Genomic DNA, 57,671 nt, shown 5'->3' on the forward strand with positions numbered 1-57,671 from the left:
TGCTGTTCCTCCTCGAGAGTCCAATCAGAAAACATCTTGTTCTCTCAAATATGGAGCAGCATCGATCATTTTGCAAGCGCATCTGTTGTTACAAGCCCTCTCTATTTTGGACCAAACTTAGGCGTCGGCGCCTGCCAGCAGGTGAGCAGCAAGATCTCGATGGGAGTAGGAATCAAACACTGTCTTACCTCGACTTTGTACATTTTCAACTAAAAACAGGCAGCATAGAGAAGCCGATTGAGCACGGAACGTGGGAGCAATCCAACAGCAGGATCATGGGAGGAGGTTGTATTGCTCTGCAGTTCCCAGATATGGCGTCGCACAGCAGCGAGAACATCATGGAAGGTTGCTGATAAGTAACGCCATCAATTTTCCCCATGCTGGAGCGGTAAACAATGGCCGAAAGAGGGCCAAAACAGTTATAATGGTTTCAGGTAATGGCATGAAACGTCTCCTTGAAGAAAGATATGCTTTGGTTAGCTTTTATCTTACCTCAGCAGAGGGTTCATGCCTTCTTTTTTGGAATGTATAGCAAAAATGTACAAAGTCGAGCTTAGCTCGTGTTTGATTCCCATGATCTTCGCCATCCTGGCGCATGAGTTTTCGCACCGACGCGCCTGCCAGCAGGTGAGCAGCAAGATCCCGCTGGGAGTGGGAATCAAACACTTTGTTAATTGTATGTACATGAAGGAGTGCCAGATAATGCAACCACTATTTACCACCGGCGATGTGGTGTTATTTCAAGGGGATAGTATTACGGATTGGGGACGAGATCGTGAAGATCCTACGCATCTTGGTTCGGGCTATGCTCTGATGGCGGCGGCATGGTTTCAGGCGTTATATCCAGAGCTTGAGGTCCAGTTTATCAATCGTGGCATTGGCGGCAACCGTGTGGTCGATCTTGAAGCACGCTGGCAGCAGGATTGTCTGGATTTGCATCCTGGTTGGGTCTCTTTGTTGATCGGTATCAATGATACCTGGAGACGCTATGATAACGCTGACCCTACCAGTACTCAGCGTTATGAAGATGGATATCGTCGACTACTGGATCGCACTGTTCAGGCTACGCAGGCACGTTTGATTCTCTGTGAGCCTTTTGTGTTACCTTATCCTGCGGGCCGTGAGGTGTGGCGTGAGGATCTTGATCCTAAGATCGCTGTTGTACGTAAAATCGCTCGCGAATATAATGCTATTTATGTTCCCTTTGATGGCATCTTTGCCCAGGTGGCCACGCAACGGGCCCCTGAATTCTGGGCTGCTGACGGGGTCCATCCCACTCCGGCAGGCCATGCACTGATGGCGCAGGCCTGGCTGCGTGCCGTCAAAGCGCTCGCCTGATTCTATTTTGTATGATGTGTCAGGAAGAAGAAGTGAGATAAGAGCTTATAGAGAGCTCTTATGCTTTCTTCTTCCTGGTCCATCGTATTCGTAATTGTTGTAAAAATTCGTTTTCATTTTCCTCTCCTCCTCGTCTTACCCGTTACCTTTCTGTCTATCAATCACTACCTTTTTGTTTTGTTGTTGCGCAACACTAAAGAATAGTCAAGCCGTACCGATATAAAATAACAGGCCAACGATCATATAATTCATGATTGGACCGGCTATGGTTTTTCTTATAGCGATAAACGGCTACCCCGTAACTATGGTTGTGCTTGTTTTTTTGTCACGTTTTATAACAGAGTGTTTGATGGAGGAATCTCTACAATGGCAATTCGGAATATCACTAAAAAAGTAGCTGCTGTTGCTGCTGTTCTGGCTCTGACTGGTTTTCTCGCCTGTGTTCCGTCGCATACAGCACTTCATGCGAGTGCGTACGTACCGAGCGCCAGGACTGCGCCTGCGCCTGCACCTCATGGTGCGCATCATGGAGCGGCACATCATGGAGCGGCACATCACGGAGCGGCGCATCATTAATCCTCTGGATGAGAGATTGTTTGTGAATCAGTAGGTAGCCGTACCTCTCCTGATAAAGAAAACGCTCTGAAGCTATTACTTATGCTTCAGAGCGTTTTCTTATTCGGTATGGGTTTTCTTGATGGCTTTATTCTTCGCCGCGGGTAAGAATTTCGTCAATCAATCCATACTCTACCGCTTGTTGTGCTGACAGATAGTAGTTGCGATCTGCATCTTTTTGAATGCGCTCAATGGGTTGTCCGGTATGCTTGGCAAGAATACCCAATAAGCTCTGACGTAGGCGGATAATTTCGCGGGCTGTAATCTCAATATCTGATGCCTGACCTTCCGCACCACCCAGGGGCTGATGGATCAAGATGGTTGAGTTAGGTAGCGCAAACCGTTTGCCATGGGCGCCAACGGCCAGCAGTACCGCACCCATACTCATCGCCATGCCCATACAGACAGTTGACACGTCTGCTTTTAACGATTGCATAGCATCATAGATGGCAAGTCCCGCATAGATGACGCCGCCCGGGCTATTGACATACATATTAATATCTTTGGTCGGATCTTCATTTTGCAGATAGAGCAATTGACCGACCACGCTATTGGCTACCATATCATCAATTTGCGTCCCTACAAAAATGATACGATCTTGTAATAAGCGTGAGAAAAGATCGTGGCTTACGATGCCGCGTGGTGTTGTCTCGACCACATAAGGGATAATTCCCCTTGGTTCGAGATACTCACGTGACTCTTTGATCCATTTTGGATCGCGAGGATTAAATTTTGTCATATCTTCTCCTGTTGTGGCGTGTGGCGTATTTTCCCTGTTCAAACAATACACGCCTCGCACTCCCTATCACTATGAAGCGCGTACGGATAGCAATTTCAATCGGTGAGATCTGCCTTTATGATACAAGATGGAAACCACATTGTCCAAGAATGAGCGTGTTGTGACGGATTTTCGATGCATGCTCTTTTAAAAAGAGTAGGTACCTCTATTGTATCACCTCAAGGCCCCATTCTAAAAGCTTTATTGCGTTACCAATAAGGTCAGGAGAGCAATGGAGAGAGAAGAATGAAAACAAGACGCGTTGAGTCTATCCAGGGTCTCTGTCCGAAGGCAGAGGAGTGATGCATCAATAGAAGACACAACGCATATCCATAGTATACAAAAGATTATTTGGAAGGCAAAATAGTGTTTGCGATTTATAAAATGTAACCAAAACAGACCAGTGGCTGTCGAGTGATCCAGTATTATCCACGCTTGTGTTATTAGATGTACATGTCATTTTGTATGGACAATCTATACACTGCTTGACGGCAAAACTTACGGATCTCCTTCAAAAAGTGCGGATAAATGGGGGATGGTATTTTGTTAAATCGCAAAACATGATAAGCTAAGGGTATATAAATATACTGGCGGGGATGTTCTATGCTAGTATTAACCATATCTTAATGCTAATCGACTGGCCATGGTTCATTGGTGAACTGTTATTCTCTTAGATGAGTCTAGGGAGAAGTGAATTCTATTGGATACTGTACATGTACAAAGTAGCCCGACAAAACGCCCCCAGGTCGTCATCGTTGGCGCTGGTTTCGCTGGCTTGAATGCCGCAAAAGCCTTAAAAGATGCGCCAGTTGATGTGACTGTCATTGATCGCAATAATCATCATCTTTTTCAGCCTTTGCTCTATCAGGTTGCTACTGCGGTGCTTTCTCCGGCAGACATTTCAGCGCCGATTCGCTCACTCTTGCGCAAGCAGAAAAATACGCGGGTCGTGCTGGCTGAGGTCACAGGTATTGACCGAGATCAGCAATGTGTATTGACTGCCGATGGTCGTGAATTCGCTTACGATTATATTGTCGTGGCGACCGGTGCCAGCCATAGCTATTTCGGCAACGATCAATGGGCCCCTTACGCTCCTGGCATGAAGACAATCGCCGACGCGACTGCGCTTCGCCGCAAGATCTTGCTGGCCTTTGAAGAGGCAGAGCATGAGACTGATCCCGAGCGCCAGCGTGCATTATTGACCTTTATCTTAATTGGCGCTGGCCCTACCGGTGTCGAGATGGCTGGTGCTGTGGCTGAATTGGCCCATGTTGCCCTGGCTCAGGATTTCCGCAACATAGATCCTCGTTCGGCACGCATCATTCTGGTTGAGGCCCTGCCTCGTATTCTGCCAGTCTTTGATGAGGGTCTGGCAAAGAAGGCGCAAGAAGGTTTGCACAACCTGGGCGTTGAAGTGCGCACTGGCTCTGCGGTAGAAGAAGTTAATGAGCATGGTGTCGTGATTGCCGGAAAGCAGATCAACGCGACAACCGTAATCTGGACTGCTGGCGTTTCCGCCTCTCCTGCTGGTAAGTGGCTCGGCGCGGAGACTGATCGCGCGGGTCGTGCTAAAGTTGACCAGTATCTCAATCTGCCGGGTTATCCCAATATTTTCATTGTTGGTGATACCTGTGCTGCTTCACAGGATGGGAAGCCGATCCCCGGAATCGCCCCCGCTGCTATGCAGGGTGGATTGTATGCCGCCTCGGTGATTATTGAACGTGTGGCCGGTAAACCTGCCAGCCATCCTTTCCATTATCATAATCGTGGTAACCTGGCAACAGTTGGACGCTCATTCGGTATTGCCGATCTGGGGAAAATTAAATTTTCTGGTTTCCCGGCCTGGTTATTCTGGATTCTGGTCCATATCATGTTCTTAGTCGGATTCCGTAATCGCTTCCTGGTTCTTTTCCAGTCTCTCTGGGGATATATTACCTTTCAGCGTGGTGCGCGTCTGATTACGCATGATGGTAGTACTTCTGTACGTCAGAAACAAGAAACACCAGAACTTTTGATACGCTAGAGCTTGCCTCTGAACTCTATTTTCGCATATAATCACACAAAGCAAGTAATGTTGTCTTGAGGTGAAGGGATGCGAGAGTTACCAGCAAAGCCCCCCAGGGGCAAGGTTGTCCGTGATCGTTATATTGTAGAGGAACTGTTAGGCCAGGGCGGCTTTGGTGCCGTTTATCGCGTGCGTGATCGCCGTGTAAAAGGCAATATTTTCGCGCTCAAAGAGGTTGACAGTCCTGAACGCCGTCAGCGGGAGAGCGTCCTTTTTGAAGGGGATGTTCTCCGCCGACTGGATCATCCAGCCTTGCCTCGCGTGTATCAGGTGTTTGAGGAGGTGAAGCCCAATCGTGTCTGTATCCTGATGGATTATGTGGCTGGGCCTAATCTTGAGCGGTTGCGCCTCCAGCAGCCAGAGAAGCGTTTTCCTTTACCTCAAATTGTGCGTATGATGACCCCTATTGTCAGTGCGCTCACCTACCTTCATGCTCAACAACCGCCTATTATTCACCGCGATGTTAAGCCTTCAAATATCATTATTCCCACCTCTGGTGAAAGTGCGGTTCTGGTCGATTTTGGGATCGCGAAAGAATATGATCAGGACTCAACTACGACGGCAATTCGACATTGTTCGCCAGGCTATGGTGCACCAGAGCAGTATGTCAGTGGCACGAATCCTCAAACCGATGTCTACGGCCTGGGCGCAACTATTTATACTTTATTGACCGGCACGGTACCGATTGATGCTCTCTACCGTATTACGCGCATGAGTGTGCAGCGTACTGATCCCTTACAACCCCTGGAAGAATTAGAGCCTACTATTCCCACCCCTATCTCAGCTGCTGTCCTGCGGGCCCTGTCAGTCAATAGCAATGATCGTTTTGATACCGTTGAGGACTTCTGGCAGGTATTGTGTGCTGATCTGTCTGTTGATACAGATACTATGGCAGAAGCTAAACCGTTGTCATCCTCTTCCAATCAAGCAGCTTTGCCATTTCCTGAGACTCCTCCTGCAACGCTGAGCGCTGCATCCGCGCTTACTATTGAAGATGTCGCTGATGTGAGAGAGCCCGCGTATACAACCACCAGGGCTACAATAGCACCTGAAGTATCTACCACCTACGAGGAGCCGCAATTATTCTCGCCATCCCAGCCAGGGAAAGCGCAAACTTCGCGACGTTTCTTGCCTTTATTATTGTTTGTTTTACTGCTGCTCATTGGTGGAAGCGCCTTTGCCGTAGCTTCAGGCGTGTTTGCTCCTGCGCAGCCCAGAACTGTTGTGAATCCACCCATAAAGCATACCCCTGCTTCGGTTCAAACTCCCCTGGTTCGTATTACCAGCACTTCTGTTGCGCAGAAGACGCACACTGCAACTCCGGTTGTTACAACAACTTCCGCGCCTCCTCCATCAACTCCTACAACGCCTCCCGTGAGTATGCCGCAACTTGTCGGCGCATATAGTGGAACAATTCATAACCAGCCAGCCAATGTGCAATCGGGTATTGCACTCTCCAGCATCAGGCAATCCCGGGGAACGATTAGTGGCTATCTCTCATTGGGAGCGGGGTTGTTGGGAAGTGGTAATTTTACTGGGAGTGTCGCTACTAATAAGCATATCCAGTTTCTCGTGGATGCCTATCCCACCCTGTTGCCCCTCTTCTTTGAAGGCACTATCCAATCTGATGGGAGCATCAGTGGTACCTATTGTAGTTATCGGAATGGGCAGTGCGATGAAAGCAATGGACATGGCTATGGCACCTGGAGCGTTACGCCTGCCTCTTCTGCATATAACGGTAATCCCATTGCTGCCTCGTTTGCCAGCATTGGTAGTGCCCAACCAGCATCCTTGTACCAGAATCATAGTGCATAACCATATCACCGGTTATGTTCAGCAGCAGCAGCAGCCTGACATATTGCATCTGATTTGTTATTGAACAGATCAGTTTTTTCGTCTTTTAAATGTGATGTTGTGCTATCAGTCCGGGCCAATTTGTGATATACTCCACACGCCACAAAATTAGAAAATGTACGCATGCGCAACGTATTGGGGAGATTATGTTTTACGATCATACTAGGATCTTTGTGAAAGCTGGAAATGGTGGCGATGGGTCTATTCACTTTCGTCGCGAGAAATTTGCTCCATTCGGCGGTCCCGATGGAGGCGATGGCGGGCGAGGTGGTAGTATCTACTTCGAAGCAACTAATGGCTTAAACACTTTAATTGACTATCGCTATAAACAGCAATTTAAAGCTGAATCAGGTGTGGAGGGCGTCCGCCAGAAGATGCATGGGGCAAAGGGTGAGGATATTATCTTGCGTGTGCCTTGTGGGACGGTTATTCGGGATGGCGAGGCAAACACGTTGATTGCGGACTTAACCGAGCCAGGGCAGCGTGTCATGGTGGCCCGTGGTGGTCGCGGTGGTTTGGGTAATGTGCATTTTGCAACCTCAACCCATCAGACTCCTAAAGAATCTCAGCGTGGTGAACCGGGTGAGGAGCGTTGGCTAAACCTTGAACTGCGTGTGATTGCAGATGTTGGTCTGGTTGGCTATCCTAATGCGGGCAAGTCCACCTTGCTTTCAGTGGTATCGGCAGCCCATCCGAAAATTGCGAATTATCCTTTTACGACTCTCGAGCCCAATCTGGGTTTTGTTGAGGTCGGTCAGCCACGTGGTGGCGATGGCTATGGGTTTGTGATGGCAGATATTCCGGGACTCATCGAAGGGGCAGCCCAGGGAGTTGGCCTGGGTCATGAGTTCTTGCGCCATTTGCGCCGTACGCGTATGCTAATCCACATGGTGGATGGTTCCGCTGTTGAGCGAGATCCCTGGCAGGATTTTGAGACGATCAATCACGAATTGCACGAATATGATGCTCAGCTTGGAGCTCGTCCACAACTGGTGGTCCTGAATAAGATGGATGTACCTGAGGCGCAGGAGCGCTGGCCGGAGTTTAAGGCCAAAGTGGAAGCGGCTGGCTATGCAGTCTATGCTATCTCTGCCGCGGCCCATCAGGGTACAAATGAATTGATGGCCGAAGTTTCGCGCCGCTTGCTGGAAATGCAGCGCGATGAAGCCGAACGTGTGGCCGCCGCTGGTATGGTGACTGATCTGCGAGAGGGCGAGAGCCCTATCTTACGACCTCAGGCCGATGATGCCTTTACCGTCACCAAAGAGGCGGGTGTCTATGTTGTAAGTGGCAAGCGTATTGAACGTCTGGTAAATATGACCAACCAGGATAGTGAAGAGAGCATGGATCGCTTGCAGGTACAACTGTCGAAGCAGGGTGTGACAAAAGCTTTGGAAGAAGCTGGCGTTCAGGTGGGCGATACTGTCCGTTTCGGCAAAGTCGAACTCTTCTGGGGCGAGTAGCAAAAAAAAACATGTGACCATGAAGCGCCATTGTTAAGATGGCGCTTTTTATGCATGCTCTTTTTGCTGCACAGGTATGTTATACTAGCAGATGAAGACGGATATATTTGGCATCTTTTCAGCGTGCAAAAAAATGCGCAAAAGCAACGGAATGTGAGAATACTCAGCTCATGGGAGAAACACTCAGCTTATTGTTTCGTACGCATGAGGATAACTCATACGAGGTGCAGATAAGGGAGAGCTGGTCAGGGCATACCGTACGAGGTACATTTGTTCCTCCTTATACACCTAAACAGACAAATGTGTTACAAAAAAAGCTTAATAGCTTGCAGACGAGCGATGACGACTTACGCCAGATTGGGCGACGACTCTTTGATGCTGTGGCAGTTGCAGAACCAGTAAGAGAGCAGTGGCCCCTTTCTGTTCCAGCAGAGTCCTCGGTCCAAAGCGTTTTTCAAAATGTCATCTTGCGCACCCTTAAACGTCGTGGCACTGTGGCGTTAACCCTGATCTTTACCCCAGGATGCGATGAATTTATTCGCTATCCCTGGGAACTTCTCCACAATGGGAATTATTTTTTGATTGCTGCTGGCGTTTTTACCCTCAGCCGTTCCCTCTTGCGTCCCGATGCTCCTGGCGGCTGTGAATTGCCGGTGCATCCACCATTTCGCATACTTTATATCAGTGCCTCGCCAGCTGATTTCGCGCCCTTAGAAACCGAGCGCAGCTTTCAGGCTATGCAAGAGGCGCTGGCTCCCTTGATTGATACTGGCCAGGTTTTTCTTGATCGCCTGGAGCCACCGACATTTGGACAGTTCGTGCGCTACTTTAACTCTTATGGTGGTACCGCTACCTTTGATGATAGCGATACGACGTTGCCTTGCTATGTCGTGCATTTTGATGGGCATGGATCATATGGCAAGCTTTGCCCTCAGGATGATTGTGAGACGATCAATAATCCTGAAGCTCGTAAGTGTTCTGTATGCGGAACTACGTTGAGCCGGATACAGCCTCAGACCTATCTGAGCTTTTGTAATGAAGAAGGCAATAATAGTTTTATTAGTACCCAGGCTCTGCGTGGGATATTGGTAAGTAGCGACGTACGGATGGCAGTTTTCTCTGCTTGCGAAACGGCTACCGTTTCCGATGAGCGTCATGATCCCGATGCATTAGAAGCGACGCAACAATTGACCGCTGTGGATGCAACGCTGGCAACCTCATTGGTGACAGCCCAGGTGCCCGCAGTTGTGGCGATGCCTTTCTCTTTGCAGGATGATCTTAGCCCGACCTTTATGTATCATTTTTATGAGGCTCTAGCAGATGGCCGAACTATCGAGGAAGCTTTGTCGCGAGCTCGCCAGGCGTTATCTTCAATGCAACAACGAAGCTGGTTTATTCCTGTACTATATCGCCACGTGGTTGAAGGTGAGGAGGCTCCTGTAGCCCTTCTGATCAAAGCTGACGCCCATGATAGTCATGCCCATCCCTTGTTGCATCTTGGTCCAGCGCCCTCATTTGTTGGACGGGAACAGGAACTACACGATCTAGAACAATTATTGATTGCTGCGACGACTTCACTGCCAGCGTCAAATGGACGGAACAAGAAAGGGGGGCGTCCCGGTTATCGTCATATTGCTTTGACGGGGGCCCCGGGTATTGGCAAGAGTGCCCTGGCACTGGAAGCGATTCGCCTCAATCGCGATAAATTCATGGGCGGTATCATTGGCATCTCTTTAGAGGATGGTAAATCTCTCCATGATGCCTTGCTTGAAATCGTCCATGCCCTGCCGGTTCCCACACGCAATACTGCCACGATGGATACCGAGCAGCTCATACGCTTAGTTCATGGGACGCTACGTTCGCTCTCCAATCGTGAACTGCAGTGTATGCTGTTGTTGGATAGCTTTGAAGAAGTCAAGGAGCGTAGTGAACTGGATGCCTGGCTACGTTTTCTGGATCTCCTGCCATCTGAGGTTGTGGTTCTGGTGACTTCGCATTCCAATCCTGAAAACATGCTGGTGCTTGAGGGAATATCGTCTCGCTGGTATGAGTATCGCGTCATAAAAATGACTAACCAGGACCTCCTGACTCTCTTCATCGATCTTGCGGAGAGTAGTGGTTTGTATCATCGTATCCGCTTACAAGATCATCAACAACAAGAGATTCTGCGTGAAATTTGTACCCTGTTGGATGGCTATCCATTGGGGGCTGAATTGATTTTTGGAACCGCCCGCTCGATTGGTGGACAAGTTTTTACGCCAGAGGCTGCGACGCGTTCACTGGAAGAGGTCCGTGATGAGCTGTATGATACTCCGTTAGCAGGTATTTATGCCGTGCTTGAGGTCTCTTATCAACGCCTGTCCCCGCCTGCGCGGCTGTTAGTATCCTATCTTGCCGCATTCCGCCTGCCTTTTAATCGTGAGCAGATTGCAATGCTAATCTCGCCAGATACTCTGGTGGCATCCCATGAACCTACGTTGTCGCTGGATGCCCATGCATTTACACCACATGAAACGCTGGCAAGTGATCTGTTGCGACGTTGGCATGCAGCCCGGGATGAATTAGTACAGGCTTCATTCTTAACATTCGATGGACATTTTTATTCGATTCATTCGCAGATTCGACATTTTGCCCTCTCACGTTTGCCGCTAGAGGAGCGTCGCCGCGTGCATCGCGTCGTCGCTGCTTATTACTATTGTCTCGCTCAGCCCGATGCGGACGAGTGGTTGGAAGCCTTTACACATCTGGAAGCTGCAGGAGAAGTCCAGGATTTTCGAGAGGCTGTACGTATCATCTTGCGTGCTGCTGATACCATGGAAGGCGCTGGTCACTACCAGAGCTTGCAAGGATTGTTGCGACGTGCAATCGGTTACGCAACGCGCCTGGGTGATCATACCGAACTGAGACAGCTCCAATATCGGCTTGGTCGTTTGTTGCGTCAATTGGGACACTATGCTGAGGCGGGAGCTTGTTTAAGGAGTAGTTTGCTGTTACATCAACAGTATCCTGAAGAGGGAATGTATATCGGATTGGTCCTTTGTGAACTGGCTCTCCTCTTTTACGATGAAGGGGATTTTTCCCAGGCTCGGCTACATATCCAGCGTGTTGAGGAATACTCGAAAGAGACGAGAAATGCTCAGGTTTGTTATATCCTTGGCATGATTCATTATGGACAAGCCCACTATTCAGAGGCCCTGATGCAATTTGAAGAGGCGATGACAGCTTTCTCTCAGGAGGGTGATATCCCTGGTCGTGCGCGTGCGACTCATCAGCGTGCGAATGTCGAATTGTGCCTGGGACATTATTCACGGGCTCTGCGGGATTGTGAGGAGGCTTTCCGTCTCTTTCATGAATTGAAACGTCCAACTGATCAAGCATGGGTGCAACTCACGAAATGCTCGCTTCAGGTGCAGCAGGGCAAACTGGGGCAGGCTGAAAAAGCTGGTCTGGAACTCCTGACACGTTTTCGTGACTATCAGCTTCCGCGCGGGGTAGCAGTTGTCTTACGCCTGCTTGGAGATATTGCTGCCCGCAAGCAAGACACTATCCATGCACACACATATTATAACGAAGCGCAAACACTATTGACACCGCTGGGCTGTCGGATTGATCAAGCCCTTACCTGTAATGCCAACGGGAAGCTTTCTCTTGCTGAGGGAACCTATCTGGATGCCAGAGAATACTACGAGCAAGCTCAATCCATCGCTGAGATATGCGATACGCAGCATATCAATGCCATGGCCTGTTATGGACTGGCAGAAGTTGCGCGTAACATGCGCCAATGTGAGGATGCACGCTGCTATTATCTGGAAGCCGACCACATCCTGCAAGAATTGCATATAGACAGAGGGCGACGTCAAATCCTCTATGGATTGGGATTGCTCTATGAGGCTGAACAAAAATATGCTACAGCGCTTTCCGCCTGGTTACAAGCTCAAGCGTTTGCAGAAGATGGTGAGGCTCCCACACAGGAGCAATTGCAGGAGCGTATCACCACATTGAATATGCAGCATGATCTTGGAGTTGAACAAAGTCAGTTGCATAGACATTCTCGCTCTTCATAATGCCATCTCATGCGTTGATAGAATATGATAAAATTCTATTTTTGGATTTAAATTCTGTGGATACTGGGACGAGCGAGTAGCAGAAAAAGCGTATAGCCCCCAACCAGACTGGCACTGGCAATGACGGTTAGAGGACCCCCAATGGCGGTAATAGCGGCGCTGGCGGGGAAGTCTCCTAGCGGTCGCACACCCATAATACAGAGTGTATTCAGGCTCATGACGCGTCCACGCATCTGTGGTGGAACACGCGTTTGCATCAGTGTGATGGTTGTGGCGCCAATGCCATTCTGTCCAATTCCCAGACAGGTAAGTGCCACGCAAGAGAGCCAGAAATTCTTGCTGATGGCGAATATCAGTAATGAGATTGACCAGACAAAAAATGAGATCAGCAACAGCCATCCTTTCTGTTGAAAGTTCCCTAATGATGCAACCAGTAAAGCCCCCAGAATCACGCCCAATCCCGAGGCTGAGAAGAGAATACCTAACTGTGCATCCTGGATATGGAGTATCCCGGTTGCGAAAACAGGTAAGATTAATGAGGTTGATGGGCCAAAGAAGAGCATTGCAGCATAGCCTGATAAGATCCATGGAAGGGCTGCATCTTTAGAGATCACACCCAGCGAGGCACGAATCGACTCAAGCATTGGTCCACGTTTTGTACTTGCCTGCTCAAGTAATGCTTCCGGCACATGGAGCGAATAGAGGACAAAGAGGACGCCAAAGAAGCTGATAGCGTTAAGAAAGAAATTGCCCGCATAGCCAATCAAAGGATAGTGGAGGTGGAGGGTATTTCCCCAGTTAGCAAAGATACCAATCATACTCCCGGCCAGAGCTGGACCGATAAAGGCCGATCCATTGAAGACAACTGATTGAAGCGAAATGGCATTCATCAAATCTTCCTTTGGTACCAGAAGCGGCACCAGTGATGAGCGCGTTGGCTGATCAAAGCTCAAAACCGTGCCTGAGCAGAAGGCCAGTAGCACAATCATCCAGACTTGAATCAAGCCTGTAATCGTCAAGATGCCAAGGATGAGCGCCAGCAACATGGATAGACTTTGGGTGACTAACAAAAACTTGCGTTTATCGATTTTGTCGGCTACGCTACCGCCGATCAGAGCGAACAAAAAGAATGAGCTTGCTTGCGCGAGCGAGACAGCTCCCAGGGATAGAGGTGATCTTGTTAAACGTAGAACAAGTAAGCTCTGCGCGATAATTTGCATCCAGGTACCTACCGAGGAAACAATCAGGCTAATCCAGAGCAAGCGGTAATCACGATTCTGGAGGGCTTTAAAGGTCTGGAAACGTGGTATGCGTCGTGTTGGTTCATGTCGTTGCTCAAGTTGTGTTGCAGTCATCCGCTTGGACATCCCATCTACTGAATAATTTATGAGACTATAATATACGCAAAAGCATGTGCATAGCATAGAGAAATGAACTTCTTTATCGTAACTATCCCATAGACGGCTGAAATTTGCAAGATGGGGCAAAGTATGTGGAGCTTTCTCTGGTTATCTCATTTCAACTGGCATGATAAAAAGAGGAAAAGCCCATCAATAAAATGGGCTTTTCCTCTTTTTATCATGCCAGTGAACCTGGTGGCGAGATTTATTTGTCCTGCGCGTGATGTAGCACAGGTCCGGCTTCCTCTGTAGGCTTATCATCAGTTGTTGTGTCAGCTACCTGTTCTATCGTTGTTTGACGTTTCTTCTGGCTGACTGAATCATTTCCCGTGTTTTCACGCTTTTTGGAAGAGACATTCACCTCTTCGTCATTGCTTTCAATAGGATAGTTTTGGGAGTGCGACGTCCAGACGATATTCGGACCGTTGCGTGTTTCTTCCTGGCTGACCGGCTCATAAGGATTAGGCAGATCGGCAGGCGGTAAATTCCCTTCCAGAATTGGTTCTTGTGTTTGCCGGAGAATATCCTGTCGACGTAAGGGCTGGGTGGCTTGATTTTCTAGTGTTAACTGGTTATCCACTTCGTTGAGCAAATGGACAATCTCAGGGCGTAACACGCGGTTTCGTTCTGGAATACGGGTCCATTGTGCTAGCGCTGCAGGATAGTAGCCAGCACGATAGCAGTAGAGTCCCAGCATTGCGCGGGCATCGAAGATTGTCATGCGTTGCCAGAGGGCCAACTCTTCCGCTGGCGTCTCAATGACATCCTCACTGGCTTCTGTAACCTCAACCATATGGTAGAGTTTAATTCTCATAATAGCGAATGGATAGCCATAATAGAGCGCCAGGCGCTGGCGTCGTGTTCGACCATCTGAATGCTTGCCAACAAAATAATTCTTTGACCATGAGCCACTTGACCAGATGAGAATTGCCAGTAAGAGAATTAAAAAACGACCAATATAACGCTGCCAGGAGAAGGGAACCAGGCTGACGACAATACCTAATGCCGCAAAACAGGCTCCCAGAGCCCAGGCTGCATAGACCAGCCTCCGCCGATCCCAGCCCAGTAGATCAAAGTGATGATGCAGTGGGGTTGCTAGAAAGGGAAGCGGGAACTCGGTATGCGGGACGAACTTGTTGGTATTTGCGAAACGTAAGATCGTGAGATAGCGGCGGAAGAAACGGGTTAGCAGACGAGCTGAGATTAATGCTGAAAGACCTTCCAGCACGAAGGCGCCACCGATCATCAGCAAGAGGGTCTCGTTACGTGAGAAGATTGCAATCATCGATAGCAGACCACCCATACCCAGGGCACCGCTATCTCCCATGATAATCTTTGCACGGCGTGTTGCGTGTCCACGGCGTGCCGACCAGGCGGAGGGCCAGTTGAGTGGGAGATACCCGAGTACACCACCGGCACCCAGCAAAGCCAGCACTTCGAGTACCACACCGTTTGGTTGTGTACCGACCAGACCGGTTACCACAATGCCAATACCCAGTGAGGCGCTAAAGACCAGTCCACCAGCCAGTCCATCCAGGCCATCGCTAAAGTCCACCGAAATTGAAGTCAGACTGCCCACTACACCCGTCATGAGCATCAAGAAAATTAACCAGCCATAGTAGGAGACTGGATTGCCAGCTACCGAGCAGATTTCACTGTGACCAGGAATCGGCCTTGGACAGAGAAAAGTATTCAGGATGGGAAGATCTTTCCAGAGGCTGTATGATATCTGTCCGCTCTGGGGGAGTAAGAAGAAATAAAGGGCTGCGGCCACCGCTCCTACGAGAAAGACGGCAGAGAATTTAAAGATTTCTGAAATACCCTCATTGCGATAGACTTTACGCCAATCATCGATAAAGCCAACCAGCATATAGCCGAGCATTGCACCCAATGCGATCAGTAGCAAGATCCATTGATCAGTGGAAAAATGGAGAAGATAGCCAGCGCCAATACCGATGCCAATAATGGCGATGGTAAAGGCTGGTCCACCTACCAGGGGGAGCTCAACTGTTCTTATCTCGCGTTTCCCGGTTGGCATATCAGCACGATGAGTACCTGGTTTATGCTCACCACTCCGGAACTTGGGAAAGAGTATCCGTGCAGCCTGGCAGAGCAAGAGGCTAACGAACGCACAGACGATAAATACGAGTAGTAATATCCACGGTGAATTTTGATTCATAAATACTCCCAAGACGAAATGATGGCTCTGGCATTGTCCAGAGAGGGAATGCACTCGCTATCGCAACATTGGTCATAGCTGAGACCGGGAAAGAGTTGTGGTGAGTGTACGATGAAAAGGTGGTGTTGATATCTCACGCGTGCTCACCTTGCTTCCGCAGTTGTTCACGGGCCACACGACGGTCGTCCCAGGGGATTTTCTCACGACCCATGATGATGCTCTGCTCATGCCCTTTGCCCGCGAGTAAAACAGTATCACCTGCTTGCGCACGTGCGAATGTTGCGGCAATAGCCTGTGTGCGATCTGCTATACACAGAAAATCCTGCCCCTCGTGTTTGCCGACTGACTCTGCTCCTGCCGCGATCTCATGCAAGATCTTTTCTCGATCTTCATCGCGTGGATCTTCATCCGTGATGACAAAGAAGTCGGCCTGTTCAGCAGCGATATGTCCCATAATCGGACGTTTTTGTAGGTCGCGCTCACCCGCGGAGCCAAAGACCACCATCAGCTTGCCCGTTGTCAGGGGGCGTAGGGTCTGAAGCACTTTCGTCAGACTATCCGGCGTGTGAGTATAATCTACAATCACCGCGTAGGGTTGTCCTTCGTTGATACTCTCCATGCGGCCTGTGACGCCTGGGACGCTTGCCATACCACGCTCGATATCCGCAATCGAGATGCCCTGACTGTAAGCTGTTGCAATCGCAGCCAGGCTATTGCTCACATTGAACTTGCCAACCAGACGCGTCTCGATATTGGCTTCACCCTCTGGTAGAATGACACGGAAACGGGTGCTATGAGCCTGTAATTGCAGATCTACCGCTCGCACTGCGGCTTCTGGTGAATCAATCCCATAATCGAGGATAGGTACCTGGCAGTATGGTTTGAGTACCTCATAGCTCACATCATCCCGGTTTAAGATCGCTACTGGATGGCTGCCAAGTCCTTTATCACGTTGAGGATCAAGCATCTCAAACAGGCGAGCCTTGGCACGTCGGTACGCATCGATGGTTTTATGAAAGTCCAGATGCTCATGGGTAATATTTGTTACGACCCCGACATCGAAATTGCAGCCATGGACCCGACCAAGTTCCAGACCATGTGAGGTTGCTTCTACAATTGCATAAGGAACCTCGGATATACGGAGTCGCTGTAAGAACTCCTGGATTTCCAGGGCCTCTAACGTGCTTTGCCGTGTCGTGTTCTCCCATTCCTCTCCATCTAACTTAAAGTTTGCTGTCGTCATCAAGCCGTTGCGACGTCCCGCTACCTGAAAGAGTGTACTGATCAGATTGCTGGTTGTCGTTTTTCCATCTGTTCCTGTAACGCCGATTGTGCACAGATGATCGGCGGGATAGTCATAGAAGGTACAGGCTAGATTTGCCAGGGCGATACGTACATCGGGTACTTCAAGATAAGGGAGGGGTAAGTCCTGAGTTCCCACTGGCAGTTTTTCCCCAATAGCCAGCAGTGCTCCTCGAGCAGCAGCATCGGCTAAGAAACGCCGACCATCCGTATGTGTACCAGGAACCGCCACGAAGAGACCATTAGTCGTCACCTTGCGCGAGTCGTAGGCGATAGATGTCACGTCGCTCGTATCAGCAAGCGTTGGTGTTGTGTGTGCGCTCCATGAAGTGTCTTCAAGCGCAGCCAGTAAAGTATGTAATTGCATAAGTATCTTTTACCATCAATATATTTTTAAGTATGGGAAACCCGCCTCTGGCGGGAACTTAGTAATAAATCGTTCGTGTACGGTGATAAGGATGCATTGCATCGGATTGTTGTCCGAGCAACCAGAGTCGCATATCAATCTCAGCCGCCGTCACCCGTCGGCCTTGTTGTTGAAGAGCCCGGCGAAGCAATTCGCAGGCCCAGATGGTGCAGGCGCGTATCTCAACCTCTTCCTCGCTTCCAGCCGGAATGAGTTCTTGATTGTCGACACGTTGGGCGAGCTCTGTCTGGTATTCAAGTACATTATAATCGCGCAGCACCTGTGGGAGTTTATAATCGGCAAAAATGGTTAATTGGTCCTGATTTGTAATGGCTCCCCATCCTTTTCCATGAAACGAGCCGCTGATATCTGCTATCGTAATCTGAGCTCGTTTAAGAAAACGTACTGCACTCCCGCGATAGATCGCCACATCCCGAAAGGATGGAAAATAGCGCTCGAGTAAAAGAACGAGTTGGATAGCGTTTCTACCGGATTGCGCGATAGCTTGCGTAAATTGTCCCGCGTAGCGTTCCAGTAAGACTCGTCCAACTTCTCGTGCGTGTTGTACGCGTTGTTCAAAGAGAGGAATCGTCCCTGTGCCGCGAAAGATGTGCGCGACAGTGGCTTCTGAAATTGTACTTAAATAGTTAGCATCCCAGAGAGGAAGTTCCTCTTCTACCGCCCGTTTGAGAGCCGCTGCCTCCGCCCAATAACCATTAAGCGTCTGACCCTGGTACTCGATCGTCCAGCGATCCTGCCCCTTTTCTGCCCAGAAACAGAAATTCAGTGCGTCCAATACTAACAACCAGTTTACCGTACGCGCCGTGCCATCTGAGAAGTGGTAACGTTCATCCCATAAAGAAGCCGCACTTTGGCGTGCAGGAGCATTATCCTGAAGCCATAGTTGACTGAGATGGTCGATAGGTGCTGGATTGATTTTTACGTGCGCACTTCGTTCAACCACCTTGTGGACGCTGCTTAAGATGCCTAATGGATCTGTCATGGATAACATGTAACGCTCATTTTCTGCAGCATCGTTATGCGAACTACTATACTCTGCCATCGCCACACCTCTCTACAATTTCCGCTTCGATTCTACAAACAAACTGCGGTTTCGTCAATCATGGGTCAATCAATCAATAGGTGATATAGGTAATATCGGTTGATTTGGGCGTTTCTTTTATAGCTGCGTGATGGCCTGCGAGCTTTTATTTCAGGTATTTGAAGTGTTATTTGTTCTGGCTGACTGGATTTTAAACCAGGACTTATGGTTTGAAACACCTTGAACTTGACAATAAGCGATGCACTCTCTATCATTTAAAATAAGCTGAAGAAAAAGAGAAGCATGCTCTGCCGTTCAAGCATATGGGTGACGCCTGCTGTGCGTATGTGACGTTTTTTGCAAGATACAACAATAAAGGCATCAATATACTTGATTAGAAATAGACAGAACTTATTTTATCCATAGATGAATGCTTCTTTGATACCATTCTTTTCTCTATGTCTATGACCAGTTCAGGACTCCTCGATGCCTGTAACGTCATGCTCTTTTGCGCCTGTAGCGTGATTTTGTGTTCGTATCTCTTGTGGTGTGCGTATAAACAGGGAAGGGTTGTGTCTTGCTGTGTTTCTGAAGGATCTCTTATCTTAATGCTGCTTTTTGGTCAAACGTAGGAATATTTTTTGCTGCTTTTCGAGAGGAATTGGCATGCAATCTAACTATACAATGCTAATGAAACCTCAGCGTATACTGCTTCTGCTGCTTGCTATCTTTATTTTTTGCTGTGTCTTTCTGCTCGATGGGCTATCTATTCGCCTTCCTTCTATTCATGATCAAACTGAAGCAATTGTGTTATGGACTTCATTTGGATTTTCCCTTCTGACCGCACTGATCTTCTTACTGGTTTGCCAGAATGTTTTATTCTATGCGCGCAATCGAAGTGTGGTACTCCGTTTTTTGGGTTTTAGTCTTTCTATGCTTGCCACCTTTGGAACCCTGAATTACATTTGTACAAGCCCCTGGCTGAGCTTGTTAAATATTTTTAGCCTGATCAGCGCGCTGATCTTTCTCTCCAATCTTTTCTTTTCTTTTCCTGACCCTCCATCTTTGTTGGCTCCTGCGCGTGGATCTTCTTCGCGTGTTGCTGGAAAACCTCTCTTTGTAAGAGTGCTTATCCGTAGTTATCTCTGGTTGCTCAGTATAAGTGGTACTGGTCTCAGTGTGTTTGCGATTGGAGTGACCTTTCGATTTGACTCGTTGATGTATTGGTTGCAAGTAGGTAAATGGAGCTATTGTTTATTTGGCCTGACTGGTTCTCTCTTGATTTTTATGGTTGCCTATCGCCAGTCAGCGCATGAGCGTGCACGCCAGCAGCTTTTATTGTTAGGTTGCGGCTTGCTTGTTACCCTGATGCCATTTCTCTTTTTTTCAGTTGCACCCCACCTGCTGGGCTTGCATGGCTTTTCTGATAAATTGGCTCTCATTTCACTTTGCCTTTTTCCGTTATTGAGCAGCTGTGCTATTTTGCGCTATCAGCTGTGCATGTTTGATACCCTTCTCCTCAAAATATTGGCGCTCTTCTTTCGATTGGCATTTCTTGATATCCTGATGTATCTGGTGGTTGGGATTGGTCGTTTTCTGTTCCCCGTCTATGCAGTTGAACATAATTATATCTATGTTTTCTGTATTATCTGTAGCATTACGGTATTTTCGCCGTTTGTTTGGTGGGCAGGGATGGTATTTACGCGAAGGTGTTTTTTCTCTGAAATAGTACAGGCTCGTCGCTTGCTAGATGAACCAGGCTTGCTCACTGATGATGTGAACAGCATTGATAAGGCTGTTGACGCGATTGCCTCTGCCGCAACGCGTATATTACAGTCCACACAGTTATGCATCTTTGTTTATGATGAGATATCTGGACAGTTTGAGCTGTATCCTGAGTTGGTCCAATGGATAGAGGGCCCTTCGCGTTACACCTTGTTAGCAACAGTGGCAGAGGCATTTCACATACCGATTGCTACTGCCCACCGCCTGGATAGTCATTTGTTCGCCTTGCAGCGTTTAGTGCAAGTGAAGCGTCCTCTGTTGTTGAGTGAAATCCCGCCTGATCAAGCGTCTGGGCACCATCCACTGGCCCGCTTTTTTATTCAATCTTCTCCGTTGAGCTCCAAAGATTGTTTGCTGACGGCTATTCGTGCCCAGGGTAAGATGATTGGTTTATTGGTACTTGGTCCGCGCGTAAATGGCTTGCCCTATGCTGGTGCTGATCTGGAAATTGCGCATCTTTTAGTCGAACGCTTTTCAATGGTGTTAGAAACAGCGCGTTTGTACGCTCGGGTTGTCCAGCATACCTCATTGTTGAATAGCCTGTACAACATGAGTATTATTCCGGATTCGGCTTTCAAAACGGTTAAGGAGGCCGCTATGACCTATGCAATGGCTGTGGCTGTCTCAACATCATCCGCTGCTGAAATCTGGCTTTATGACAAGCAGCAGAAGGAATTATGCTTGGAGGCGACTATTGGTTATGGTCCCCGTTTGTTACCGTTGACGCGGCTTACAAATCTTCAGGCTGCTGACTGGAGAAGCCATTTTTATGCCGGTACCACCGTTGCGCTCAATGGAAATGGCTCACATCCATCTTCATCTCTTCCCCTCTGTTTGCCAGTGGTGCCTGCTTGTCCCTTCGCGTGGTTACCACTCCATAAAAGTGAGCAATATACTGGTGTGCTGGTGATTACCTATGCACATTCGCATGTATTTTTTGATGAGGAGACGCGGGTACTGGAGATGTTTGCCAGCCAATGTCTCTCGACGCTGGATAATGTGCAGATGACTATGGAGTTGCGCGCTGCCTATAAGCGACAAAAAGAACTGGATCAGTTGAAAGATCAATTTATTACAACCGCCTCGCATGAGTTGCGTACTCCGCTCACAACCGTGGTTGGTTACATTGAACTGCTGGATCAATATCACGAGAAACTTGAAGCCTCATCCCGATCTGAATTTATTGAAAAAGCACGCCGTGGTTGTGATGAGCTAAACCTCCTCATGAGCAATATTCTCGATGCCAGCCTTGTGAATCTGGACGTTGAAGCAGTGTATTTGCGTCCTATCGCTCTGCACACCACTGTCTCGTATGTACTGGAGATCATGGATGCTATTTTGGCGAGAGAGCAGCGTCCCGTCTCAGTGCGTATCGCTGATGATTTGTTTGTTGATGCTGACGATGCGCGGTTACAACAAATTCTCCTGAATCTCCTCAGCAATGCGTTGAAATATTCAGCCGCCGGCTCACCTATTGAGATCTTTGCTACCTCTTTGCAAGATCAAGTGATTGTGAATATTAAGGATTATGGTTTGGGTGTGCCCCCTGAAGAGCAGCAGCGCCTATTTGAGCGTTTTGTGCGCCTGGAGCGAGATATTAACAGCCCTGTTCGTGGCGCTGGCCTGGGGCTCTTTATATGTCGTTGTTTATTAGAAGCTATGGGTGGGCGCATTTGGATCGAAAGCAGCGGTGTCGTTGGGGATGGTAGTCTCGTCTCATTTGCGTTGCAATTGGCTCCTCGAATCTAGCATGCAGGGACTGTGAGCATGCAATTTCCCGCATGAAAATCTCCCCGAATCGATTCTGGACTTGAAAAGAACGGTACCCACTTTACGTGTGCACAACGTCAATTTCATGAACGCATATAAGGGTATATGCAAATCAAATTTCACAAATTTCATAGGTAGGAGAAATTGCGTATGACTATGATGCGCCGGAGCTCTACCAGCATTACCTCGCGTCAACTTGAAGTTCTGGCTTTTCTTGCGCGGCGTGAACATTGGCTTGTGGGTGAAGTTGCATCCGCGTTGGGTGTTAGCTCAGCGGCTGCGACCAAAGCGATTGCACGTTTAGAGCGGAAAGGCCTGGTAAGCCGCTCAGTAGATGTGATGGATCGACGTTGCGTAAATGTGCGTATTACGCGCGCAGGCAGCGATGCCGTGCGTCAGGTGGCGAAATCTGTTTGATTCCCTCCATGCCGTAAATTTTCAGACAAGTGCCTGGGCTGGTGGTTATGACAGCGCGGAAGATCTCGCGCCAACCGTATAGATTGGAGTGCTAAGATGCTTCCGTTCTGACATATCCTCGATCTTTCGCATATTGCCATAGCGACTTTTGCAACTGACGCCGGGCACGGGAGATACGACTCATAACAGTCCCAATGGGAATTTGTAAGGCTTCCGCAATTTCTTTATAGGATAATCCTTCTATATCTGCCAGAATAATTGCCATTCTGAAGTTTGGAGGAAGATCATTTAACGCTTTATACACATCTTCATCCAGGTACTGGCTCAAGACCTCTTCTTCAGCCCCTTGATTGATTTCTTGCCCACTCAGATCGCGAATCTGATTGTAAAGATAGAACTCTTCACCATCAGGCAAGGCTACTGGCGTCGGATGGGTCGCTATTTTTCGATAGCGATTGATGGCAGATGTGTTAAGAATGCGAAAGAGCCATGCGCGTAAATTGGTACCTGGTTGATAGGTATGAGAGAAACGGATGGCTTTCAGCATTGTTTCCTGCACAAGATCCTCGGCCTCTTGCGGATTATTTGTCATACGTAACGCTGTACGGTACAGGCTATCCAATTGAGCAAGAATCCCCGCCTCAAAATCTTCACCGGGAGGCTCTTTTTGCGTTGTGGTACTGATCTCTCTACTCTCTCCTTCTTCTATTGTATCAGTTGGTTCCGTTGATTCTTCCGTAAACAGGTTCTCGAAATTTGACTTTTCGTGCATTAAATACTCCTCTGACCAGGGACTCTCCACGAGTTCTCCCACTTTCTTTTTCGAAAGTATTATCAGTATATCTTATAGGCCGTGGGAATGAAAGGCCTATCGTATTATGTTAAAATGAACAGATAGAGTGGCGAGCTAGACTAGGAGAATTTTTATTATGGAATGTTTAGATTGTGTTGAGGCGACGGCGCGTTTGCATCTTTATATTGATCGTGAATTGACGGCTGAGGAAGTTGAGATCGTGCAACAGCATCTTGAAGGTTGCCCGAATTGTGATTGCCGATTTCATTTTGATTTGCAACTCAAGCGCTTAATTCATGAGCGTTGTACTATTGAGCATGCTCCTGTCCATTTACGCGAGGCGGTGATGCGTCTGGCTCAAGGTGAACGCAGTAAGATTGATGCTGACCTGGCGCGCGAGATTAAAAAAGAGATGAAAGCGGATCTTGAAGGTTGGCGTTAAGAACCGAGCCAGCATTTCATGGAATCCGACTCTGAATTACCATCTTTATTTTGTAGCATTGCAGAGAAGATGGTATGTGCTCTGTTGAAGCAACCGTTTCTATGTTGCATGTGCTCGTCCACGCTCTCAGGGATGCTCCAGCTTGTATCATGGCGAGCAACCCTTACTGGCTGCTTTGCTCCACAACGTAGAATGGTTGCATATTTCTTTCTCCATTCTATCAATAGCTGTTTGTGTTATAAGCAGAATACTTGTTACTTATAAATATTACAGTGCCACATTGAGTGAGAAGAGGGAATTGAGATAGGTCAAGACGTTAAAAAAGATCATTGCTCCCACGACTATCATGAGAATACCTGTACCAATTTCAATTTTACCCAGATGTGGCCTGCACCATTTCAAGGCGCGACTAACTTGATTGACCCCCAGGCCCAGTAATAGAAAGGGAACGCCTAATCCCAATGAATAGATGAGCAGCAACCAGACGCCCTGTTGGAGGGTGGTAGCGTTGGCTGCCAGCACCAAAATGCCTGCGAGAATTGGAGTCAGGCATGGTGACCAGGCAATGCCAAAGATTAACCCCATCAGCAACGAGGCGGGATAGCTTGATTTTTCCGGTACAAAGGTGAAGCGTTTTTGCTGGTAGAGCAGAGGGATATGCAAGATGCCGGTGAGATGGAGGCCAAAGATCACAATGATTACTCCCCCAACCTGTCGTAAGATTGTGAGATGATCGTGTAAAAAACTGCCCAGTGTGCTAGCTGTCGCACCTAATGCGATAAAGGCGAACGTAAAGCCGAGCACGAACATCGTGGCATGGCGTAAGGTTATCAGGCGAGTTGCCAGACTCTTATGCTGCTCTGTCGCTTGCGCGACGCTCGGTCCAACCAGTTGTGCCAGATAGATCGGCACCAGTGGAAGGACACAGGGAGACAGAAATGAGGCCAATCCGGCGATAAAAGCAATACCAAAGCTGATCTGTGTGGGATACATGCCTGCTCCTCAGAAGCTATTATTTTTGTTGTTTCATAGTATAGATGCTTAATGGAAACTGTGCAACGTTTTATATACCTCATCCTTATCTGCTCGTTGCCAGTGTTTGAGTGCCGTGCGTGCCGCGCGAGCCAGATGTGATGCGGCCTGATTCTCCTCACCTTGTAGACGGGTAAGCTCATGGAGCGCATAGACAACAATGCAGTCGCCGGGCGTCGCTATGGTAGTTAATGCTTGTAGGGCGGTATGTGCGACATGTTCATCAGGATCTGAGAGGGCCTGGAGTAGAGCAGGGATGGCCCAGCGTGATTTCGTCTGTCCACACACATAGGCGGCACATGCCCGCACTCCACTATCACTCGCGTTCAATAATAATTGTTGGCAGAGCCAATGAATTTCATTGGCTGTGACAAGATAGTCGCCCAATGCGGCCAGTAATTCCAATACGCGCTGTTGTAATAAGGGATTTTGTGCCTGTTGTAACAGTTGCGGTGGTTTGCCGAGCCCGATAATTTCCTGCCTTATCTCTTGCCATGCTTGCTGTTTCCCACTGTGATGTGCTTGCCATAAAAGATGCGTTAAGGAATCGAGTGCCGTTACCTGTATTTCTTCTTGCTGGCTTGTCAGTACGCAAAGCAGCCAACGCGTGACATTACTGCGGAATGGTGTTCGTAAGACTCCATGGAAAAAGCGCAGACATTCTACAGCTTCTCCCTGTCCAGGATGGTCTTTATTCATCACGATAGTGCCCAGCACGGCCGCTCCATATTCTCCCCCGCACGAGGCCAGCGTATAGCAGGCTTGACGGCGTAGATCGGGATTTGTGGAGTGTAGCAGTGGCAGGATACGCATGATGAGTTTATGCTGGCGCATCCGGTGCCGTAGCTTTTTATTATAATGGGTGATTTCTTCTAGAACAGTCAAAACAATGAGTTGAACTGCTTCATTGGCATTCTCCAGACAACTATAGAGCGTAGCTAATAGTTCTGGTTGTGCAATCTTACTGAGTGCATGGGCTGCATGCTGCGCGATTTCTGGATCTTCATCGTACAATAGCGGCAAAAAGTCCAGGGAGAGTTGCTGCTGTTGTTCTGATGTGAGCTGAAGAGGTAGTTCAGATGCCAGAATAAAGATCGCTGCTTTGCGCACTTCGGTTGGTATATCGTTTTGAAGGCAGGCAAGGAGCGTTTGCAGGCTTTCATAATCATTACTCTGTAAGAGGCCATAGGCACAAGTAAGACGAACCGGGAATGTTTCATGCGCTTCTTGATGGTGCTTCATTACCTCGATTGTTGTGGGATGCAGTTGGGTTGTACGGGCGCGTGTTGCCAATGCCATCGCCGCTGCATAGCGTACACTGGTCCAGGCTGTATGCAATCCTCGACAGAGCAGTTGTTCGTGATCGATGTGTGGTGATTGTCCTGCCGCCTCCATTAAACTGGTCCATAGGACTGGTCCCGGGACATCTTCAAGACCAGGATGTTGCAACATTTCTTCCAGATTGATGTGTGCGTGTTGACTTAATTGCAGTAGCAAGCGACTGGTATGTTCATATTGGGGCGGCCACCAGGGCCACGCGGGCGTGGTGATCTCAGGATAATGGCTCAGGGTTGCCAATACCAGTGGCAGAATTGTCGGGCCCTGTTTCGCTAACCGGCGCGTTGCGCGGATACGGGCTTGATATTCAGTTTCCGGACCTAAAAGCATTGCTAATGCTGCCTGGATACTTTCTCGCTGCATAGGCCACACACATGCTTTCTTACTACAATCTTTTTTGCGTGTCTGGTTTGTGCTATCGGCTGTGTAGCATACACAGGTAGTGTGCAATGAGTATAAGGGCCTGTGTATACACATGTTGCTGCCGTCGTGCAACAGCATCTGGCTCAGTGTAACAGGCATGCCAAAACAGGTTGCTCTTATCTGCACAGTTGATCCAGTAGTTGGCTCTGTCGAAGTCAATTACTGGCTACGCTTTGCATGCTCAGGTATTTTTGAAGAGCTTGTGAAGCTGATCCCAGATATTTGGTTGTTGATTCAATGGTGATTTCTCATTATGTGACGAATGAGGGTGTTCTGGATTATTTTGGTGTTGCTGCTGTGCCTCTTGTTGTCCCTTTTGTATCAATGGAGAGAATGGCGGCAACCTGGGGGTGACTGGTACACCACCCGTTGTTTGTGAGTGAGGAGGCTGTTGTGGCGATTGTCGCGCATCACTTTGAGATCTATTAAGAGAGGACGCTTGTTTTTTCTCCTGTTCTTGTGTTGTAAGATAGCGCGGCAGCGGTGCTTGCGGCCTCTTAGGAAGATAAGGGGCGTTCTTGCCCGGTTGTACAGGGCGCAGTGGGGCAGTAGTGGATGAAGGCGGTGGTAGATGCAAGCCACGGAGAGCCTCGGCCATCTGGCTGGCGTCCTCATAGCGCTGATTACGATCTTGTGCGAGTGCCGTGAAGATCACCTGCTCGAGCGACTGTGGAATAGCCGGATTATGCATGCTGAGGGGACGTATATGTCCCTGGAGAATGGCCTGTGTGACTTCTGGTACTGTGCGGCCCATAAAAGGGCGTGTTCCGCTTACCATTTCATAGAGCACGACACCCAGGGCATAGATATCGCTGCGATTATCAAGGACATGACCCCAGATCTGTTCGGGTGAGGCGTAGTAGATGCTGCCGACCAGTGTGCGGGCTACCGTAATCACCTGGAGACCGGCAGCACGCGCCAGCCCAAAATCCATGACTTTAATTTTGCCCCATCGGCTCAACATTAAATTTTCTGGTTTAATGTCGCGATGAATGACGTTGCGCTCCCGGTAAGCAGCGTCAAGAGCATCTGCAATCTGTGCTGCATATTCAGCAGCGAAATAGGGAGCGATAGTACCATCGAGATACAACAAATTGGCGAGAGTTGGGCCCTGCACAAATTCCATTGCGAAATAGAGAAGTTTTTGTTGCTCGCCTGCATCGTAAATCTGCACAATATTTGGATGATTCAGGCCCGCAATAATATGCGCTTCGCGGGTAAAGCGAGCGACATACGATGCATCACGTGCCAATCCTTGAGGAAGCACTTTCACGGCGACCTCGCGTCCCAGTGTCAATTGCCTGGCTCGATAGACAACTCCCATTGCACCCCGACCCACTTCTTCTTCCAGATAATATCCACCGAGATTGTGCCCTGCCAGTTCATTCATGGTTGTTGCGGCAAACGGAATAACCAACCTACATGTTGTAAGGAATGCCGCTCTCCTTTCTGGTATGAAGCATCATCTATCTACAGGGATAGATAACAGCATGATTGCTGTAGTTGTATCCCTGTTTCCTACAGAGGATGTGAAGTCACTACTATAGTAGACGGATACTTGCTACGTTGCGAGTATGCATATCCAAAAGTACTTGTTCTGCTATGATTTTGGTTTTGCACATTTTTGTGTGCGAAGAAGGCTCAGTGCTTGTTCTGTATCCTGCGAAAAAGCTATCTCAATGTGCTAATGCAGGTCTGATAGGCGTTATTTTATAACGTATCACAAACTACGTCTAGAGTTGGTCTCGAAATAGCAAGTGCTCCAATTTGGAAAGAAGGCAAAAAAGGAGTGCAAGGACAGAGATTGGTACGCCTTGCACTCTTTTCAGGGAATTGAACTCTTACTATTTAATCGAGATAGTCTTTCAAGATTCTGCTGGCCTGTGGATGGCGCAACTTGCGAATTGCGCGTTCCTCAATCTGTCGTACACGTTCACGGGTGACTTTTAATTTTTTGCCAACTTCCTCAAGCGTGTGATCATGGTCATCGAGAAGGCCAAAGCGCAACTCAATAACTTGCCGTTCTCGGACCGTTAATTGTCCCAGAACTTTACGAATCTCTTCACGTAACAACTGTTGATCGGTAATCTCAGAAGGTCCTCGATCATGGATGTCTTCAATAATATCGCCGAGGGTATTCTCCTCTTCTTCTGAGAGTGGGGCATCAAGCGAGAAGACCTTTTCGGCCCAGATAAGCAATTCGCTGACGCGTTCTGGTGTCATACCGAGACGTTCACCAATATTATCGGGGGTTGGTTCTCGTCCTGTTTCCTGATACAACTGGCGTGTGGTGCGTTTGACACGCATCACCTCTTCCATGATGTAGACAGGGAGTCGTACAACACGTGTACCCTCGAGGATGGCCCGTGTGATTGCCTGTTTGATCCACCATGTGGCATAGGTGGAGAAACGGAAACCCTTGCGATAATCAAATTTGGTAACAGCCCTGATGAGGCCAATATTGCCCTCACCGATCAGATCTTCCAGGGAAAGCCCCTGTCCGACATATTTCTTGGCAATGCTGACAACCAGACGTAAATTCGCTTCGATGAGATGATTTCGTGCATCCTTGTCACCCCCCTCAGCCCTCTCTGCAATGCGAGATTCGCTTGCTGCGGAGAGCAGAGGAATACGTGAGATCTCACGAAGATAGAGACGTAAGCTGTCACTTTGTGCCAGGCTACTCAGATCGGTATCTGGTACATTTTCGCGTTCAGCCGCTTTATCACGGTTGCGTTCTGCGTTAAACATCACATTTCGTTCCAAGTGCTTGCTCTCTTCTCCTGCAACATGTACGTAGATCAGTTCAGTCCATGACTTATTGTATCATACGTATGGGGTATTGCAAGCAACATCTCCCCACTGTTCAGTCATCATACCTCACGTTGTTTCGTTTTGTGTTTGTGTCGACGAACGCATATGCGTACCAGATCCGGACACCATGTAGGACGTGAGGTTTTCTTTTTCTTTTTGCCAAGTATATTCTTGAGAACAGTAAACAATAGGGTTCTTATTCCTGTTTTGCTAGTAAATTTCCGAAACTATGTTGCTTTTGACGCTTGATTATGCTATTGCTGATAAAAAGATATTTTTCCCTATCATATAGAAGCACTCTTGAGATGAAATGCGTCTGTTTTGGAATGTGCTCTACCTATTATGTTGGATGACGGGAAGAATGGCTACTACTTTTTTTAATTGAGACAGAATATGCTATGATAACGGCTGAGTCGAGTGCATGGAAGAAAGCGTGACTGCATAAGGAAATATCGCACTATGATTACAGGAGTTTGGCTCAGCTTTACCCTACGAGAAATTCTCAGGCTGTAACCGCTCTGGTCATTGCTTCGTAAATATAACGCAACGCGCAAACGTTAAAGAAACTACCATGTGTTGAAAGTAGAGGGATTAGCTCTGCTATGAGCTTACCAGCAGCATTAGCACCAGGAACTGTTATTGGGGGTCATTATATTATTGGGACCTTGATCAATCAAGGTGGTTTTGGTGCGGTCTATCGTGGCACTGATACCAGTGAGAACAACCGTCCCTGCGCGATTAAGGAAACCTATGACGTTACACCAGCGGCGCGTCGTCAGGCCTTGATGGAAGCCAGTGTGTTGCTTACTGTGCGTAGCCCTCATTTGCCTGAAGTCTATGATACTCTGGAGGCAAATGGGCGTTTCTATCTCATCATGCAACTGATAGAGGGACAAAATCTGTTGCAACTGTTGCGTTCTCGTGTGCCTAATGGGCAGGTCGGCGTTCGGGTTCCGGGACAACTGAGCAAGAGTCCCTGTAGTGAACAAGAGGTGTTAAGCTGGCTGTTACCATTGATGGATGCATTGCAAGAGCTTCATAGTCGGCGCCCAGCAGTGATGCATCGTGACATCAAACCTGGCAATATTGTATTGACCCCGACTGGCACCGCCGTACTGCTGGATTTTGGTCTTACCAAGCTCTATGATCCCAATTCCAGTACGCAGACATTGGGACGAGCTGTCACCGAGGGTTTTAGCCCGCTTGAACAATACGTTGGCAAAACCTCGCCTCAATCAGATATCTACTCCATGGCGGCTACCATGTACATTTTGCTTACAAACCGGCTCCCTCCTGCTGCGACCAGCCGCGGTGTACGTGATGAACTTGTCGCACCGCGTCTGCTTGATCCCTCCTTATCACCAAAGCTGGAATGGGTATTGCTGAAAGCATTGGCTTTGCATGCCGATCAGCGTTTCACCAGCATAGGAGAAATGGCCAGAATATTACGTGAGCCTACCTTTAACGATTATGACGAGCCGACTGTATCTGTTCCATATAATCCACCGTCCCCGATAGTAGCTGGCAATAGTGGCGCTGCATCTACGCCCTATAACGATCCCACCATTGCAGTCCCCTACAATCCAGCAGCGACATTTCAGGGATCAGGAAATGCACCATCAACAGTGCAGGCTCCATTGCATATCAAACCCAATCCCAGTCCTATCAGTGCTTCCTATCCCTTTCTTCCCGGGACGGTTGGACAAGCAGGAGCATATTCACCCATTTCTCCGCAACAATCTTCTGGCTATACCCCTGGAGGAGCAGGTCAGCAGCAAATGGGTTATCCCGGAATGAGTGGTCCACAAGGATACGGTGGATATTCCGCTCCTCAGACTCCTGTTCCGGGATATGGCATATCTCAACCCGTTCTCCCTTTGACTCCAGCCCAGCAAAAAAAGCGAGCGCGTGCTCAGGCGGCTGCCAATCGTCCTTTGCCAGTTCCCGCAGATCAAGGTTGTCTCTGGGGTGTGCTACAGGGATTGGTTGCAGCGGCTCTGGTGCTCTTCTTTAAAGAGCAAGTAGACTTTTATCTGGCGATGATAATTGGATTTCTCTTCTATGTCGGTGCCGGTTTTATGACCTCACGTCGTGGCGGAAGTCCGGTGCGTGGTGCCTGGGCAGGATATTGGACCGGTATCTTTGGCACCATTACATTTTGGATTGTCCTGGGTATTGGCCTGCTGGTGAGTGCTCTGCAGCGTTTCCAGATTCTCACTCGTTACAACACAGGTGTGAATCCTGGTTCCCTCTTCTCGCAAGCCTGGAATACCATCCAACCTCAATGGCCTGCTATACCTGCATTGCTTGCAAATCAGCCGCCCTTCGTCAATTATCTTGTCTTTATGCTCATTGGGTTACTTATCGCCTGGACTGCTGGCGGTATTGGTGGTTTCTGGTCCCGTGCGCAACGTGTGACTCGTCGTTAAAGGCTGCTACCCGGATACCTCTATCAAACACTTTGTATGCTCGACTTTGTACAATTTTGAAAACGTGAGCTCGAAAATGCGTCGCACTCGCCCTTTTTCTCAGGCTCAAAAGCCTAAAAACGTACAAAGTCGAGGTATGAGAGTGTCAGCCTCCCAGTACCATTGGGATCTTGCTGCTCACTTGCTGGCAGGCGCCGACGCGCCTGCACCCTTTTTAGTGTATGTTGCTGTAAATGTACATAGCACATTTACAGCAACATACACTAAAAAGTGGTTTGAGCACCGTAGGTGCGAAAACTCATGCACACATTAGCTACAGCTTCAGATATAGTAGAAGCGGCTACGTGGAAGTGTTATACTTGAGGGACAGCTCTCCTCGCGTGAAGACTGCAATCCTCAATTTGGTGAAGGAAGGTAGGCTATACTATTGGCGACTCAAGAATCAACCACACAGACTGCTGCGACAACGGAGCATGCACCTGCGGCTATCTTGTCTGTTGAAGATATTGCACGTATTTTGAGTGTTGAATTAAAGCTTGGCCGTGGGCAAATTGTCCGTACGATAGTTTTGATCGATGAAGGCAATACGACGCCTTTTATTGCTCGTTATCGGAAAGAGGTAACCGAGAGCCTGGATGAGGTTCAGATTCAAGCTATTGCTGATCGGGCCCTGGCATTGCGTGCGTTGTTTGAACGCAAACAGGATGTACATAGGCTGATTGAGGCACAGGGCAAGTTGACGCTGGAACTAGCGAGCGCTCTTGAAGCGGCAAAGACATTGCAAGATGTAGAGGATCTTTATTTACCCTATCGCCCGAAACGGAAGACGCGTGCGAGTGTTGCCCGTGAAAAAGGCTTAACCCCTCTGGCAGAATTGATCATCCAGCAGCCTGCAACGGTTGGTGATAGAGAGTCCTTGTTAGAGCAGCATGCCCAACCATTTTTGAACGCTGATAAGGGTGTTGAAAGCAGCCAGGAGGCGTATGCTGGTGCCTGTGATATCGTAGCAGAGATGATTGTCGAGGATGCAGCGGTTCGTAAAAATGTACGCACCACTTTTTTTCAGCGATCGGCGTTAGGTTCACGCGTAGTAGCCGATGCAGAGAAGGTCGCCGAAAAAGATCCCACGGGTGTCTATCGCCTGTACTATGAGTTTGATGAAAATGTAACCAGTTTGGTGCCACATCGTGTTCTGGCGCTGAATCGTGGTGAGCGCGAGGGAGTATTACGCGTCAATATCTCTCTGCCATATGAGCAGGTACAGCGCGATATCACCACCCACTATCCTGTGAAGGCGACCTCCCCTTTTGCTTCATTGCTTGTCGATGCCATGGAGGATGGCTATAAACGCCTGTTGGCACCTGCTATTGAGCGTGAGGCGCGTCTGGAGTTGACGACGAAAGCCGAGGAACATGCGATCAACGTTTTTGCGACCAACCTGCGCAATCTGTTGCTCCAGCCGCCTTTACGCGGCAAAAAGGTCCTGGGGATTGATCCTGGCTTTCGCACCGGCTGTAAACTGACGGTGGTGGACGAAAATGGAAAATACATTACATCAGATACCATGTATTTATATCAGGCTGATAAGGCGCGCCAGCAGTTGCGACAAATGCTGGCTGATTATGAGATTAGCGTGATTGCGATTGGCAATGGGACAGCCTCACGCGAAACTGAGCAACTGGTCGCGGATTTGCTGCGCGAACTTGGTGAACAGCATCCAGGACAGGAAGCGCCCGGTTATATGATTGTGAATGAGGCGGGTGCTTCAGTTTATTCAGCCTCAGAGGCAGCGCGTGAAGAGTTTCCCACGCTGGATGCGACGCAGCGTGGCACGATTTCAATTGCACGCCGGTTACAAGATCCATTGGCAGAACTGGTCAAGATTGATCCTAAAGCGGTAGGGGTTGGCTTGTATCAGCATGATGTGGATCAAAAAGCGCTGGCGGCAATGCTGGATCGGGTGGTGGAATCGTGCGTAAATTTTGCTGGCGTTGAGGTCAATTCAGCTTCAGCAGCGCTGCTCAAGCGGGTTTCCGGTATTAATAGCAGGGTGGCTAATGCGATTGTGAAGTATCGCGAAGCTCATGGGCCTTTTAAAGCGCGTAAGGATTTGCTGAAAGTGTCTGGCCTGGGACCTGCGACCTTTGTACAGGCGGCGGGCTTCTTAAAGATCGCCAATGGCGTAGAGCCACTCGATAATACGTTTATCCATCCTGAGAGCTATGATGCGGCGCGTAAACTGCTGGAACTGTTGCCTGCTGGTGATGATAAGCAGGTGAAATCTGCCGAACGTGTGGTGCAATTTCGACAAATGATCAAATTGCAACAGAGTCTGGGACGTTCGCAGCGCAATCGTAGCCAGGGCAATACTGATGGGGGTGAGAATGCTACCTGGATGGAGATTGCCAGGAACGTTGGTGTTGGTTTGCCAACCCTCAATGATATCCTGGAAAACCTTGAGAAGCCAGGATTAGACCCACGCGACGCCTTGCCTCCCCCTATCCTGCGCCATGATGTGTTGAAAATGGAAGATCTGCAGCCAGGTATGGTGTTACAGGGGACAGTACGCAATGTGGTCGATTTCGGTGCTTTTGTAGATATTGGTGTTAAGCATGATGGACTGGTGCATGTCTCAGAGATGGCTGATCGCTTTGTACGAGATCCTTTAACCATCGTCGCAGTGGGACAGGTGGTCCGGGTTCAAGTGTTGGATATTGATATCAAACGTAATCGTATCCAGTTGAGTATGCGTAACATAAAGGCCTAGCAGTTATGTGTGAGAGGGATGTGTAATGGCACAACGAAGCTATGAGTTTGAGCGTTATTTAAATGTACGTACAGCCTTTGGTCCGAGTTTTGCTCCCGATGGCAAGCGTCTTAGTTTTCTAACCAATATCACCGGTGTGGCTGAGGTTTGGAGCGTTCCCTTTGATCCACAACAACTGACTCCAGCATGGCCGGAACAGTTAACATTTCGGGGAGAGCGTGTGGCGGGCGCAATTTATTCTCCTGTCGCTGATATGTTATTAGTGATTGGGGATCTGGGCGGCAATGAATCAATGCAATTTTTCTTGCTGAATGCCGATGGTTCAGAATGGACGGCTCTCACAGATCGCCTGGATGTAATGCACATCTTTGGTGGTTGGTCGCCTGATGGAACGCGTATTGCGTATAGTAGCAATGCTCGTGATCCTCACTACTTTGATGTCTATGAGCATGATATCGCTACTGGTGAAGTGCGCCGGGTCTTACAGCAGGATGGCACAAATTATACCGTGGGATATTCTCCTGATGGTCAACAGATCCTGGTTACTCGCCGTATTTCTAACACACGCGCCCAACTCTTACTCGTTGATTTGCCTACTGGACAAATTCGAGCTTTGACTCCTGATCCTACAGTGGGAGAACGTGGTGCTGAATATTCCAATGCCGCATGGGCAGCAGATGGGCAAGGACTCTATGTATTAAGCAATAGGGATCGTCAATTCCGTGCGCTGGCCTATTTGGACCTGGCTACGCTTGAATTGCGTTATCTAATGGAGGTGAACTGGGATGCTGAGCATTTAGCACTTACCACCGATGGTTCCTTCCTGGCGCTATCTACGAATGAAGATGGCTATTCCAAATTAGAACTTTTCGATGTCTCCCAGGGTTGGGAGCAGCGCCAGTTACTTAATGGGCTAGGCTTACCTGCTGGTGTAATCTACGATCTCTGCTGGTCTCAGGATGGTGTTCGTCTGGCCCTCTCCTACACAGCCCCCGATGATGCAATGGATATTTATGTCTGGGATCGCCTTGCAGGTGTGATCACGCGTGCGACACAGAGTGCACGAGGGGGCATTCCTCGCTCCGCATTTGTTCATCCGCAATTGGTCCGCTATCCTACCTTCGATGGGCGAGAGATTCCCGCTTTTTTGTATCTGCCCCAGCAGGCACAACAGAATATCCCGGTGGTTATTAATGTCCACGGTGGACCCGAGGGACAATCACGTCCTTTGTTTGATCCCGTGACACAGTATTTTGTCTCTCTTGGCTATGCAGTCCTGGCACCCAATGTGCGTGGTAGTGTTGGGTATGGTTATGACTATCAGAGTCTGGACGATGTTCGTTTACGTATGGATTCGGTGGCTGACTTGCGAGCTGCAGCTTTATGGTTGCGTGAACGTAGTATTGCTGCAGCTGATAAGATTGTTGTTATGGGGGGTAGCTATGGCGGATTTATGGTACTCTCTGCCATTACCACGTATCCCGATCTCTGGGCGGCGGCTGTAGATATTGTGGGTATTGCAAACTTTGTCTCATTCCTGGAAAATACAGGACCATATCGACGCAAGTTGCGCGAGGCTGAATATGGTAGCCTTGAGCATGACCGCGAGTTTTTGGAACAGATTTCGCCGATACGCTCTGTTGATCAGATTACGGCCCCTTTGTTTGTGGTGCATGGAGCCAACGATCCTCGCGTTCCGGTTGGCGAGGCCGAACAGATTGTTGCAGCCTTACGCGAGCGTCAGGTTCCCGTGGAATATTTACGTTTTGAAGATGAAGGTCATGGATTGATCAAGCGTAGTAATCGCTTGATTGCCTACCCCGCTATCGCACGCTTCTTGCAGCAATATCTGCGGCTTGATCAATAATCCTGCTTGCTCACTGGATAAAAAAACGGAAATGCAGCCTGTCTGATCAAAGGATGGGCTGTTTGAAGTGCTCTCACACAAGCGAAGGTGTTTTTTATATAAATAGTATAATTTGCTTTGCAGTTAATTCTCGCAAAGTCACTTCTTCTCGTTTTTATTATATCATAAACATCCACTTATCGGCAACGTCCTTTTGGACAATGTTTTTTTTGCTTGCTCTTGCTATACTTGCCAACTGATCTGTTTTAAAGAGCAAAAAGGAAAAGGGAGCCGATGATGGGGGAAAACGCATCTTTATCTACTAACCAGGACTCTGGAAGAGAGTCTGTTCCAGAGAAAAGTCAGCAAAGAGAAAGGCTGGCGTCAACTACATCCAGAAACTCTGAGAAGGTGCAGGTACGGACATTTTCTTCATTGCGTCAGCACAATTTTCGCCTTTTCTGGTCTGGTCAATTGCTCTCGCTGATGGGATCTTCAATACAAAGCATTGGGCAAATCTGGCTGGTACTGAACCTGACCCATAGTGGCTGGCAGCTCGGCGTGGTGGGTGCGTTACAAGCTCTGCCTGTGCTACTCTTCACACTTTTTGGAGGCGTCTTTGCCGACCGTTGGTCCAAACGACGCATCTTGCTCCTGACGCAATCCGCAGCCATGGTGCAGGCTTTTTTGTTTTGGCTATTGCTCATAACCAGCAGTGTTCAGCTCTGGCATATCTATGTGCTGGCGCTTCTCCTGGGATTTACCAATAGTCTGGATAGGCCAACGCGCCAGGCGTTTGTCGTTGAACTGGTTGGACGTACGGATCTGACCAATGCAATTGGTCTGAACTCCTCAATCGCAAACCTGGCGCGCATTATGGGTCCTGCACTTGGGGGGCTTATCATAGCTGTTACCGGGATCACCACACTCTTTCTACTCAACGCGCTTAGCTTTCTACCGGTGCTGGTAAGTTTGGCATTGATCAGGCGGCATGAACTACACGCCCAAACGTTTCAGCATCTCAATATCCGGCAAAACGCCTGGCAGAGCCTGCGCGAGGGTATGGCGTATGTATGGAATACGCCTGCTGTCATGCTGGTGATCGTCGTGGTGGGCCTGGGATTGCTCTTTGGCTCGAACTTTGGTGTTGTCCTGCCGCTCTTTGCCACTGATTTATTGCATGTAGGATCAGCAGGCTTTGGCTTGCTCTCAGCCGCGCTCGGCATCGGCTCGTTGCTTTCGGCATTCTGGCTGGCATGGGGCAATCAGCAGCCTACGATGCGTCGCCTGTTGATGAGTATGTTGCTCTTTTGCGTTTTGGAAGTAATCTTTGCAGCCACGCGGATCTATCTTTTGTCATTTGTGCTCATCGCAGGTGTTGGCTTCACGGAAACGGCTTTTGCCGAGCTAGCTTTCACCGTGCTTCAAATGGTCGCTCCAGACCATCTGCGCGGGCGCGTTATAAGCGTGTGTATCGTCTCCTTCGATGGAAGCTTGCCCCTGGGCTATCTGCTGCTTGGCTGGCTCTCAGAACATTATGGACCCTCTCTTGCCCTGTTTATTGGTGCCTTGCTCACTTTACTAATAGTTGGTATTGGGTGGATATGGCGCATATCTGCGGAGAAGAATATGGTGGATTCAACGCACTTTTAAAGAGTCTTAATTTGTATTGTGTGAATTGTTTTGATACACATTGATGCATTTTGCAATGAGAAGAAAGTACCGAGAAACATTCATGCCTCATTGAAAAGCTGTACACTAGAGCTAGTTTTAAAAAGATGGGTATTAGCCTGATCGTTTTTGCCGCAGTGATAGTGGTTTGTACCTTAGCTGTGTGATGATATAACTTTTTAACACACCACCATGCTGGATGCAGCACGCAAACGACCAGTTGGCTATAGAAAGTCTGCTAGACGGAAATTGTTTCAGGCGAGGTAAAGATATGGATGATAAGGCTCGTCGTCGCATCAATGCAATGAACAAGAAGCGGCGCCCTCAACGCACTGTGAGCTCTACTTTACGTATGTGGTGGAAATTTTTGCAGGATTATCGTAGTGCAGTTTTGACGTGTCTCTTGCTGACCATCGGATGCGCCCTGTTATTTGGGATTGCCGTACGTCTTCCTATCCCCTCTGATGATTCTGCTCCGATTAGCGGGATACAGACAGCTGACTATACAACGTTTCTTCATCTGGTGCACGATGGTAATATCGAAGCGGTAGAAATCCAGGGCAACAATGTTTATGGATTGGTAAAGTACTCTACGCAAGTAAAAGCAACTGCATCGACATATAAAAATATCCTGATTTCTCATTCGGCTGCCGATGTAGCAAAATGGCAAAATTTCATCAAGGGAAATGCCACTTTAACATTTAATGCTGATAGCACATCTCCTGACGTGTTTCATTCACTCTATATGCACATGCCCTCGGATGGTCAGAATGCCCTGGTTGCGCAAATCGATGCCTCACATGTGCCAATAGAAGTTATTTCAACACCAAATTCGTTCAGCGGTCTGCCTGCTCTCCTTCATTATTTGCCGCTGATAATTGTCGTGCTGATTTTTATCATCTTCTTGCTGTATTTACGCAAGCAGAATCCGATGAATTCTATGGACGACAGCATTACCCAGATGGGAAAGAGCCGGGCGCGTCGCTTTAAGCGTGTGCAAGAGAGATCAACTTCCCCAACTTCACAGGAGTCTGGGGCTCAAGGTAAGTCTGCTGCTCGAACAGGCATTGCCGTCGCCAGACCAGTCTCTGCTCCCATTGCAACTGTACCGCCGGTCACGTTTGCTGATGTGGCGGGTATTGATGAGGTGCGGAATGAGTTAAGCGAGATTGTCCAATTCTTGCAGAGTCCTGAGAAATTTAATCGCCTGGGTGCCCATATTCCATGTGGTGCCCTGTTAGTTGGCGAGCCAGGTACAGGCAAAACGTTGCTGGCAAAGGCAGTGGCAGGAGAAGCTAAGGTTCCTTTCTTTAGTATGAGTGCCTCAGAATTTGTGGAGATGTATGTTGGTGTTGGTGCCAGCCGTGTCCGCGATCTTTTCCAGCAAGCACGCCTTGCGTCTCCTTGTGTCGTTTTTATTGATGAGATTGATGCCGTAGCTCGGAAGCGTTCAATGCGTGCCTCCAATAATGACGAACGTGATCAGACGCTTAATCAACTGTTAGTTGAGCTGGATGGGTTTGATGCTCGGCAAGCAGTGGTTGTCTTAGCCGCTACGAACCGGGTTGATATTCTGGATCAAGCTGTGTTACGCCCCGGTCGTTTTGATCGTCGCATTACCATATCAGCACCGGATCGTGCTGGTCGTGAGGCTATCCTGCGTGTGCATGCGAAAGAGACGCCTTTAGCCACAGATGTATCGCTTGATCGTTTGGCGCGCCTGACGACTGGCATGACCGGAGCTGACCTGGCAAATCTTGTTAATGAGGCGGCGTTGACGGCCGCTCGCCGCAATCTAGAGTGTCTTGATCATGAATGTTTTGAGGATGCTCTGGCTCGTGTTCAATTGGGGGCGTTACGTCCATTACTTATGAGCGAGGCTGATCGGCGCGTGATTGCTTTCCACGAGGGGGGGCATGCACTTGTTGCATATCACCTGCCCGAAGCTGATACGGTTAATCGGGTGACGATCTTGCCACGCGGTCAAAGTCTGGGGGTTACCCAGTTTACCGCCGAGGTTGATCGCTATAATTATAACCGTGAAGCATTGGTAGCACGTATCGCGGTGGGGCTGGGTGGTCGCATGGCGGAAGAACTTACTTTTGGCGCGAAGCGTATCACGACTGGCGCGGAAAACGATTTTCAAGTTGTGACAGGGCTGGCCCACAAAATGGTGACGCGTTGGGGCATGAGTGAGCGAATTGGAACACTCTATGTCGACTATCGTCCTGAAGAATCCTATGCTCTCAACTTGCGGTGTCTGGACCCTGCTGAATTACCAATTCAGACACAGAGTCTTATCGCTGATGCGCAAGGTAATCTGAGATTTGATGGATCACAGACCGTACCGACTCGTCATTACGTTACGCGCCCCTCAGCAACGCGGTCATCCGGTGGTGCAACAATGAGCGCATTGGTGGATAAGGAAGTGCAGCATATTATTGCCGAAGGCAGTGCAGTGGCACGTGAGATCCTTACCCGGCATAAAGATCAGCTTACATTGCTTGCCGATGCCTTGCTCGAACATGAGCAACTGGATCGCAGTCAATTCGAAGCACTCTTATCACAAGCTTGATAGATTGATAGATTGATAGATTGATAGAGGAGTCCTCCAGAAAATAGTGTGCATCCTTGCATTGAAAATGTGGTTATCCTGCACGTACATTACTGGAGGACATTTTCTTTCTGTTCCTCTTCCTCCTCATATTCCTCCTCAGAAGGATCGGGAGTTTGATCTTTGCGCCCACGGACATATTCGATTAAAGGACCTCCCAGGGCTGTAATTGCCAGTTGCGCATAGGTTACTAGCTCGCGGCGGCTGTTGCGTTGATAAAACGCTTCTACTGCGTCGATCCATTGTTGTGCGACTTGAGGATCATAGTCATACAGAGCGCGCAATTGCCATTTACCGCTGCCTGTCCAACGGCGCTGGGCAGCGAGCAGTGCATCGGTTGCTCCGGTTGCCAGATAACTTGCAAAGACGAAGCTTTCCTCGCGACTGCGTGAAGATGAGAAGTCATCGGCCAGATTCGTTAAATCGTGCCGCCAGCGATCCATTGCATCCTGCTGGAGAGGATCTGGACCGTATTCAAAGACCTGGTTGGCCTCATGCTGGATTTGCTGGGCCAGTCCGTCTGTGTCTTTGAGGATAAGTCCCTTTGCACACATATGTGTTATCACTGGCCGATGGTTTTTCATATCCGATTTGAAAAACTTACGGCATGTTTCATGCGAGTTAAATATGACGTCGATAGTTCGTCCAAACGCTTGCAACGTTTCCTCATAAGGATAGAGCGCTTTTTCATCAATTACGACGATGTCTAGATCGGACGTAGTGGTTTCCTCATTACGAGAGGAACTGCCAGCCAGGATCGCCGCATCACAATTAGGAAAGTTCTGATCAAGAAATGCTCGTGCAGTCTCCACACTATTCATCAGTATCTCCTTGTGCAATCATGATAACTATCAGTAGTATTATGTATCGGAAGAATTGCATAGAAGTTTATGGATAAAGAATTGCCTTGACCAAAATAGCGAGAAAGGTATCATTCTTCTTTCTATAAGAGGTGCAGAGAAGAACGTTAGCTTTCAATTATACCTTTAGATTCTTCTACCTGACTGGCGTCGTTTGGTTGTTGCGGAAAAAAGAGCGAGGGAAGAGAGGCGCATGATCATACGTACGTATTTGTCCGTATGCTCTGAACATAGGCGCTGCCTGATCTGCATTATTCCATTCACTGCATAGAGAGATAGAACAGGTGTCAGGGGATGATACTGGGATCCAGGTATGAAAAAGGAGTGGAATATAAACTGCTTGAATGCTAGAGGCATGGGGCCGAAATTCTGTAAAACGACCCCTATTCATCTCTGGGTGTTGCCAGTTGATGGTCACAGTCATCAACTGTAAGGCTGCTACTCTAGCTATGCATACTCACTGAGTAGTTTAAGACACAAGCCATGAGAGATAAAAACGGACTAAAAACGACAGGTCATCACAATAGCGCTCATATCATCGGGCTTAGAGCGTATTGTCTGGCTGCGGTCTTCATGTGAGCGTTCACGAGCGCTCTCAACCAGAACGCGGGCAGCAGATGATCGTGGATTAGTACGAATTACGTGTTCAATCTCTTCGTCAGTCAAATTATCATGAATGCCATCGGTACATAAAAGGATGCGGTCACCTGGATAAACGCTGATTTTATTGGTATGTATCGTTGGTGGAATAGGGCCACCCAATGCCTGGGTGATACCGCCGCGCAGGCGAAAGTAGTTGTATTCGACATCAGAAAGCTGGTCTGCCCGCATTGCCTGGTCAATACGAAAAGCATGATACTCATTGACAATCTGATTTTCAATCAGCTTGCTGAGTAGTCCATCATCATGAGTCAGACGTTGAATGCGCTCTTCTCCCCGTAAGAGGTAGATACGGCTATCTCCGACATGAGCATAGACCATCGTATAGTCATGGATGTCGGGTTGGCGACAGAAGGCTGCCAGAGCTACTGTGGTTGCCAGATCATCGGTATGTGCTCGAGTGGCACCATTGGTTCGTACCTGTTCATCAGCTTCCAGAATCAAATCTTCCAATACTTTGCAGAGGTCATGTTGGTTACAGTCTTCTAGAAAGGTATAAATTTTTCTTCTATTGCGCTCTTTGGTAAGGATACGTTTCCAGGCACGGCGAGTAGAATGAGAAGCCGTTTGTGATGCAATTTCTGCCGCAGCACTTCCACCAACACCATCGAAGACAGCAAAAAGGCCGCCGAGTTCATCAATAATGATGTTATCTTCATTCCGGGTAGGGTGCCGCTCGTTAGCGATACTGCGACCTGAAGTAGTGAAAGGTGACCGCTGATGAAGATGATAAAGTTTTGTCCGTTTCTTATGTTGTGTATTATGTGGCATCTTCGTCGATTGCTGCCTTTCGAATAAATTGACTAGAGATTTTGCACTGTTTGTCGCTTGATAATTCATGTGTATACCATTTACATTAGAACAGACCGCAAGGTCCAGAAATACCTTTAACGTTGCTTAGCGGTTTATACTTATGTTAACTCGCCCCAATCCAATGTTCTCTGTCATATACATTATTGATGCGATGGATTGCCGTTGCTTGTGAACTCCATCGTCCTGGTCGCATAAACTATTGAGTGCAAGTATAGCAGATCGAAGGATGAAAAGAAAAGGGTCAGGCAATCCTGCGCATCATTGTTTCAATAAAGTAGTTTACATATTCTTAAGAAATTTTCGAATACTAATTTGGTATGGTATTGGTATTGTGGAAAGTCAGTTTCGCGCTGATGCTCAACCACTATGTAACCAGGTAGCCCGATTGCATTTATGATACTCTCTTTCAAAGACGGATGATACAGCCAGGTATTAAGCGCATCGTGATCAAGTTCGATATGATATTGCAGGCCATATGCATATTTACCATAGCGGAAAGCCTGATTCTGAGTATTGTTGTTGGATGCAAGCAGAACGGCTCCTGCGGGTAAATCAAAGGTATCTTCGTGCCAATGAAAGACTTTTTGATATTGTGGCAAGCCTGCGAATAAAGGATCATCTTGCCCCTGCAGCGTTAATGGAATATCAAAAAAGCCAATCTCAGTCATTGTATGAGGATGAACCAGACCCCCCATGGCATCAGCGAGTAATTGGCTGCCCAGGCAGACGCCTAGATAGGGAATTTCCTCCGCTACAATCTGTTGCAGCCAGGCCTCTTCTGGTAAGAGATAGGGGTAGTCACGTTTGGCATAGATGTGTTGTGAACCACCCAGAGCCACGATCCCCGCATATTGTGTTGGATCTGGTAATTTATCTGTTTCTATATTGATGATATCATGCGCGATACCATGTTCATCTAACAAGTTTCCCAGGTAGCCATACGGGTTCAGCCATTCATGCTGTAAGATTAAGATCCTTCCCACGTACGAGTGGTTCCTTTCTCTCTACACGATAATCAATTATTATCTCAACACTATAAATTTTATAGGTAAAATAGATGGTAACGCAAGGCTTGTTTTCTGCCTCGATTAAAGTTAGGAACAAAGCCAGTTGAACCAACCATTTATATACATTACAACATTATCTTGATAGCTCCTGTTCCATCAGGCCTGTATAGACAATAATCAGTAGGAAATTTAGCCTAGTGTGGAATACGCCCTTGTATCGTCATCTCGACCTCCCAGACTTGACCGCCCTCCAGCAGGAGGGGCCAGAGGAAGGTGAAATTACTTCCCTGATGGGTACGTTCAAAGCCTGCTTCTGAGCCGGTTACGGTGTCAATAGAGAAGTGCCAGAGTGTAGCAGGAACGCTGAGCACGAAGCCAATATCCTGTTGTAGCCAACTATTGCCGACGTGGATAGCTTGTGCCTCATGATGTTCTCCCGTGCTATCAAAATATTGTGATTCCTCTTCTTGTCCTTCAATAGTCATGTAAGCCTGAGGATTGTTTCCACCTCCGAGCAAATTGAGATTCCATTCGGTTGCGAAGTTGGTTTGTAACCGTGCCTGCCCCTGGTTTTCAATTCGGTAGCGAACGATCAGTTTTTCCTCTCCCAACGGTATCTGGATAGTCTTGCTCAGATGTACCATTAGAGGATTTAGCGCCCCTGGACGTTTTACTTCGCCTATACGATCAAATAGGACAGTTATATCGCTGGCTCCTTGCGTGACGTGGGCGGCATAAGGTTGATTGGCAAACGTTCCCTGTTCCTCATAGCGCATCTGAGCATAGCTCTCAAGTGGTAGACCCGAGGGAAGGAAATGATCGATGAGACTGCTGCGGCGATAGGGATCGATGACCAGATACTGGTCAAGATCGCTTTCTTTGGTACGTATGGTGCTATGTGGATTGTCTGGTTGGTCAGTATCACTCTGGGGGATGGGCGCATTCGTGATCGCGGTGCGTCGTCGTTCCTGTTCATAGATACGCAACGTCTGATGATAGCTTTCTTGCCGGCGCGTCATTACACAGAGTAAGTTGTGGGCGCTACGCCGTAAATCCCATTCAAAGAGGCTCCCTCCATGCTCAGGATCGAAATAGAGGTTTTGTTGATCGCTCTCAATAAGTAGCTGTTGACGAGTATTGCGCTCAAAATCGGTCAGAGTATAGTGTTGCCAGGATCGGTTACCGTGTGTTAGCATTGCAGCGGCATTCTCTGCCTTGATCAGATGATGATAAATAGCTGAGCGCACATGTGCCATGTAAATGCCACCAAAGAGGCCATGCCAGTATGTATCGTTGGCCTGCGCTTTTAAAAGATGTGTGAGACCGGCTTCATCGTTTGCGCCTGCAGCATAGACGAGGTCGTGGACATGAAGCATCTTTTTATGTTGATTGTTGATTTCAGCGTATCGTACCAGGAAACTGCGCCAGAAGCCGCCACGCATGAATTGAAGAATATCGGGGCGGTGCTCTTTTTCTAGTTGGTGTAAGAGTTGTCCAAACTGATAGGATTTCTTTGGTGGGAGCGCCCACTCGGTCATCTCAATATAGGATGCAGTTGGCAGATAGGCACGTCCGAGGGCGGCATGCTGATTGGCATAGGTCCCTAATGCTATGGTATGGAGCCAGTCGCTATTCTCTTCCAGAGCCGTGAAAAACTGTTCTACCCAGCCGGAACGTTCCTTGGTACCCCAGCAATACGTTTGCGTATCAGGCCAGGCACCAAATTTCTCTCCATCGTCGCCCATCACCACAATACGTTGACCATCCAGCGTCGCTAGCTTGTGCAGAGTTTTGATGGTCTCCTCGGGCGGACGCCAGGGAATTGTATAGCGCAATGCCTGGCTGGTTGCGTACACTTTCACAATCCCTGTCTGGTCTTCTGTGGCATAATAGCCATAGAGGTCGTGATCCTCAAGTCCAACATTTTTGAAGTGGATATCATCGAGAATGGTCCATTGTATGTCTGCCGCACTGAGTGCGCGTGGTAAACTCGGCTCCCAGACGCGCTCAGCCAACCACATACCAGTTGGCTTTTGTCCGAAATGACTCTCGATACGTTCAGATAAGCGTTGGATTTGTGCGAGCTTATCCCCATCGGGAATTGCTGGCAGAATTGGTTCGTAGTAGCCTCCACCCACCATTTCAATCTGTTGGCACGCTACCAGTCGGGCGACCCGCTGTAGAAATTCTGGCTGAGATTCTTCCAACCAATCAATTAATGAGCCCGTATAATGGAGTGAAAGGTGTACACCGGGATGTCGTTCTAGCGCTTCAATCAAAGGGAGATATGAGGATTCGTAAACCTGCTGAAATACCCAGGGAAAATTTCCAACTGGTTGATGATTGTGCAGCAGTAATCCGAGATGGATGCTACGTTGGGTATGCGGCTTTGTTGTCATACTCTTCCAACCTTTATTATTTCAGCCTCAACCATTCAAAGTTTTTTCGTGTACGTGACACGTTATTTTCCAGCGTATAGGCTAGAATCTCTTTATCAAAGGTTTACCGTTCAGGCTTCTCTGATAAATATACCATACACGCTGCTATAAAATGAAATCTATTATGGCAATAGAAGACATTATGAGCTATCGTTTGCGACTGAATAAAAGTCTTCAGGTACATAAATGAATGGTGTATATGCTCTGTGTGCAGGTTTGGATGGTTGCGGAGGCTACCTTCTTGAGCTAATAATTGCTATACTTTTGCAGGTGGGAGCATGCGTTGGTCGCAAGGTTGATTTTTAGTATGAATAAGCATCTTCTGGTACCTGTGTTGTGCGATAATAATAGAAAAAAAGTATCAAAAAAACGTCGATGGATGCATCGAATAGAGTTGCCAGGGTAGAATAATGGGAATACTCAAACTATTGCTTGTCGATGACCATGGTCCGTTGCGTAGAGCGCTTTATGAGGGCCTGGAGGCAACCCGTGCGGTGCAGGTGATAGGGGAAGCGGCGACTGGCCGTGAGGCGGTAGCACGAGCCTTGGAATTAGATATGGATGTTATTCTGATGGATGTGCAGTTGCGCGATCCAGAGGAAGGTCGCCGGGCTTTGAGTGGTGTGGGGGCCGCAGTGGCGATTCGCCGCGAGCGTCCACGTATGCCAGTGGTATTTTATTCGATTCAGGATGATGATGAATATTATCGTGAGTTCCGCGCTTCTGGTATCCTGACCCATTATGCATATGTGCGAAAAAGCAATTATTTATTGCCCAGTATGCTTGTGCCGTTACTACGTGATGCTGTGAGTGGGCGTAGTCTGGTTGATCCCGAAATAGAAGATCGTGTTCAGGAAGTGCGTGATCTGGATGAGCAGTCCCCGCGTGCTCTGCTGGAGCCGAATGAGTTGCGCGTTGTGGAGTTAATGGCGCAAGGGATGACGAATGAGCAAATTGCCGCACGTCTGAGCCTGCACGATAAGCGAGCAGTGAGTCGTACCAATGGACGTATCTATGCTGCCTGGGGCCTGAGCGAGAATGCAGTCGATGATAAGGTTGCACGCGCACGTGCGACGTTGATCTATATGCTAAACCGTATGGTAATGTGGGATGAATCCGGTGTGGCCCTGGTTCAGGATCGTCGCGGCGAATGGATGCCCTTATATAAAGAAGAGTAAAGAAGAGTTGCCCTATGCCTGTCCTGTTTTTTCATACACCGACCTTTTTCTTACAGGTCGTTACCCTGGCGCTTTCAACGTTCAATTTTATTGCTTTTCTCTGGTTGGCCTGTACTGTCTGGCTCAATGGGGACCGACGCAGTATGATTGCGCGGGTTGGTGTGGTTGGTTTGAGCTTGACGGCGCTCTTCTTCTTTCTGCATGCTTTGCTGATGTCTGGTTCGCTGTCAAAGACGACCGGGCCAGTCTCGACAGATTTTCTCTGGCGACTGATCTGGTTTCCAGCCCTGGGTGTACCCTATATCTGGTTCGTAATTGGGCTTCATTATGCCTCATTTCTCAATAATAAATGGCGTCGCCGGCGTCCTTTTTTGTTAATCTGTAGTGCCATCCTGGGTTGCAGTGCCCTATTGATATTATTGTTCAATCAGTCGACTTTTACTTTTAAAGAGACCTTGCTGTTATTGGCCTATAGCAGTGATGTGGATGGATCGATGCATATAGGGCTGTTTTCGCCCTTGATTTTGCTGTCGATCATCTTTTTGCTCTATGTGACCTTTTGTGCCATTGGACCCTGGTTTACGCCAGCGCGCATTGGACGGGTACTGGCAACGCTGTGGCGCTTTTTCCTGCTTCGTAAGCATATGGGATCTTTGCGTAGAGCCCTGGTAGAGGCTTTTTGGAAGGATCAGATTACGGCTGAACAGCTTGAAGAGCCCATGCTATCCTGGCATCTGGCACGCCCCGTGCTCTTACTGGCTGCAGTGTTGATGACATGTCTGACGGCAAGTCTCGGCTTTCTGGGCGTCTGGACGATGGTGAAATGGCTTCATCTCCAAACGATTGATAACATTTCAGCTTTGACTTCATCCGAATTGAACACTATTCCGACCAGTTTGTTGATTTTAGATGTTTATGCCACCGGTTGCGTGGCTGTAATGGTTTTGCTGATTGGATATTCGATTGTGCGTCATGGGATCTTAATTGAACGGCCTCTGGCCCGTCGTGGTTTCTTTGAGCAGTGGCGTGGTATTGTACTGATGGCGACTACCATCTCCTTGTTGGTGGCTCTCTTACTTTTGCTTACACGTAGTTCATTGGGTGGTTTGTTGTTGATTACAGCGATTGCTACCGGCACCTATGCTCTGTTTACCTGGAGTAGCTATACCGCACATGATCGCTATGTTTCGCTCCTGGGTCCTTTCTTACATAACACGAGCATGCGCCACTGGCTTAATACGGATTTGCAGAAGACCGAGCAGAATATGGAAGAACTTTTCTTCCATCTTTGTAAAGAAATTCTCGAAGTGCGTTGTGCCCGCCTGGTGGTATTGTCAGGGCCTTTTCGGAGTAGTTTTGCCTATCGCTGGTCACTGGTTGATCCACCAGAGCGTACTGAGAACATGGATCAGGAGCAGGTGTTGGGTCGTAGCGCGCAGCATCAAAACTTGCGTTCGGATTTCAATGCGTATCGTATTCGTGTGACGATCCAGGGCTTCCCTGTCATCTGTTGGGTGCTCCCAATCTATGATGAATTAGGTCTGGTTGCCAAACTCTATCTTGGACCACGTGAGGACCGAGGTGCGTTTACTAACGAGGATATGGATCTGGCACAGGCCTGTGGACAGCGTATTCTGGATACCTTGCGTGATCATGAGGCGATGCTGGCGGTGGCGGCCTTACTACGACGACGTATTGTTGATGTCAAGTTACTAGGGGCTCAACAGCGCCGTGTCCTGCACGATGAGACATTGCCGATGCTGCATCTGGCACTCCTACGCTTAGAAACAGCCCGTTCTTTACGCACTCCGGAGGATGCTAGCGATGATGTACGAGAAGTCCCTTTTGAGCGGGCTGAGCAGGCATTGGATGAGGCGATTGACTCCATTAGTGCTGCCCATCGTCAGCTCGCATCAATGATGCGTGCCATGTCAACTGGGGCTCCTCATCGTCTGGAGCGTGACGGGATGATAACAGCTATTCATGCTATGTTGGAGCAAGATTTTCAGCAAGCCTTTGATGCGGTGGTGTGGGATGTCTCGGAGAAGACTGCTCAACTTATTGATGATCTGGTGCCGCCAGCTATTGCTGAGATTATCTTTGCGGCTGTACAGGAGGCTTTACGTAATGCTGCCCGACACGCCCGCGGAACTGATATTCATCGTCCCCTGCGTCTCACTGTCTCCGCTTCCTGCGATCCCGATTTACAGGTGCTGGTCGTTGATGACGGTATTGGCATTGTATCTACCAGCAGCGCCACCAGTGGTACAGGTGGTGGTCTGCTGACACATAGTGCTCTCTTAAACATTGCTGGTGGTAACGTTACTGTCAAAACCGCTCCGGGAGCAGGAGTCTGTGTCCGTATCTTTATGCCCATTGTCGCCCTGCGTTAAATGCATCTCGGATAGTGTTTTAAAACGCATTGTATCTTTTTTTCCTGTTGGCTCCTGAAAAAATTCATGTGTGTATCCCCTGGCAGGCAGGTGTGTGCTTTCTTATACTCATCTATGGATAGGTATACACATGGTCTGTTCACTAAATGCTACCTGATGCGTGTCTAATCGGCATCTCTAGCATGAGGTAGCGAAATTATTTCTATCGGAGGGACATTTATCATGATATTAATTACCGGAGCAACCGGTTTTATTGGTCGACAATTGGTTTATCGTCTGGTCGCTCAGGGGGAGCATCCGCGTTGCCTGGTGCGTAACATTCAGCAGGCAAGTGCTATTCTACCAGCGGATAAGGTAGAGCTTGTGCAGGGAGCGACGACCCGGGCTGTCTCTCTGGGAGCAGCTGTAGATGGTGTTGATACAATTGTACATGCCGCTTTTATGACAGCTGATCGTAAGCAATCTGCTGATAACCATTATGAAGCGACCAATGTAGGAGGAACCGCTAACTTGCTGCTAGCTGCGAAAGCGGCAAGTGTGAAGCGTGTGATTGAGATCAGTGGCCTGGGAACGAAACCTGATAGACCCGGTAGTTATATGCAAGGTCGCTATCTTGCAGAGGAAATGTTAGTGGATAGCGGATTGGACTGGACTATCATTCGCCCCTCAGTTCTCTTTGGAAAAGGAGCGCCATTTATTACGGGACTGGTTAATCTGTTGCAAACTTCTCCGGTTGTTCCATTAATTGGTGGTGGGAAAATACTCTTTCAGCCGATTTATGTGGAGGATGTGGTGACGGTAATTATGCAAGTACTGGCTGAGCCTGAGCGCACGAATAAACAAATTTATACCATTGGTGGACCCGACTATTACTCTTTTCGCCAGATATTCGATGTATTATTGCAGGCCACTCATAAGAGGCGTCCCAGGCTCTATGCTCCTCTGCCACTGGTACATATAGGCGCAGCTGTTATGGAGGCTGTCCTTCCCAAACCGCCTTTAACAAAGGCCGCAATGGCTTTGTTCTCATTCGATAATATTACTGATTTGAATAGTGTTGAGCGTGATTTTGGCTTTAAGCCTCAATCCTTAAAGACCTACCTTGAGAAGCAGGGCGTGTAGCGTACAAGAAGTACAAGCAAATTGTTACTATGCTATAATTAGTGGGCATATTCGTTGATTGTTTGACGAATATATCCACAATTCTTTTTGGGCAGCATAGCTGTGCCACGAAGGCTTTTATGGCGATAGGCGTCGCCTCTCTCTATTCATATGATATCGGATAGTCACTTCTATCCAAATGGCCTTAAGGGAGGATTGCGTGGTCTCTGCTGATTTGTCAGGAAAAACTGGTGATGACTTACGCGCTATCAGCGAGGCGGTGATACGCATGTCGCGCCTTATGCACGAGCATGCGCAAAAATTGGAAATCTCGGTAGAAGGACGCTATGCTAATGAGGTCGGTGATCCTCGTATCCGACTTTTGAGCGATGCACTTCAGGTGAGTCGCGTTGCCGATCTAGAACTTGGGCGCATTTATCAAGCCATACAGCGAACGGTAAAGGCCGCTCAAACACTGCCAGATCTTCCTTCTCCTCGGGTGACTTTTGACCGTGAACGTGAAGTTCTTACCACCAGTATTTCGAATCTGAAGCAAGAGCGCAATGAATTAGAGACCCTGTCAGAAATTGCTCGTACCTTGAATTCAACTCTGGAATTTGACAAGGTCCTCTCACTGGTTATGGACTGTGTGATCGATTTTGTGAAAGCTGAACGTGGTGTGTTGATGCTTGTACACCCTGGCACGGGTGAATTGGAATTTTCGATTGCGCGCGATAAAAACGCCAATTCTATTCCCGAAAGTGCCTTTGCGACCGCTCAGATTAGCCGCAATACAATTCGACGGGTAATTCGTACCCGTGAGCCGATGTTGACTGATGATGCTCAGGCTGATGATGCCTTAAAGATTCAAGAAAGCATTATGGCATTTGGCATTCGCTCGATTATGTGTGCGCCATTGATCGTACGCGATAATTGTATTGGTGCTGTCTATGTTGACAGCCGTTTCAACACGCGGCTCTTCCATTCCAAACATCTTGAATTATTGCTGGCATTCTGTAATCAAGCAGCAATTGCCATTGATAATGCGCGTCTCTTTGCTGATCTTAATGCCGCTATCCGCACGGTACGCGAAGATAAGCAGTATATGGATAATATTTTTGGTTCTATCGCCAATGGCGTTGTCACTACGAATGCAGCTGGAATCATCACCACCTTCAATGCGGCTGCCAGCATGATTTTACATGTCCATCCTGATCTGGTGATGGGGAAACACTATCGGGAGGCTTTTACGATGTTGCCGCCTGAAGTGAGCCTGATCAATATGTTATCCAATGCGCAAAACCACCATGAGCATGGAACTCTGGTGAAACAGGCCATTAATTGTCGTATTCCTGGTCGTGAACAAGATGATATTGTGAGCTTGAATTATTATGTCAGTGCCTTACTAGATGTGCAGGGTAGCTATATTGGTATGGCATTAGTGATCGATGATCAGACTGAGCTGAAACGTTCAGAGGCGCGTGCCCGGCAGGTACGTCAAATCTTTGAGCGGTATGTTCATCCCAGCGTCGTAGAGCAGCTTATTCGCGATCCTATGGCGCTCAAGCTGGGCGGGGAAACAAAAGATATTTCCGTCGTCTTTGCCGACATTCGTGGGTATACACGCCTTAGTGAGAGTATGCCACCTGAAGAGGTGATGCATCTGATCAATCGCTATCTTAAAATTATGTGTGAAGCGATCTGGGAAGAATCAGGGACGTTGACGGCTTTTCAGGGAGATGCCTTGATGGCTATTTTCAATGCCCCATTGGCGCAGCCTGACCATGCTTTGCGTGCGGTGCGTGCGGCCTGGAAAATGCGTATGGCTGTGCTGGAATATCAGCGTTCACAGCCTCAGGAAACGCAGGTTTCCTTTGGTATTGGTGTGAATACGGGACCTGCCACCGTCGGCAATGTAGGTGCTCAAGAGCGTTTACAGAACTATACTGCCATTGGGGATGCGGTTAATGTGGCTTCACGGCTACAAAACAATGTGACGGACAATAATATCCTCGTCAATGACTCAACCTTCCAGCAAGTACAATCCTGGGTGCAGACCGGCAAGCAATTTGCCCTTTCTGTGAAGAACAAGAGCTTACCGCTGACGGTTCGTTATCTGATGGGAGTGCGCTGATGATTTTAGTCTTCTCTGATTAGAATGCTAAAGTGTCTTGCGTAACACAAAGCCTTTTTGTTGCAGGCGAATAAAGCCGAACCACTCATAAAGTTGGTGGGCGTGATAGTTATCTTCCTGGGTATTGAGCATGATGCGCGAGACGCGGGCCTGCTCGAAGAAGCGCACAGCTTCCGCCATTAAGCGCACGCCAATCCCTTTATGGGTTGCTGATGGATGTACCGCAATACGGACGAGATAGCCATATTCGTCGTCGAGTGCATTGAATTGATAGCCTACGACCTGTCCATTCAGCTCCACTACCTTAAAATAGGGATGGGTAGCCTCGATATCATGAAAAGAAATAGCATCGTAACGCCAGATTTCTTCAAAGCAGGCCATTTCAATATCGAGTAAAGCAGGAAGATCGCGTGTCAGATCGACTGGTCGTAAGATAACGTTTTGGTTGCCCTGTGATGGACTCTTATAGTCAAACTTATCATATGAGTAGAGAGTTTGATAGGGAATAAAGCTCCGTGCCAGCAGCAAGGTACGCAGCCAATCACTGCTAGAGTCGTTTCCTGAATAGTTGAAGTACTGTACTCCCCTGGCGAGCAGATGACCATAGAGCTCATCCAGAAGGGCCGCGAGAATCGATACATACTCTTTGCTGTTACTCCAACTGACCCCGAAGCCACTAAACCAGGCAAAGGGAGTTTTGATGATTTGTGAAAGCAGAAAGCCATGCAGGGTTGAGCCGTTCCACAGGCCTACAGCAGGATAATGCTTGATGAGCAGTGGTAGCTCACTCAAGGTAAAACGTTGGTAGATATATTCAGATGTACGTAACAGACGTTCAATGGCGGGAATGTCCTCGCTGCTCAATAAACGCACATCTTTCCGATTATTCGCTATGTAACCTCTGCTCATCAAAATACATCCCCTGTAAGATAGATCTCCTACTATTGAACAGGCTGCCTCTAGCACCCGATACTCTGTGTAGTGTATACCTTCACATGCCAGGACGTCAACATGCTGTAGAGGCAACCTGTGCGTCAAATTATGCTTTATCCTGTTCTTGTTGACAAGATGTTATTTCTTCTTGCGCAGGTTCAGCAGGCGTTTTTGTGATGGTTGGTCCTTTGATCTCGCGTCTCAGCTGTTCAATATCGGGCTTTGGACGATTGCGCATACGATAACCCGTGAGATGATGAATACGGCGTAATTCGCCAATCAAGACATCAGTGTTGATCTGATAGGTGATATCGGGGGCAGGCCCATAACTATCTACCGCCTCCTCCCCACCTAAAAGCTGATTGAGGCTGGTAGAGGCACCTGAGGCAACAACGTCCAGATCATAGCCACCTTCCTGGACCATGATCAACCTGCCGTCACATTGTTCATCAGCGATCTTGAGGATAATTTCATTGAGTTTCGCGAAGCCTGCGTTTGAGATACGCATACCTGGTAGTTCCAGCCCTGTATCGCTTTGTGCTTCTTTCCAGTGGGCGTCGTAGCCTGCTGAAACGAGAATTAATTGTGGATGAAAGCGGTCGGCTGCTGGTGCGAGTATCTGGCGGAAGATGGGCTCATAAATTTCAAAGCCTGCACCTGCCGGGAGCGGGACATTGATGGTAGTGCCTTCTGCTGCTCCTGTACCGCGCTCGTGGGCGTGGCCGGTACTTGGGAAAAATGGAGCTCCTTGATGTACTGAGAAGTAGAGAACGCGTGGATCATCATAGAACATTTCCTGGGTACCGTTACCATGATGCACATCATAATCAATGATCAGTACGCGTTCCAGACCATAGTGATCGATGGCGTAGCGAGCAGCGACTGCTACATTATTAAAGATGCAAAAGCCGAAGGCGGCTTCAGCCACGGCATGATGTCCTGGAGGGCGTACCAGACAATAGGCATTTTTAATCTGACCTTTCATCATGGCGTCAATGGCGGTCAGAGGAGCTCCGGCTGCTTTGAGAGCTGCTTCATAGCTTTTGGCTGAAACGTAGGTATCAGTACCAACCTGGACAATTTGTTGAGTCGTGGTGCCAGCGGAGGCGGCTGCGGCTTCCTGGCTGGCGGCCTCAACTTCCTGAATATAGGCGCGGTCATGGACAGTTGCGAGTTCATCGATACTGGCAGCGCGCGGAGCAAGCTGAACAAGTCCTTCCCGTTCGAGCCAGTTCAATGCTTTGATATAACCGATCGACATCTCCATACGCTGTGGACGTTCTGGATGTCCTTTGGGCACAAGATGTTCAAGAAAAATTGGATCATAAACGAGGGCCGTAGTCATTCTTTTACCTTGAGGCAGGTCACCTGTTCGGGGCCTGCGGATGTGCTAGCGTGAGTATCCCCACCCTTAAACAGCGCAGGGATACTATGACAAAAATTTAGGTAGCTACCCGAGAACTTTTTTTACCAGTTCAGGAATATCAAAAATGGTGTCGGCAACAGGAACATTAGCGGCCTGGAGTGCGGCCACTTTTCCCTGCGCGGTCCCTGTATTGCCAGAGATAATCGCGCCAGCATGTCCCATGCGTTTGCCGGCTGGCGCTGTGCGACCAGAGATAAAGGCCACCACCGGCTTGCTCATCGTCTTGATGAACTCCGCGGCATCTTCCTCATCACTCCCGCCGATCTCTCCACACATCACAACCACTTTGGTTTGTGGATCGTTCTCAAATAATTTGAGATAGCCCACAAAGGTTGTGCCGATGATGGGATCACCGCCAATACCAATGCAGGTGGATTGTCCTATGCCGGCGTTGGTCAGCAGTGAGACAACTTCATAGGTCAGCGTGCCAGAGCGTGAGATAAAGCCTACCGGACCGGGATTAAAGATCTGATAAGGGATAATACCGATTTTACCAAAGCCAGGGGTACACATGCCAGGACAGTTGGGGCCGATCAGGGTGGCCCCTTTTTCTTTGACTACCAGCATCGCACGGGTCATATCGATGACGGGAATACCTTCTGTGATGCAGACAATCAATTGGATACCAGCGCTGGCAGCCTCCATAATCGCATCGGCAGCCCCTGCGGGTGGGACAAAAATACAACTGGCCGTGGCGTTGGTTGCTTCACGGGCCTGAAATACGGTATCAAAGACCGGCACGCCCTCAACGGTTTGTCCACCTTTCGAAGGAGTCACGCCGCCGACAATCTGAGTACCAGCTGCAATCATATTACGCGTATGATATTGTCCTTCGCGCCCGGTGATACCCTGAACAATGACACGTGTGGTGTTATCTAATAGAATACTCATGATCGTTTACAGTCCTTTTCCCGTACGAGCTATCGCGGCTACAATCTTCTCTGACGCGTCGCGCATATCTTTTCCCCAGTCAAGTCCTGCATCTTTCAGCAAGGCACGTCCCTCTTCTGCTCCTGTACCGGAGAGACGAACAACGATTGGCATTCCTTTGGGTAGTTCTTCCTGAGCCATAATGACGCCGCGCGCTACCTCTTCGCCACGGGTAATACCACCAAAGATATTGACCAGGATGCCTTTGACCTGAGGATCACGAGCCACAAATATCAGCGATTTATACATCACCTCGGCCTTCGCGCCACCGCCAATATCCAGGAAGTTTGCTGGTTTGCCGCCGGAACGAGCGACCATATCCAGCGTCGTCATTACCAGACCCGCGCCATTGCCAATAATTCCCACATCTCCATCGAGCTTTACATAGGTCAGACCAGCCTGTTTGGCCTCAAACTCCAATGGATTAGCCTCTTCCGTTTCTGCCCAGGTTGCATATTCTTTCTGGCGATACAGACCATTATCATCGACGACAATCTTGCCATCGGCAGCCATTACTTTGCCATCAGTCGTATAGGCAAGGGGATTAATCTCAGCCAGACTGGCGTCACTTTCAATAAAGGCTTTGGCTAACGCTACCAGGATAGCAGCAGATTGGCGTAGCACGTGGGATGGGAAACCAGCACGGGATACAATATCCAATGCCTCGAAGGGCCGTAAACCCCAACGCATATCGATGGCCTGGTGAATAATTTTTTCAGGTGTTTTTTCGGCTACCTCTTCAATATCGATACCACCAGCTGTAGAAACCATCACCACGGGAGCCTGTGTCTTGCGGTCAAGCACGATACCCAGATAATATTCTTCTTTGATATCAATTTTTGAGGTTACCAGAACCTTTTCGACGGTCAAGCCTTTAATATCCATGCCAATGACGCGTGTGGCAGCTTCACGGGCCTGCTCGGGCGTATCTCCAAATTGGATACCACCTGCTTTTCCGCGTCCACCCACATAGACCTGCGCCTTAATGACAACGGGCTCACCCAGTTCCTGTGCTATGGCTTCAGCCTCTTCAGGGGTATATGCCACCTTTCCTGGTTGGACTGGAATGCCATACTTTGCCAGAATATTCTTGGCCTGGTATTCATGGATTTTCAAAATAGTTCTCCTTGTGATACATGTCGTACATCCTT

36 protein-coding genes are annotated in these 57,671 nt (G+C 48.5%); 18 read left to right on the forward strand and 18 right to left on the reverse strand.

Annotated features, from left to right (window positions below; translation table 11 throughout):
- Nucleotides 1–702 precede the first annotated feature (702 nt).
- Nucleotides 703–1,338: an SGNH/GDSL hydrolase family protein gene (locus F1593_RS06175; protein ID WP_149400682.1), complete on the forward strand. Its 636-nt coding sequence runs from the start codon at nucleotides 703–705 to the stop codon at nucleotides 1,336–1,338.
- Between the two features lie 366 nt (nucleotides 1,339–1,704).
- Nucleotides 1,705–1,914, forward strand: a complete 210-nt coding sequence (locus F1593_RS06180; RefSeq protein ID WP_149400683.1) for a hypothetical protein — start codon at nucleotides 1,705–1,707, stop codon at nucleotides 1,912–1,914.
- A 127-nt stretch (nucleotides 1,915–2,041) separates the two neighbouring features.
- On the opposite strand, the gene F1593_RS06185 is transcribed toward F1593_RS06180, so the two are convergent.
- Nucleotides 2,042–2,692, reverse strand: coding sequence for an ATP-dependent Clp protease proteolytic subunit (locus tag F1593_RS06185; RefSeq protein WP_149400684.1), 651 nt, complete (start codon nucleotides 2,690–2,692; stop codon nucleotides 2,042–2,044).
- A gap of 739 nt (nucleotides 2,693–3,431) precedes the next feature.
- Between F1593_RS06185 and F1593_RS06190 the strand changes: the two genes are divergently transcribed.
- The 4 genes from F1593_RS06190 (at nucleotide 3,432) to F1593_RS06205 (ending at nucleotide 12,177) form a co-directional block, all read left to right on the forward strand.
- Nucleotides 3,432–4,754: an NAD(P)/FAD-dependent oxidoreductase gene (locus F1593_RS06190; protein WP_172631908.1), complete on the forward strand. Its 1,323-nt coding sequence runs from the start codon at nucleotides 3,432–3,434 to the stop codon at nucleotides 4,752–4,754.
- Nucleotides 4,755–4,823: 69 nt separating this feature from the next.
- Complete coding sequence (locus tag F1593_RS06195) at nucleotides 4,824–6,611, forward strand: serine/threonine protein kinase (protein ID WP_149400686.1); 1,788 nt, start codon at nucleotides 4,824–4,826, stop codon at nucleotides 6,609–6,611.
- Nucleotides 6,612–6,796: 185 nt separating this feature from the next.
- Nucleotides 6,797–8,113, forward strand: a complete 1,317-nt coding sequence (obgE, locus tag F1593_RS06200; protein WP_149400687.1) for a GTPase ObgE — start codon at nucleotides 6,797–6,799, stop codon at nucleotides 8,111–8,113.
- Nucleotides 8,114–8,283: 170 nt separating this feature from the next.
- A complete protein-coding gene (locus F1593_RS06205; protein WP_149400688.1) occupies nucleotides 8,284–12,177 on the forward strand; it encodes a CHAT domain-containing protein in 3,894 nt (1,297 codons plus the stop codon).
- A 47-nt stretch (nucleotides 12,178–12,224) separates the two neighbouring features.
- On the opposite strand, the gene F1593_RS06210 is transcribed toward F1593_RS06205, so the two are convergent.
- From F1593_RS06210 to F1593_RS06225, 4 genes are all read right to left on the reverse strand, one after another.
- Nucleotides 12,225–13,532 (reverse strand): MFS transporter, encoded by a 1,308-nt coding sequence (locus tag F1593_RS06210; RefSeq protein ID WP_172631909.1) that lies wholly within the window; start codon nucleotides 13,530–13,532, stop codon nucleotides 12,225–12,227.
- A 250-nt stretch (nucleotides 13,533–13,782) separates the two neighbouring features.
- Nucleotides 13,783–15,756, reverse strand: coding sequence for an MraY family glycosyltransferase (locus F1593_RS06215; RefSeq protein WP_149400690.1), 1,974 nt, complete (start codon nucleotides 15,754–15,756; stop codon nucleotides 13,783–13,785).
- Nucleotides 15,757–15,889: 133 nt separating this feature from the next.
- Complete coding sequence (locus F1593_RS06220; RefSeq protein ID WP_149400691.1) at nucleotides 15,890–17,425, reverse strand: UDP-N-acetylmuramoyl-L-alanyl-D-glutamate--2,6-diaminopimelate ligase; 1,536 nt, start codon at nucleotides 17,423–17,425, stop codon at nucleotides 15,890–15,892.
- 58 nt (nucleotides 17,426–17,483) lie between these two features.
- Complete coding sequence (locus F1593_RS06225; protein ID WP_216368796.1) at nucleotides 17,484–18,527, reverse strand: queuosine 5'-phosphate N-glycosylase/hydrolase; 1,044 nt, start codon at nucleotides 18,525–18,527, stop codon at nucleotides 17,484–17,486.
- A gap of 645 nt (nucleotides 18,528–19,172) precedes the next feature.
- Between F1593_RS06225 and F1593_RS06230 the strand changes: the two genes are divergently transcribed.
- Nucleotides 19,173–22,040 (forward strand): GAF domain-containing sensor histidine kinase, encoded by a 2,868-nt coding sequence (locus tag F1593_RS06230; protein WP_149400692.1) that lies wholly within the window; start codon nucleotides 19,173–19,175, stop codon nucleotides 22,038–22,040.
- Nucleotides 22,041–22,211: 171 nt separating this feature from the next.
- The gene (locus F1593_RS06235) at nucleotides 22,212–22,478 is read left to right on the forward strand and encodes a MarR family transcriptional regulator (protein ID WP_149400693.1); all 267 of its coding nucleotides are present in this window, start codon (nucleotides 22,212–22,214) and stop codon (nucleotides 22,476–22,478) included.
- Nucleotides 22,479–22,569: 91 nt separating this feature from the next.
- Here F1593_RS06235 and F1593_RS06240 read toward each other — a convergent pair whose 3' ends face one another.
- Entirely contained in the window at nucleotides 22,570–23,250 is a 681-nt protein-coding gene (locus F1593_RS06240; protein WP_149400694.1) for a sigma-70 family RNA polymerase sigma factor, read from the reverse strand.
- 157 nt (nucleotides 23,251–23,407) lie between these two features.
- On the opposite strand from F1593_RS06240, the gene F1593_RS06245 reads away from it, so the two are divergent.
- Complete coding sequence (locus F1593_RS06245; RefSeq protein WP_149400695.1) at nucleotides 23,408–23,713, forward strand: zf-HC2 domain-containing protein; 306 nt, start codon at nucleotides 23,408–23,410, stop codon at nucleotides 23,711–23,713.
- Between the two features lie 267 nt (nucleotides 23,714–23,980).
- On the opposite strand, the gene F1593_RS06250 is transcribed toward F1593_RS06245, so the two are convergent.
- The 4 genes from F1593_RS06250 to F1593_RS06265 form a co-directional block, all read right to left on the reverse strand.
- A complete protein-coding gene (locus tag F1593_RS06250; RefSeq protein ID WP_149400696.1) occupies nucleotides 23,981–24,706 on the reverse strand; it encodes a cytochrome c biogenesis CcdA family protein in 726 nt (241 codons plus the stop codon).
- Nucleotides 24,707–24,754: 48 nt separating this feature from the next.
- Nucleotides 24,755–26,446: a HEAT repeat domain-containing protein gene (locus tag F1593_RS06255; protein ID WP_172631910.1), complete on the reverse strand. Its 1,692-nt coding sequence runs from the start codon at nucleotides 26,444–26,446 to the stop codon at nucleotides 24,755–24,757.
- A 241-nt stretch (nucleotides 26,447–26,687) separates the two neighbouring features.
- Nucleotides 26,688–27,923: a serine/threonine protein kinase gene (locus F1593_RS06260; protein WP_149400698.1), complete on the reverse strand. Its 1,236-nt coding sequence runs from the start codon at nucleotides 27,921–27,923 to the stop codon at nucleotides 26,688–26,690.
- Between the two features lie 431 nt (nucleotides 27,924–28,354).
- Nucleotides 28,355–29,272 carry a sigma-70 family RNA polymerase sigma factor gene (locus F1593_RS06265; protein WP_235932503.1) on the reverse strand — a complete coding sequence of 306 codons (918 nt, stop codon included), beginning with the start codon at nucleotides 29,270–29,272 and terminating at the stop codon, nucleotides 28,355–28,357.
- A 650-nt stretch (nucleotides 29,273–29,922) separates the two neighbouring features.
- On the opposite strand from F1593_RS06265, the gene F1593_RS06270 reads away from it, so the two are divergent.
- The 5 genes from F1593_RS06270 to F1593_RS06290 all read left to right on the forward strand — a co-directional run bounded on the left by F1593_RS06270 (nucleotide 29,923) and on the right by F1593_RS06290 (nucleotide 40,608).
- The gene (locus F1593_RS06270) at nucleotides 29,923–31,749 is read left to right on the forward strand and encodes a serine/threonine protein kinase (protein WP_149400699.1); all 1,827 of its coding nucleotides are present in this window, start codon (nucleotides 29,923–29,925) and stop codon (nucleotides 31,747–31,749) included.
- Nucleotides 31,750–32,176: 427 nt separating this feature from the next.
- Nucleotides 32,177–34,516, forward strand: coding sequence for a Tex family protein (locus F1593_RS06275; RefSeq protein WP_216368797.1), 2,340 nt, complete (start codon nucleotides 32,177–32,179; stop codon nucleotides 34,514–34,516).
- A gap of 25 nt (nucleotides 34,517–34,541) precedes the next feature.
- The gene (locus tag F1593_RS06280) at nucleotides 34,542–36,383 is read left to right on the forward strand and encodes a S9 family peptidase (protein ID WP_149400700.1); all 1,842 of its coding nucleotides are present in this window, start codon (nucleotides 34,542–34,544) and stop codon (nucleotides 36,381–36,383) included.
- Between the two features lie 273 nt (nucleotides 36,384–36,656).
- Nucleotides 36,657–38,015: an MFS transporter gene (locus F1593_RS06285; protein ID WP_235932504.1), complete on the forward strand. Its 1,359-nt coding sequence runs from the start codon at nucleotides 36,657–36,659 to the stop codon at nucleotides 38,013–38,015.
- A 289-nt stretch (nucleotides 38,016–38,304) separates the two neighbouring features.
- On the forward strand, nucleotides 38,305–40,608 hold the full coding sequence (locus F1593_RS06290; RefSeq protein ID WP_235932505.1) for an ATP-dependent metallopeptidase FtsH/Yme1/Tma family protein: 2,304 nt from the start codon (nucleotides 38,305–38,307) through the stop codon (nucleotides 40,606–40,608).
- An 89-nt stretch (nucleotides 40,609–40,697) separates the two neighbouring features.
- Here the strand turns inward: F1593_RS06290 and F1593_RS06295 are convergent, their stop codons facing one another.
- From F1593_RS06295 to F1593_RS06310, 4 genes are all read right to left on the reverse strand, one after another.
- On the reverse strand, nucleotides 40,698–41,468 hold the full coding sequence (locus tag F1593_RS06295; protein ID WP_149400701.1) for a nucleotidyltransferase domain-containing protein: 771 nt from the start codon (nucleotides 41,466–41,468) through the stop codon (nucleotides 40,698–40,700).
- Nucleotides 41,469–42,008: 540 nt separating this feature from the next.
- Nucleotides 42,009–42,938 carry a PP2C family protein-serine/threonine phosphatase gene (locus F1593_RS06300; protein ID WP_172631911.1) on the reverse strand — a complete coding sequence of 310 codons (930 nt, stop codon included), beginning with the start codon at nucleotides 42,936–42,938 and terminating at the stop codon, nucleotides 42,009–42,011.
- A gap of 308 nt (nucleotides 42,939–43,246) precedes the next feature.
- Complete coding sequence (locus F1593_RS06305; protein ID WP_149400703.1) at nucleotides 43,247–43,963, reverse strand: type 1 glutamine amidotransferase; 717 nt, start codon at nucleotides 43,961–43,963, stop codon at nucleotides 43,247–43,249.
- A 218-nt stretch (nucleotides 43,964–44,181) separates the two neighbouring features.
- Nucleotides 44,182–46,386, reverse strand: a complete 2,205-nt coding sequence (locus F1593_RS06310; RefSeq protein ID WP_149400704.1) for an alpha-amylase/4-alpha-glucanotransferase domain-containing protein — start codon at nucleotides 46,384–46,386, stop codon at nucleotides 44,182–44,184.
- A gap of 449 nt (nucleotides 46,387–46,835) precedes the next feature.
- Between F1593_RS06310 and F1593_RS06315 the strand changes: the two genes are divergently transcribed.
- From F1593_RS06315 to F1593_RS06330, 4 genes are all read left to right on the forward strand, one after another.
- Nucleotides 46,836–47,603 (forward strand): response regulator transcription factor, encoded by a 768-nt coding sequence (locus tag F1593_RS06315; RefSeq protein ID WP_149400705.1) that lies wholly within the window; start codon nucleotides 46,836–46,838, stop codon nucleotides 47,601–47,603.
- Nucleotides 47,604–47,617: 14 nt separating this feature from the next.
- A complete protein-coding gene (locus F1593_RS06320; protein WP_149400706.1) occupies nucleotides 47,618–49,996 on the forward strand; it encodes a sensor histidine kinase in 2,379 nt (792 codons plus the stop codon).
- 222 nt (nucleotides 49,997–50,218) lie between these two features.
- Nucleotides 50,219–51,118, forward strand: a complete 900-nt coding sequence (locus F1593_RS06325; RefSeq protein ID WP_149400707.1) for an SDR family oxidoreductase — start codon at nucleotides 50,219–50,221, stop codon at nucleotides 51,116–51,118.
- 199 nt (nucleotides 51,119–51,317) lie between these two features.
- Nucleotides 51,318–53,231: an adenylate/guanylate cyclase domain-containing protein gene (locus F1593_RS06330; RefSeq protein WP_172631912.1), complete on the forward strand. Its 1,914-nt coding sequence runs from the start codon at nucleotides 51,318–51,320 to the stop codon at nucleotides 53,229–53,231.
- Between the two features lie 27 nt (nucleotides 53,232–53,258).
- Here the strand turns inward: F1593_RS06330 and F1593_RS06335 are convergent, their stop codons facing one another.
- From F1593_RS06335 to sucC, 4 genes are all read right to left on the reverse strand, one after another.
- On the reverse strand, nucleotides 53,259–54,140 hold the full coding sequence (locus tag F1593_RS06335; RefSeq protein ID WP_149400709.1) for a GNAT family N-acetyltransferase: 882 nt from the start codon (nucleotides 54,138–54,140) through the stop codon (nucleotides 53,259–53,261).
- Between the two features lie 130 nt (nucleotides 54,141–54,270).
- The gene (locus tag F1593_RS06340) at nucleotides 54,271–55,509 is read right to left on the reverse strand and encodes a histone deacetylase family protein (protein WP_149400710.1); all 1,239 of its coding nucleotides are present in this window, start codon (nucleotides 55,507–55,509) and stop codon (nucleotides 54,271–54,273) included.
- Nucleotides 55,510–55,614: 105 nt separating this feature from the next.
- Nucleotides 55,615–56,481 (reverse strand): succinate--CoA ligase subunit alpha, encoded by an 867-nt coding sequence (sucD, locus tag F1593_RS06345; RefSeq protein ID WP_149400711.1) that lies wholly within the window; start codon nucleotides 56,479–56,481, stop codon nucleotides 55,615–55,617.
- A 6-nt stretch (nucleotides 56,482–56,487) separates the two neighbouring features.
- Nucleotides 56,488–57,636, reverse strand: coding sequence for an ADP-forming succinate--CoA ligase subunit beta (gene sucC / locus F1593_RS06350; RefSeq protein ID WP_149400712.1), 1,149 nt, complete (start codon nucleotides 57,634–57,636; stop codon nucleotides 56,488–56,490).
- Nucleotides 57,637–57,671: the final 35 nt, after the last annotated feature.

This window comes from Dictyobacter arantiisoli (assembly GCF_008326305.1).
Classification (GTDB): domain Bacteria; phylum Chloroflexota; class Ktedonobacteria; order Ktedonobacterales; family Ktedonobacteraceae; genus Dictyobacter; species Dictyobacter arantiisoli.

Bases quoted from the DNA above. Each gene is read 5' to 3' on its own strand.
- F1593_RS06320 (WP_149400706.1), top strand. From the start codon at position 47,618: ATGCCTGTCCTGTTTTTTCATACACCGACCTTTTTCTTACAGGTCGTT.
- F1593_RS06240 (WP_149400694.1), bottom strand. From the start codon at position 23,250: ATGCACGAAAAGTCAAATTTCGAGAACCTGTTTACGGAAGAATCAACG.
- F1593_RS06255 (WP_172631910.1), bottom strand. From the start codon at position 26,446: ATGCAGCGAGAAAGTATCCAGGCAGCATTAGCAATGCTTTTAGGTCCG.
- obgE (WP_149400687.1), top strand. From the start codon at position 6,797: ATGTTTTACGATCATACTAGGATCTTTGTGAAAGCTGGAAATGGTGGC.
- F1593_RS06300 (WP_172631911.1), bottom strand. From the start codon at position 42,938: ATGCCACATAATACACAACATAAGAAACGGACAAAACTTTATCATCTT.
- F1593_RS06215 (WP_149400690.1), bottom strand. From the start codon at position 15,756: ATGAATCAAAATTCACCGTGGATATTACTACTCGTATTTATCGTCTGT.
- F1593_RS06225 (WP_216368796.1), bottom strand. From the start codon at position 18,527: ATGGCAGAGTATAGTAGTTCGCATAACGATGCTGCAGAAAATGAGCGT.
- F1593_RS06210 (WP_172631909.1), bottom strand. From the start codon at position 13,532: ATGACTGCAACACAACTTGAGCAACGACATGAACCAACACGACGCATA.
- F1593_RS06195 (WP_149400686.1), top strand. From the start codon at position 4,824: ATGCGAGAGTTACCAGCAAAGCCCCCCAGGGGCAAGGTTGTCCGTGAT.
- F1593_RS06185 (WP_149400684.1), bottom strand. From the start codon at position 2,692: ATGACAAAATTTAATCCTCGCGATCCAAAATGGATCAAAGAGTCACGT.
- F1593_RS06325 (WP_149400707.1), top strand. From the start codon at position 50,219: ATGATATTAATTACCGGAGCAACCGGTTTTATTGGTCGACAATTGGTT.
- F1593_RS06335 (WP_149400709.1), bottom strand. From the start codon at position 54,140: ATGAGCAGAGGTTACATAGCGAATAATCGGAAAGATGTGCGTTTATTG.
- F1593_RS06310 (WP_149400704.1), bottom strand. From the start codon at position 46,386: ATGACAACAAAGCCGCATACCCAACGTAGCATCCATCTCGGATTACTG.
- F1593_RS06290 (WP_235932505.1), top strand. From the start codon at position 38,305: ATGGATGATAAGGCTCGTCGTCGCATCAATGCAATGAACAAGAAGCGG.
- F1593_RS06235 (WP_149400693.1), top strand. From the start codon at position 22,212: ATGACTATGATGCGCCGGAGCTCTACCAGCATTACCTCGCGTCAACTT.
- F1593_RS06250 (WP_149400696.1), bottom strand. From the start codon at position 24,706: ATGTATCCCACACAGATCAGCTTTGGTATTGCTTTTATCGCCGGATTG.
- sucD (WP_149400711.1), bottom strand. From the start codon at position 56,481: ATGAGTATTCTATTAGATAACACCACACGTGTCATTGTTCAGGGTATC.
- F1593_RS06180 (WP_149400683.1), top strand. From the start codon at position 1,705: ATGGCAATTCGGAATATCACTAAAAAAGTAGCTGCTGTTGCTGCTGTT.
- F1593_RS06230 (WP_149400692.1), top strand. From the start codon at position 19,173: ATGCAATCTAACTATACAATGCTAATGAAACCTCAGCGTATACTGCTT.
- F1593_RS06270 (WP_149400699.1), top strand. From the start codon at position 29,923: ATGAGCTTACCAGCAGCATTAGCACCAGGAACTGTTATTGGGGGTCAT.
- F1593_RS06175 (WP_149400682.1), top strand. From the start codon at position 703: ATGCAACCACTATTTACCACCGGCGATGTGGTGTTATTTCAAGGGGAT.
- F1593_RS06245 (WP_149400695.1), top strand. From the start codon at position 23,408: ATGGAATGTTTAGATTGTGTTGAGGCGACGGCGCGTTTGCATCTTTAT.
- F1593_RS06295 (WP_149400701.1), bottom strand. From the start codon at position 41,468: ATGAATAGTGTGGAGACTGCACGAGCATTTCTTGATCAGAACTTTCCT.
- F1593_RS06285 (WP_235932504.1), top strand. From the start codon at position 36,657: ATGATGGGGGAAAACGCATCTTTATCTACTAACCAGGACTCTGGAAGA.
- F1593_RS06205 (WP_149400688.1), top strand. From the start codon at position 8,284: ATGGGAGAAACACTCAGCTTATTGTTTCGTACGCATGAGGATAACTCA.
- F1593_RS06220 (WP_149400691.1), bottom strand. From the start codon at position 17,425: ATGCAATTACATACTTTACTGGCTGCGCTTGAAGACACTTCATGGAGC.
- F1593_RS06315 (WP_149400705.1), top strand. From the start codon at position 46,836: ATGGGAATACTCAAACTATTGCTTGTCGATGACCATGGTCCGTTGCGT.
- F1593_RS06280 (WP_149400700.1), top strand. From the start codon at position 34,542: ATGGCACAACGAAGCTATGAGTTTGAGCGTTATTTAAATGTACGTACA.
- F1593_RS06340 (WP_149400710.1), bottom strand. From the start codon at position 55,509: ATGACTACGGCCCTCGTTTATGATCCAATTTTTCTTGAACATCTTGTG.